Origin of the sequence: Kangiella sp. (genome assembly GCF_014762745.1) — a bacterium.
GTDB lineage: Bacteria > Pseudomonadota > Gammaproteobacteria > Enterobacterales > Kangiellaceae > Kangiella.
The window spans coordinates 57,672-115,342 of the sequence record NZ_JABURJ010000015.1; the positions used below are offsets into that span (position 1 = coordinate 57,672).

57 protein-coding genes (2 of these 57 cut by a window edge) are annotated in these 57,671 nt (G+C 45.0%); 20 read left to right on the forward strand and 37 right to left on the reverse strand.

From position 1 onward, the window contains the following. Both ubiG and HUJ19_RS00535 read left to right on the forward strand, forming a co-directional pair. Positions 1-498, forward strand: partial view of a bifunctional 2-polyprenyl-6-hydroxyphenol methylase/3-demethylubiquinol 3-O-methyltransferase UbiG gene (gene ubiG, locus HUJ19_RS00530; RefSeq protein ID WP_290621622.1) — the 3' portion only. The gene continues 222 nt to the left of window position 1, outside the view; 498 of the gene's 720 nt are visible here — the last part of the coding sequence; its start codon lies off the left edge, out of view; its stop codon occupies positions 496-498. Between the two features lie 36 nt (positions 499-534). Then, positions 535-1,200: an HAD-IA family hydrolase gene (locus HUJ19_RS00535; protein ID WP_290621623.1), complete on the forward strand. Its 666-nt coding sequence runs from the start codon at positions 535-537 to the stop codon at positions 1,198-1,200. Here HUJ19_RS00535 and HUJ19_RS00540 read toward each other — a convergent pair. The 3 genes from HUJ19_RS00540 to pdsR are packed head-to-tail and all read right to left on the reverse strand — an operon-like array spanning position 1,190 to position 6,961. Beyond that, positions 1,190-4,228 (reverse strand): EAL domain-containing protein, encoded by a 3,039-nt coding sequence (locus tag HUJ19_RS00540; protein ID WP_290621624.1) that lies wholly within the window; start codon positions 4,226-4,228, stop codon positions 1,190-1,192. The two genes, HUJ19_RS00535 and HUJ19_RS00540, sit on opposite strands and share 11 nt — an antisense overlap. A gap of 28 nt (positions 4,229-4,256) precedes the next feature. Next, a complete protein-coding gene (locus HUJ19_RS00545) occupies positions 4,257-6,269 on the reverse strand; it encodes an ATP-binding protein (protein WP_290621625.1) in 2,013 nt (670 codons plus the stop codon). Beyond that, complete coding sequence (gene pdsR, locus HUJ19_RS00550) at positions 6,269-6,961, reverse strand: proteobacterial dedicated sortase system response regulator (protein ID WP_290621626.1); 693 nt, start codon at positions 6,959-6,961, stop codon at positions 6,269-6,271. The genes HUJ19_RS00545 and pdsR overlap by 1 nt, the downstream gene beginning before the upstream one ends. Positions 6,962-7,092: 131 nt before the next feature. On the opposite strand from pdsR, the gene HUJ19_RS00555 reads away from it, so the two are divergent. Together HUJ19_RS00555 and HUJ19_RS00560 are read left to right on the forward strand one after the other, a co-directional pair. Then, entirely contained in the window at positions 7,093-7,845 is a 753-nt protein-coding gene (locus HUJ19_RS00555; protein WP_290621627.1) for a YciK family oxidoreductase, read from the forward strand. A gap of 15 nt (positions 7,846-7,860) precedes the next feature. Next, positions 7,861-9,408 carry a phosphatase gene (locus tag HUJ19_RS00560; protein ID WP_290621628.1) on the forward strand — a complete coding sequence of 516 codons (1,548 nt, stop codon included), beginning with the start codon at positions 7,861-7,863 and terminating at the stop codon, positions 9,406-9,408. A 15-nt stretch (positions 9,409-9,423) separates the two neighbouring features. On the opposite strand, the gene ppk1 is transcribed toward HUJ19_RS00560, so the two are convergent. The 6 genes from ppk1 to HUJ19_RS00590 all read right to left on the reverse strand — a co-directional run bounded on the left by ppk1 (position 9,424) and on the right by HUJ19_RS00590 (position 16,383). After that, positions 9,424-11,559 (reverse strand): polyphosphate kinase 1, encoded by a 2,136-nt coding sequence (gene ppk1 / locus HUJ19_RS00565; RefSeq protein WP_290621629.1) that lies wholly within the window; start codon positions 11,557-11,559, stop codon positions 9,424-9,426. Between the two features lie 114 nt (positions 11,560-11,673). Continuing rightward, positions 11,674-12,477: a 23S rRNA pseudouridine(2605) synthase RluB gene (gene rluB / locus HUJ19_RS00570; protein WP_290621630.1), complete on the reverse strand. Its 804-nt coding sequence runs from the start codon at positions 12,475-12,477 to the stop codon at positions 11,674-11,676. A gap of 99 nt (positions 12,478-12,576) precedes the next feature. After that, complete coding sequence (locus tag HUJ19_RS00575; RefSeq protein ID WP_290621631.1) at positions 12,577-13,146, reverse strand: response regulator; 570 nt, start codon at positions 13,144-13,146, stop codon at positions 12,577-12,579. A gap of 118 nt (positions 13,147-13,264) precedes the next feature. Further along, a complete protein-coding gene (gene scpB / locus HUJ19_RS00580) occupies positions 13,265-14,203 on the reverse strand; it encodes an SMC-Scp complex subunit ScpB (RefSeq protein ID WP_290621632.1) in 939 nt (312 codons plus the stop codon). Between the two features lie 21 nt (positions 14,204-14,224). Beyond that, the gene (locus HUJ19_RS00585; RefSeq protein WP_367273943.1) at positions 14,225-15,142 is read right to left on the reverse strand and encodes a ScpA family protein; all 918 of its coding nucleotides are present in this window, start codon (positions 15,140-15,142) and stop codon (positions 14,225-14,227) included. 17 nt (positions 15,143-15,159) lie between these two features. Then, positions 15,160-16,383, reverse strand: a complete 1,224-nt coding sequence (locus HUJ19_RS00590; RefSeq protein ID WP_367273946.1) for a tryptophan--tRNA ligase — start codon at positions 16,381-16,383, stop codon at positions 15,160-15,162. A 176-nt stretch (positions 16,384-16,559) separates the two neighbouring features. Between HUJ19_RS00590 and HUJ19_RS00595 the strand changes: the two genes are divergently transcribed. The 7 genes from HUJ19_RS00595 to HUJ19_RS00625 all read left to right on the forward strand — a co-directional run bounded on the left by HUJ19_RS00595 (position 16,560) and on the right by HUJ19_RS00625 (position 20,483). Next, positions 16,560-16,955 carry a MarR family transcriptional regulator gene (locus tag HUJ19_RS00595; RefSeq protein ID WP_290621634.1) on the forward strand — a complete coding sequence of 132 codons (396 nt, stop codon included), beginning with the start codon at positions 16,560-16,562 and terminating at the stop codon, positions 16,953-16,955. A 2-nt stretch (positions 16,956-16,957) separates the two neighbouring features. Further along, positions 16,958-17,575 (forward strand): glutathione S-transferase family protein, encoded by a 618-nt coding sequence (locus HUJ19_RS00600; protein WP_290621635.1) that lies wholly within the window; start codon positions 16,958-16,960, stop codon positions 17,573-17,575. A 10-nt stretch (positions 17,576-17,585) separates the two neighbouring features. Further along, a complete protein-coding gene (locus HUJ19_RS00605; RefSeq protein WP_290621636.1) occupies positions 17,586-17,945 on the forward strand; it encodes a DUF1428 domain-containing protein in 360 nt (119 codons plus the stop codon). A gap of 31 nt (positions 17,946-17,976) precedes the next feature. Further along, complete coding sequence (locus HUJ19_RS00610) at positions 17,977-18,453, forward strand: VOC family protein (RefSeq protein ID WP_290621637.1); 477 nt, start codon at positions 17,977-17,979, stop codon at positions 18,451-18,453. A gap of 68 nt (positions 18,454-18,521) precedes the next feature. Then, positions 18,522-18,998 (forward strand): VOC family protein, encoded by a 477-nt coding sequence (locus tag HUJ19_RS00615; RefSeq protein WP_290621638.1) that lies wholly within the window; start codon positions 18,522-18,524, stop codon positions 18,996-18,998. Between the two features lie 14 nt (positions 18,999-19,012). Further along, positions 19,013-19,387, forward strand: a complete 375-nt coding sequence (locus HUJ19_RS00620) for a VOC family protein (protein ID WP_290621639.1) — start codon at positions 19,013-19,015, stop codon at positions 19,385-19,387. A 469-nt stretch (positions 19,388-19,856) separates the two neighbouring features. After that, positions 19,857-20,483, forward strand: a complete 627-nt coding sequence (locus HUJ19_RS00625) for a hypothetical protein (protein ID WP_290621640.1) — start codon at positions 19,857-19,859, stop codon at positions 20,481-20,483. Between the two features lie 16 nt (positions 20,484-20,499). Here HUJ19_RS00625 and HUJ19_RS00630 read toward each other — a convergent pair whose 3' ends face one another. Then, positions 20,500-21,123, reverse strand: coding sequence for an L-threonylcarbamoyladenylate synthase (locus HUJ19_RS00630; RefSeq protein ID WP_290621641.1), 624 nt, complete (start codon positions 21,121-21,123; stop codon positions 20,500-20,502). A gap of 27 nt (positions 21,124-21,150) precedes the next feature. Further along, complete coding sequence (locus HUJ19_RS00635; protein ID WP_290621642.1) at positions 21,151-21,981, reverse strand: PHP domain-containing protein; 831 nt, start codon at positions 21,979-21,981, stop codon at positions 21,151-21,153. Between the two features lie 86 nt (positions 21,982-22,067). Between HUJ19_RS00635 and HUJ19_RS00640 the strand changes: the two genes are divergently transcribed. The 3 genes from HUJ19_RS00640 (at position 22,068) to HUJ19_RS00650 (ending at position 23,668) form a co-directional block, all read left to right on the forward strand. Further along, positions 22,068-22,670, forward strand: a complete 603-nt coding sequence (locus HUJ19_RS00640; protein ID WP_290621643.1) for a septation protein IspZ — start codon at positions 22,068-22,070, stop codon at positions 22,668-22,670. A 3-nt stretch (positions 22,671-22,673) separates the two neighbouring features. After that, positions 22,674-22,973, forward strand: a complete 300-nt coding sequence (locus HUJ19_RS00645; RefSeq protein WP_290621644.1) for a YciI family protein — start codon at positions 22,674-22,676, stop codon at positions 22,971-22,973. Positions 22,974-23,404: 431 nt separating this feature from the next. Beyond that, positions 23,405-23,668 carry a BolA family transcriptional regulator gene (locus HUJ19_RS00650; RefSeq protein ID WP_290621645.1) on the forward strand — a complete coding sequence of 88 codons (264 nt, stop codon included), beginning with the start codon at positions 23,405-23,407 and terminating at the stop codon, positions 23,666-23,668. Between the two features lie 63 nt (positions 23,669-23,731). On the opposite strand, the gene HUJ19_RS00655 is transcribed toward HUJ19_RS00650, so the two are convergent. From HUJ19_RS00655 to HUJ19_RS00745, 19 genes are all read right to left on the reverse strand, one after another. Further along, complete coding sequence (locus HUJ19_RS00655) at positions 23,732-24,073, reverse strand: hypothetical protein (protein WP_290621646.1); 342 nt, start codon at positions 24,071-24,073, stop codon at positions 23,732-23,734. Between the two features lie 251 nt (positions 24,074-24,324). Beyond that, positions 24,325-25,329 (reverse strand): peptidoglycan DD-metalloendopeptidase family protein, encoded by a 1,005-nt coding sequence (locus HUJ19_RS00660; RefSeq protein ID WP_290621647.1) that lies wholly within the window; start codon positions 25,327-25,329, stop codon positions 24,325-24,327. 48 nt (positions 25,330-25,377) lie between these two features. After that, a complete protein-coding gene (locus HUJ19_RS00665) occupies positions 25,378-25,962 on the reverse strand; it encodes a YqaA family protein (RefSeq protein WP_290621648.1) in 585 nt (194 codons plus the stop codon). Beyond that, on the reverse strand, positions 25,959-26,627 hold the full coding sequence (locus HUJ19_RS00670; RefSeq protein WP_290621649.1) for a protein-L-isoaspartate(D-aspartate) O-methyltransferase: 669 nt from the start codon (positions 26,625-26,627) through the stop codon (positions 25,959-25,961). Before HUJ19_RS00670 ends, HUJ19_RS00665 begins: the two co-directional genes overlap by 4 nt. A 42-nt stretch (positions 26,628-26,669) precedes the next feature. Next, positions 26,670-27,437 (reverse strand): 5'/3'-nucleotidase SurE, encoded by a 768-nt coding sequence (gene surE, locus HUJ19_RS00675; protein ID WP_290621650.1) that lies wholly within the window; start codon positions 27,435-27,437, stop codon positions 26,670-26,672. An 8-nt stretch (positions 27,438-27,445) separates the two neighbouring features. After that, on the reverse strand, positions 27,446-28,507 hold the full coding sequence (truD, locus tag HUJ19_RS00680) for a tRNA pseudouridine(13) synthase TruD (RefSeq protein WP_290621651.1): 1,062 nt from the start codon (positions 28,505-28,507) through the stop codon (positions 27,446-27,448). Between the two features lies 1 nt (position 28,508). Next, positions 28,509-28,991 carry a 2-C-methyl-D-erythritol 2,4-cyclodiphosphate synthase gene (ispF, locus tag HUJ19_RS00685; protein ID WP_290621652.1) on the reverse strand — a complete coding sequence of 161 codons (483 nt, stop codon included), beginning with the start codon at positions 28,989-28,991 and terminating at the stop codon, positions 28,509-28,511. A gap of 37 nt (positions 28,992-29,028) precedes the next feature. Further along, entirely contained in the window at positions 29,029-30,246 is a 1,218-nt protein-coding gene (hisD, locus tag HUJ19_RS00690) for a histidinol dehydrogenase (RefSeq protein WP_290621653.1), read from the reverse strand. Further along, positions 30,236-31,474: a phosphoribosyl-AMP cyclohydrolase gene (gene hisI / locus HUJ19_RS00695; protein WP_290621654.1), complete on the reverse strand. Its 1,239-nt coding sequence runs from the start codon at positions 31,472-31,474 to the stop codon at positions 30,236-30,238. Before hisI ends, hisD begins: the two co-directional genes overlap by 11 nt. 11 nt (positions 31,475-31,485) lie before the next feature. Then, positions 31,486-32,316 (reverse strand): imidazole glycerol phosphate synthase subunit HisF, encoded by an 831-nt coding sequence (hisF, locus tag HUJ19_RS00700; protein WP_290621655.1) that lies wholly within the window; start codon positions 32,314-32,316, stop codon positions 31,486-31,488. Beyond that, positions 32,304-32,912, reverse strand: a complete 609-nt coding sequence (gene hisH / locus HUJ19_RS00705; RefSeq protein ID WP_290621656.1) for an imidazole glycerol phosphate synthase subunit HisH — start codon at positions 32,910-32,912, stop codon at positions 32,304-32,306. Before hisH ends, hisF begins: the two co-directional genes overlap by 13 nt. Beyond that, a complete protein-coding gene (gene hisB / locus HUJ19_RS00710; RefSeq protein WP_290621657.1) occupies positions 32,909-33,505 on the reverse strand; it encodes an imidazoleglycerol-phosphate dehydratase HisB in 597 nt (198 codons plus the stop codon). Before hisB ends, hisH begins: the two co-directional genes overlap by 4 nt. After that, complete coding sequence (locus HUJ19_RS00715) at positions 33,502-35,199, reverse strand: aminotransferase class I/II-fold pyridoxal phosphate-dependent enzyme (RefSeq protein WP_290621658.1); 1,698 nt, start codon at positions 35,197-35,199, stop codon at positions 33,502-33,504. The genes hisB and HUJ19_RS00715 overlap by 4 nt, the downstream gene beginning before the upstream one ends. A 25-nt stretch (positions 35,200-35,224) precedes the next feature. Continuing rightward, positions 35,225-36,073 carry an ATP phosphoribosyltransferase gene (gene hisG, locus HUJ19_RS00720; RefSeq protein WP_290621659.1) on the reverse strand — a complete coding sequence of 283 codons (849 nt, stop codon included), beginning with the start codon at positions 36,071-36,073 and terminating at the stop codon, positions 35,225-35,227. Positions 36,074-36,821: 748 nt separating this feature from the next. Beyond that, positions 36,822-37,523, reverse strand: a complete 702-nt coding sequence (gene ispD / locus HUJ19_RS00725) for a 2-C-methyl-D-erythritol 4-phosphate cytidylyltransferase (RefSeq protein WP_290621660.1) — start codon at positions 37,521-37,523, stop codon at positions 36,822-36,824. Positions 37,524-37,535: 12 nt separating this feature from the next. Further along, entirely contained in the window at positions 37,536-37,871 is a 336-nt protein-coding gene (ftsB, locus tag HUJ19_RS00730; RefSeq protein WP_290621661.1) for a cell division protein FtsB, read from the reverse strand. Between the two features lie 79 nt (positions 37,872-37,950). Continuing rightward, positions 37,951-39,225, reverse strand: coding sequence for a phosphopyruvate hydratase (eno, locus tag HUJ19_RS00735; RefSeq protein ID WP_290621662.1), 1,275 nt, complete (start codon positions 39,223-39,225; stop codon positions 37,951-37,953). A gap of 110 nt (positions 39,226-39,335) precedes the next feature. Further along, positions 39,336-40,196 (reverse strand): 3-deoxy-8-phosphooctulonate synthase, encoded by an 861-nt coding sequence (gene kdsA, locus HUJ19_RS00740; RefSeq protein WP_290621663.1) that lies wholly within the window; start codon positions 40,194-40,196, stop codon positions 39,336-39,338. A 42-nt stretch (positions 40,197-40,238) separates the two neighbouring features. Further along, positions 40,239-41,876 carry a CTP synthase gene (locus HUJ19_RS00745; protein WP_290621664.1) on the reverse strand — a complete coding sequence of 546 codons (1,638 nt, stop codon included), beginning with the start codon at positions 41,874-41,876 and terminating at the stop codon, positions 40,239-40,241. A 345-nt stretch (positions 41,877-42,221) separates the two neighbouring features. Between HUJ19_RS00745 and HUJ19_RS00750 the strand changes: the two genes are divergently transcribed. Then, a complete protein-coding gene (locus HUJ19_RS00750; protein WP_290621665.1) occupies positions 42,222-42,665 on the forward strand; it encodes a YaiI/YqxD family protein in 444 nt (147 codons plus the stop codon). A gap of 82 nt (positions 42,666-42,747) precedes the next feature. Here the strand turns inward: HUJ19_RS00750 and HUJ19_RS00755 are convergent, their stop codons facing one another. The 3 genes from HUJ19_RS00755 to relA all read right to left on the reverse strand — a co-directional run bounded on the left by HUJ19_RS00755 (position 42,748) and on the right by relA (position 46,259). After that, positions 42,748-43,089 carry a DUF5362 family protein gene (locus tag HUJ19_RS00755; protein WP_290621666.1) on the reverse strand — a complete coding sequence of 114 codons (342 nt, stop codon included), beginning with the start codon at positions 43,087-43,089 and terminating at the stop codon, positions 42,748-42,750. Positions 43,090-43,232: 143 nt separating this feature from the next. Beyond that, positions 43,233-44,039, reverse strand: coding sequence for a nucleoside triphosphate pyrophosphohydrolase (mazG, locus tag HUJ19_RS00760; protein ID WP_290621667.1), 807 nt, complete (start codon positions 44,037-44,039; stop codon positions 43,233-43,235). 9 nt (positions 44,040-44,048) lie between these two features. After that, positions 44,049-46,259, reverse strand: a complete 2,211-nt coding sequence (gene relA, locus HUJ19_RS00765) for a GTP diphosphokinase (RefSeq protein WP_290621668.1) — start codon at positions 46,257-46,259, stop codon at positions 44,049-44,051. A 209-nt stretch (positions 46,260-46,468) separates the two neighbouring features. Here relA and HUJ19_RS00770 point away from each other — a divergent pair, with 209 nt between their 5' ends. Both HUJ19_RS00770 and HUJ19_RS00775 read left to right on the forward strand, forming a co-directional pair. Further along, positions 46,469-47,242 (forward strand): ZIP family metal transporter, encoded by a 774-nt coding sequence (locus tag HUJ19_RS00770; protein WP_290621669.1) that lies wholly within the window; start codon positions 46,469-46,471, stop codon positions 47,240-47,242. A gap of 61 nt (positions 47,243-47,303) precedes the next feature. Then, positions 47,304-48,065 carry a hypothetical protein gene (locus HUJ19_RS00775; protein ID WP_290621670.1) on the forward strand — a complete coding sequence of 254 codons (762 nt, stop codon included), beginning with the start codon at positions 47,304-47,306 and terminating at the stop codon, positions 48,063-48,065. Positions 48,066-48,524: 459 nt separating this feature from the next. Here the strand turns inward: HUJ19_RS00775 and rlmD are convergent, their stop codons facing one another. Both rlmD and HUJ19_RS00785 read right to left on the reverse strand, forming a co-directional pair. Further along, on the reverse strand, positions 48,525-49,871 hold the full coding sequence (gene rlmD / locus HUJ19_RS00780; protein ID WP_290621671.1) for a 23S rRNA (uracil(1939)-C(5))-methyltransferase RlmD: 1,347 nt from the start codon (positions 49,869-49,871) through the stop codon (positions 48,525-48,527). A gap of 63 nt (positions 49,872-49,934) precedes the next feature. Beyond that, complete coding sequence (locus HUJ19_RS00785; protein ID WP_290621672.1) at positions 49,935-50,702, reverse strand: 3'-5' exonuclease; 768 nt, start codon at positions 50,700-50,702, stop codon at positions 49,935-49,937. 144 nt (positions 50,703-50,846) lie between these two features. On the opposite strand from HUJ19_RS00785, the gene HUJ19_RS00790 reads away from it, so the two are divergent. Continuing rightward, on the forward strand, positions 50,847-51,833 hold the full coding sequence (locus HUJ19_RS00790) for a hypothetical protein (RefSeq protein WP_290621673.1): 987 nt from the start codon (positions 50,847-50,849) through the stop codon (positions 51,831-51,833). Then, the gene (gene barA / locus HUJ19_RS00795; RefSeq protein WP_290621674.1) at positions 51,834-54,689 is read left to right on the forward strand and encodes a two-component sensor histidine kinase BarA; all 2,856 of its coding nucleotides are present in this window, start codon (positions 51,834-51,836) and stop codon (positions 54,687-54,689) included. It abuts the gene before it with no gap. Positions 54,690-54,744: 55 nt separating this feature from the next. Here barA and mtaB read toward each other — a convergent pair whose 3' ends face one another. Further along, entirely contained in the window at positions 54,745-56,088 is a 1,344-nt protein-coding gene (mtaB, locus tag HUJ19_RS00800) for a tRNA (N(6)-L-threonylcarbamoyladenosine(37)-C(2))-methylthiotransferase MtaB (RefSeq protein ID WP_290621675.1), read from the reverse strand. A 171-nt stretch (positions 56,089-56,259) separates the two neighbouring features. Further along, complete coding sequence (locus tag HUJ19_RS00805) at positions 56,260-57,099, reverse strand: mechanosensitive ion channel domain-containing protein (RefSeq protein ID WP_290621676.1); 840 nt, start codon at positions 57,097-57,099, stop codon at positions 56,260-56,262. A 191-nt stretch (positions 57,100-57,290) separates the two neighbouring features. On the opposite strand from HUJ19_RS00805, the gene HUJ19_RS00810 reads away from it, so the two are divergent. Next, positions 57,291-57,671, forward strand: the 5' portion of a protein-coding gene (locus HUJ19_RS00810; RefSeq protein ID WP_290621677.1) for a hypothetical protein. The gene runs 39 nt beyond the window's last position; the window shows 381 of its 420 coding nt (coding positions 1-381); the start codon lies at positions 57,291-57,293; its stop codon lies off the right edge, out of view.

The following is a 57,671-nucleotide window of genomic DNA, read 5'->3' on the forward strand; positions in this document are numbered from 1 at the left end:
AAAGAAGGTGCGAAGGTTACTGGTATCGACATGGGCGAGATGCCACTTGAAGTTGCTAAGCTACACATGCTTGAATCCCGACTTGAAATTGACTATCAGAAAATCACCGCAGAAGAGTTCGCCGAACAGCATGCAGGCGAATATGACGTGGTGACCTGTCTGGAAATGCTGGAGCATGTTCCCGATCCATCGTCGATTATTAAAGCCTGTCGCAAGCTGGTAAAGGCCGATGGCCATGTCTTTTTCTCCACCATCAATCGTAATCCAAAGAGCTTCCTGTTCGCCATAGTTGGTGCAGAGTATCTGCTACAAATGCTACCGAAAGGCACCCATGACTTTAAAAAGTTTATTCGTCCATCAGAGCTTGAAGCCTGGAGTCGTCCAGCCGGATTACCATTCCAGAGCATCATTGGTATGCACTACAATCCGCTGACCAAAAAGTACTGGTTAAGTGATAATGTGGATGTGAACTATCTGGTTCACACCCAACCTGAATAAACTAACTTTGTTTCAAGTAATAAATCGAGAACACTGATGCTTAAAAATCTTCGCGCTGTTTTTTTCGATCTGGATGGCACCCTGCTAGACACTGCGCCCGATATGGCGCTGGCTCTGAATATTCAGCGCGAAGCTCATGGCAAAGAACCCTTACCCTTTTCAGAGATTCGTCCCTATGTTTCCCATGGCGCAGCAGCCATGTTGCGAATTGGCTTTGGACTGGAACCTGGCCATAAAGACTTTGACGAATTTCGTAAGCAGTACCTCAATATTTACGCTGACAATATTGCCGTCCATACTGAGCTTTTTATTGGCTTGCAAGAACTACTCGAAAACCTGAACAAAAACAATATCGCCTGGGGAATCGCAACTAACAAACCTGAGTTTTTAACCCTTCCTTTGCTCGAAGCTTTGAATCTAAGTGACGCATGCAGTGCATTGGTTTGTGGTGATACCGTTAAGCCAACCAAACCACATCCCAATCCTCTTTTTTCAGCAGCGAAACAGGCAGGCGTCAAACCGGTTCAGTCAGTTTATGTGGGTGACGCCTGGCGCGACATTGCTGCGGGCCGCGCTGCAGGTATGAAAACGGTGGTCGCTGAATACGGTTATATTCAGCCGGAAGATAATATTTCTGAGTGGGAAGCGGATGTTATTGCAAAAGAATCAACTGACTTAAATCAGCTACTGCTTAATCGTTAACGCTGGGCTTGGCAACTTTAAAAATATCCATATCGATATAGCCTTTGCGCAATAACGGTTCAATGTCGCTGGCCGACTTTGGTTTACTGAAAAGATAGCCCTGCCCCAGATCACAATTATACTTTTGCAATAAACGACACTGTTCAATGGTTTCAATGCCTTCAACCAGAGAAACCAGCTTAAAACTCTCAGCCAGACGAATAATATTTTTTATAACCAGCTGATTATCTTTAACCGCTTGCTCAGAAGCCTGCTTTAAGCCTTGAATAAAAGTCTGATCAATCTTAACCAGATCAACTGGAAGACTCGCCAGATAGCTGATTGACGAATAACCCGTACCAAAGTCATCAAGACTAATTCCGATTCCCAGATCAGACAATTGACGAAGAGTTTGTACCGAGTGCTCCATATTGGCCATGGCCGCACTCTCAGTAATTTCTATATCCAGCAAGGTGCTATCAACCTGATATTTTTGCAGTGAACTTCGGATATCAGCTTCAAAGCCTTCGCGCTGAATATCTCGCGCCGACAAGTTAACCGCAATACGAGTATTTAAGCCCTTTTCAGACCAGTCTTTAATTTGCTTAACCGCATTATCGACCACCCAGCTAGTCAGCTTATAAATCAGGCTATTGGCTTCAGCGATATTAACGATGGTTTGCGGTGAAACGTATCCATTTTGCGGATGATTCCAACGCAGTAAGGCCTCCACAGATTCAATAACGCCCGTTCTTAAACAGACCTTTGGCTGATAGAACAATTCGAGCGCCTCTTCATCAATGGCCTGCACCAGCTCGCGCTCAAGATTAATTCGATAACGAATACTTTCGCTATCCTGCGGCTGAAAGAAGGTATATTGAGTGCTCAGATTTTTGACTCGCCCTACTGCAACCTCAGCTCTACTCAATAAATCTTCTGCGTTATCAGCATCTTCCGGGTAGCGAGCAATACCGGCGCGCAGGGAAACCTTCAGATCCAGATCGCCAATACGGATAATATTGTCGAAAGAGTTTAAAATTCTTTCCACTAACTGTGAAACCTCAAAAGGGTTCTGCTCGGTTAACACTACCGCAAACTCGTCATTACCCGAGCGTGCAATAAGGTCGAACTCATCCAGGTTCTCACGGATAGTACGCGCCACGTAATGCAACACCTGATCGCCAACCCAATGTCCCATGGCATTGTTGATGCTATTGAGCTGGACAATATCAAAATAGACTAAAGTAATTGATGAAGGACCATTCTTGGATTTTTTAATTTGGCGCTCAATCTGTTGGCGCAGGAAATTACGATTTGGTAGCTCAGTTAAAGAATCATAATTTGAGATTTTATAAATTGACTGTTCTGCACTTTTCTTATGGCTGATGTCTCTGAAATTACTGATGATACCATTGACCACTGGATCATCGAGCAGGTTAATTAAGGTATTTTCAACCCAGATCATATCGCCATCTTTTTTCAGCAACCTATAATCCGGAATTCGATATATTTGATTGGGATGCGCCATGACCCAGTGCCATGCCTTTCTAACCAGCTCCACATCGCTGGGGAAGATAAAGTCGATACCGGTTTTGCTAGTAACATCCTCAGCCCTGTATCCTAATAGCTTTTCTACGCTTTTCGACAAGAATTGGACTCTGCCCTTTTCGTCATAAAGAACAATGCCATCAAAAGCATTTTCCACCAGAGCTCGGTAATACTCTTCCTTGTTAATCAACTCACGCTCCATGGTTTTACGGTGAGTGATATCGCTAATAGTTCCGACCTCAATCAGCGGAGCACCCTGCTCGGTGCGCTTAACGATTTTGCAATGATTTTTTAACCAGACCCAGTCGCCCTTGGCATTCTTAAAACGCCCCTCAGACTTAATCACTTCATCGGAACGGCTATTCCTGATTTTGTCTCCACGGACTTCCAGAATAGGCAGATCGTTCGGATGAATGATATCCAACACCGAGCTCCATTTATCAAATCGGTTCTCATCATAACCAAGATAACGAGCAAAACGATCAGCGCCATCAATAATGGAATCTTTCTCAAAATCGTAGACATAAATGACGTCAGGAGAAGTGTTGATAATATCCTGCATGAAGCGTTTTGAAGTATCCAGCTCTTTGATCACTTGCTGACGTTTGGAAACATCGCGGGCAACAGCAATAATGTTGTCATCACTTAACAGGCCAACCTTAACTTCCACAGGAAAGACGCTGCCATCTTTACGCTGATGCTTACATTCGACCACAACCGGCTCACCCGGACGCAGACTTCTGTAAAAATCAATGCCACTATTTCGATTTTGGCCACTCTCGATATCAATATCTTTAACCCGCATCTGCAACAGTTCTTCTCGCGAATAGCCAAGCGACAAAACTGCCTGCTGATTAACATCCAGGAATCGACCTGACTGATCATGAATAAAAATGCTGTCACTGGCCTGCTCCATCAGATTGCGGTAAAAGATTTCTTTATCGCGCAGTTTCTTTTCATCAAACTTGAGTTTTTCAATGGTCAGGTGCAGCTTCTCTTTTGACTGGTGTTGCTTAATCAGATAGGCCGTCATGGAAGCAACTGTTTCGACATAACGCGCATCTTCTTCAGTGAAAAAAGCCTTATCTGGATGCTCCATATCAATCACCCCAATCAGCTCGTCAGCTAATAAAATAGGGACACAAAGTTCGGAGTAATTCTTTTGCAGATCCTGAACGAAAATCTTACTTTGGTCGGTATCATCCACTCTTACTGTCTGCTTAATTTCAGCGGTATGACCAATGATTCCCGAGCCGAGTTTTACAGGCTTGAGTTTAAAAGACTCTTTTCCGCTATCACCCTGCTTGCGATAGGAGTAACAGATGAGATCCTGATGACTGGGTTCGTAAAGGAATAAGGCGCAATCAAAACTGTTTAGCTCGGAATAGATATGATCGACAATGCTGTCAAGCATGCCCTGTAAGTCATTGACTTTAGCAATGCTTACTGCAAGTTGTTGAATTGATTTTAGATGATTGGTTTTAATCGACTCAAATTCCATACCTTACCCTCATCACCATCATAATACCTTAAGGAGATGCGGTAAAATGTTTATTTCTCCAGACAATGTTGATAGAGACTCCGGAACCATTCTGCTCGTTTTCTGCGTTAACTTTGGCGCCATGAAAACTGGCAATCAAACGGGCAACGTATAAGCCCAGTCCCAAGTGTTGATTGCTGTGCTTACGACTTGAATGCATCAGACTAAAAACATCGCGCAGGTGTTTCTTGTCAATCAGCGGCCCGGCATTACTCACACTGAGCACCAGCTGACGTTCTGTTCTATTGAGTCTGATCCGAATCGGCTGAGTCTTATTATCAAAGTCCACCGCGTTGGAAATCAGCTTATCCAGCATCTGCACAAACAGGTCCTTTGACCCCATAATGCGAGCTTCCTGCACGTCGCTAACCAACTCAAACTGATGTTCTGGCCAGTTGGTTCGGTAAGCCAGCACCAGGTCGTTCAATACCGGTAACATATCAAAAGGTTCTTTATCGGCGCTGCGGATCGCCTGTTCCAGCTTATTGGCTTCACTTAAGCGACTGATAGTCTGGCTCATGCGCTCAGCGCCTGACTGGGCATTATCAATCAGTTGTAGCTCATCTTCTGGCAGGCTGTCACGGTTAATGTTATCCAGTGAGCTACGGATGATGGCAATCGGAGTTCTCAGTTCATGATTGAGGCGTGAAACCAGCTTTTCCTGATAATCATGGTATTGCTTTAAACGATTGGTCAGCAAAGAAAAGCTATTGGTCAGATCAGACACTTCATCATCAAACTCTTCATCCATATCAATCACATAGCGGATCTGGCCTTCTTCACTGATAGAACCTTCGGTCAAGTCCCGCAACTCCATAATACGGCGACTGTAGCGACGACTTTGTTTGACCAGCCACCAGACAAATAAGCCCCAGATCAGGCCCAGCAATAATAAAAAGCGTAGCCAGAAATCGCGTAGCTGTAGCTTCTCATTGATAGGAGACGACTCCAGGATCATGGCGCCCACCAGCTGGTTATTGCTATACAACGGCTTATAGACACGCGAGAAGGCAGACAGCTGCGTCGCATTGACCACCTCGGTCTGAGTGCGCCCGGTAAAAGCCAAATCAAGGTTAACGCTGGAAATACTTTTTTTGCCAAGCAGGCTATCGCTTAACTTTTCCTCAATGGCGGAAGACCAGATACGGTTTCGCCAGTTGGAACGAATATCCGTATGCAGCTGACCAAATTGATAGAGAACCTCGCCCTGACTATTGGTGAGAGTCAGGCGATACAGCTCAGGCTCAAGCAAACTCAGCACTCCGCTTTGTAGCCGACTATGTAAACTTAAGGAGCCAAAGTTAGTAAATGAATAAATGCCCTGCAAGGCTACTCCACTTTGTGCTCGGTCAATATCCGTTATTTCAGCCGAAATGGTTTTGCCGACCAGGCTTTGGGGCACCCGAAACTCTAACTGATAGCCTTCGGTTCTTTCCTGCCAGACTGCGTATACAGGTGTCACCTCGCGATAGCCATTAGCAGTCTGCCTGAGCGCTGACACCTTGCCGGGAGCCATTGGCTTAAACTGCATCTGATAAGCGCCCAGCACCAGCGTAACCTTGTCTGACAAGCCCACCAGATCAAGTGTTTCGCGATACACAATCGAGTTGTCTTCCACTTCGAACAGACCATAGACAAAGTCTTTATCTTCGATCAAAGTCAAACTGGCATTTTGTCCGAAGTTGCGAATGACAGTGCTGGCCGACTGATACGGATACCACTCATCAGCAAAACCGTCGATTAAAACAGCGGTTTCCTTGAGGGCAATTGGAAATTGTTTTTGTTGATTGGTATTGAGAAACTGCTGTTGCAGGCTTCGATCAGTTTGCAGCAACTGATTGATAAAACCTGACATAATCTGTGCCTGCTCTTTAGTCTGCGCCAGGCCATTTCTTTCAATGTCTTTTTCAAACTTTGCCAATAACAGCCAGCTGATCAGAGGAATCAATATAAATAAAAGACTCAGCAATAACAGTCGGCTGGTTAAAGACAATGAATTCATTAACGATAATTCCAGCGATACCCCATTCCATAAACGGTTTCAATCGCATCAAACTCCTTGTCAATGCGTTGGAATTTCTGGCGGATACGCTTAATATGCGAGGTGATGGTACTATCGTCTACAACCGCTTTAACTGCCTGCATCAGTTGATCTCGATTTTTAACATGACCCGGCTTCTGTGCCAGCGCATTAACGATCCAGAATTCACTGACCGTTAAATCTACTGGTTGGCCCTTCCAGCTCAGCGCCAATCGCTCATTATCAATTTCCAGATCACCAACCGTCTGTACGCTATTACCGGCCCCCGGAGTATTGATGGTGTCGAGACGCCGGAACAGGGCCGAAATTCGGGCCAGCAGATGTGGCATGCTAATATCTTTGGTCAAATAATCATCAGCACCGAGACGTAAGCCTGAAATAATATCGAAATCACTGTCCAGCGCTGTCAGGAAAATAATTGGTAACTGCGATGATTGTTGACGCAGGTTACGGCAAACTTCAAACCCCGCTTCTGGCTCGTCACCCAAACCAATATCCAGCAGCACCAGATCCGGCAGTCGCGTGCTAAATGCGGTCATGGCTTCTTTCTTGGTGCCATAAATCATCACGTCATAGCCAGCCTTCTTCAGGGCCATGCTGTAGTTTTGCTGTAATATAGGTTCGTCTTCAACTAAAGCGATTCGTTTTGCCATTTCTTTTTTGCCACTTTGTTTTGCCGCTTTGTTCTACAATAAGGCGCCGAGCCTTATGCGGACTATTCGTTAATCATTAAGTAAGGTAGAATACCTGAATTCCTGAAACCAATCTATTGTAAGAAGTTTTCATGCAAGATTATCAAGCCGCACCTGATTTATTAAAGGATAAAGTGATTTTAGTCACTGGTGCAACTGCTGGTATTGGCAAGGAACTTGCCATGACCTATGCCAAACATGGAGCTACAGTCATTCTCCTGTCGCGCGACACTCGCAAGCTGGAAAAGGTTTACGATGAAATTGAAGCCGCAGGCTATCCGCAACCTGCATACCTGCCGGTCAATCTACAAAACAATGACCCACAGCAGTATCATCAGGTTGCTGAAGTCATTGAGAAAGAATTTGGTCGCCTTGACGCACTAGTGCATAACGCAGGTGATTTAGGTTTGCTCTCACCAATAGAACATTTTGATGAAGAAACCTGGTTTCGCGTGATGCAGGTTAATGTCAACGCTGAATTTCTGTTGACCAAATATTGCATCTCATTGCTACGAAAATCTGATGATGCATCGATCCTGTTCACTTCTTCGGGTGTTGGTCGTCAGGGACGAGCTTACTGGGGTGCCTATGCAGTATCAAAGTTTGCAACTGAAGGTATGATGCAGGTTCTGGCTGATGAACTGGAAAGCGCTAAAATCCGCGTTAACAGCATTAACCCCGGAGCAACCCGCACCAAGATGCGCGCCAACGCTTATCCAGGCGAAGATCCGAACTCATTACCTACACCTGCTGATCTGATGCCAGCCTATCTATGGTTAATGGACAGCAAGGCATGCCCCAAAACGGGCCAGGCGATCAACGCCAGAGATTTTCTTAAGCAATAAAACAGGGACTTCTATTTGACTTTCGAGGGACTCACAGAAGAAGCTATCAAGGAGCAGTTCGAATCTGCCGAGCAGGCGCAGCCCGTTCAGTATGCCGCCATCGACTTAGGCTCCAACAGCTTTCACCTGGCCATCGCCGAATACGATGGCCACTCCTTTCGAGTTATTGGTCGTCATAAAGAGAAGGTTCAGCTTGCCAATGGCCTTGATGATAATGATATCCTTTCGCAGGAAGCGATTGAGCGCGGATTAAACTGCCTCAAGCTGTTTCAGGAGCGCATTAAAAATATTCCCGCCAAATACACAAAAGTAGTCGCGACCTATACTCTGCGCGAAGCGAAAAATGCTAAAGCCTTTGTTGAGCCGGCGGAGATGATTCTCAACAACCCCATCGAAATTTTACCCGGCAAAGAAGAAGCACGTTTAATCTACGATGGTGTGTCTCACTACCATCCCGATATTGAAACTGCCCTGGTTGTGGATATTGGTGGCGGTAGTACCGAAATTATTCTGGGAGATAAATTTGAGCCAATCAATCTCGATAGTCTTTCCATAGGTTGTGTCACCTATCAGCGTTACTTTCCTAACGGCAACATTAACGAAAACAATTTCAAGCAAGCAATACTAACTGCGGCCGCCGAAATATCGCGTATTGAGAAGCGCTATCTATCAACCAGCTGGAAACACTGCCTAGGCTCTTCAGGAAGTATTGAAGCGGTTTACAAAGTGCTGGTTGAACTCGGTTTTGATGAGGGTTTTATCAGACCAGAGCATCTACAGCTTATTAAGGAAAAGCTGATCGAGATGGGCCATATCGATCAGATTAGCTTTAGCAGTTTATCACTCAGTCGTCAGAATACATTTGCGGTCGGTCTGGCCATTCTTATAGCTCTATTTCAAGAATTGAAGATCGATAAAATGTATGTGGCAAATGGCTCTTTGCGTGAAGGGATTCTGATTGAGCTTGCAGAAGAGTTGAAAGGCAATGATAACCGTCATCATACTGCGCTATCACTGATGAGCCGTTTCAATGTGGATCAGGAATATGCCATTCAGGTTAAGAATGCCGCTCAACATATTTTTGACCAAGTTGCAGATATTTGGGAAATCAATAACCCAATCTACAAGAACTATCTCGACTGGGCCTGTCTGCTACACGAAATCGGCCTGTCCATCAGCTTCTCTAAATTGCGCCTTCATAGTGCTTATATTGTTCAGTATGGTGATATGCCTGGTTTTAGCCAACAGACCAAAGAGTCATTGGCAGCCATCATTGCCAATCAACGCAAAAAACTATATCCAGAACAGTTTGATAACAAATATGATCCTGCCTGTGCATTACTGGCAATCACACAAATATTACGAATTGCCATTCTGCTCAATATCAAAAGAGACCACGTGGATATTTCGGATTTGAAATTTGAGGCCAACAGCCGCAATCAATTGATGATTCGTATTCCTCAGCAGTGGGCATACAAGCATCAATTACTGTTAGCAGAACTCAGCAAAGAGCAAGCTTACCTTGAATACCACCAAATCCAGTTAGACTGGGTAGTGGAATAATAAACCATCATCAGCTCAGGATAACCTGGCTAACAGAAGGTCGTGCAACTTCTTGCTATTTTTAAGGTGAGTAAAATGATATTGACCATCTGCATGCAGGTGCCAGCTTTGAATTCTCTCAGAAGCCATCAGCTTTAACTCTTTGATCATTTGTTGCTTGGCTGACTCATACAAAATCGGGAAACAGGTTTCGACACGATAGTACAAATTGCGTTCCATCCAATCAGCCGACGCTGCGTACAATTGCTCTTCACCATCCGCATAGAAATAATAAACACGCGAATGTTCAAGAAAGCGACCAATGATGGAAACGACTTCAATGTTTTCGGAAACACCTTCAATGCCTGGCCGCAAACAGCAAACGCCTCGCACAATCAGCTTTACCTTAACCCCAGCGATAGAGGCTTTATAAAGCGCTTCAATCAAAGACTGGTCGGTCAATGAATTGACCTTGATGATAATGCCGCTTTTTTTACCAGCTAATGCATTTTCAGTTTCCATCTGAATGGCTTTCATGATGTTGTCATGCAGTGTAAAAGGCGCATGCCAGAGCTTATGCAATTGATACACCTTGCCCATACCGGTCAACTGCTGGAAAACTTTATGCACATCTTCACAAATTTCTGGGTCGCTGGTTAGCAAGCTATAGTCTGTGTAGAGCCTTGCATTTCCGGCATGGTAATTGCCGGTGCCAAGATGGGCAAAACGTATCAAATGTTTTTTCTCGCGCTTTACCACCAAAGTCATTTTGGCATGGGTCTTGTAACCAACAACACCATAAACCACCAAGACCCCGGCTTCCTGAAGTTTCTGCGCTAACTCTATATTAGAAGCTTCATCAAAGCGAGCACGCAGCTCAACCACGGCGGTGACCTCTTTTCCAGACTGAGCGGCTTCAATTAAAGCCTCAACAATCGCAGACTGACTACCCGTGCGATATAAGGTTTGTTTGATAGCAAGAACTTCTGGATCGCTGGCCGCCTGACGTACGAAGTCAATCACAGGCTGAAAGCTTTGATATGGATGATGCAACAGCACGTCACGCTCAGCTACAACATCAAAAACGCCACGACGGTGAATATCGTCAGGAACTTTAGGAGTAAAACCGGTGAATTTCAGATCAGGGCGCTCTACCAGCTCTGGAAGCGAAATAAGACGGTTTAAATTGACCGGGCCATTAACCCGATAGAGATCATCAGGCGTCAGGTTACACTTCTGTAACAGGAAGTTGATAATCTTATTGGGACAGGACTCTTCAACCTCAAGGCGCACTGCGGCACCAAAGTTGCGCGACTGCAATTCGCGCTTCAAGGCACTGGCAAGATCCTCAATCCCCTTTTCCTCCAACAACAAGTCGCTGTCTCGAGTTAAGCGAAATTGATAACAGCCACTGATTTCCATGCCCGGGAAAAGATCCTCTGCGAACTCTGAAATGATGGCAGATAGATAGACAAAGTTATGCCCTTTACTACCGCCAATTTTTTCTGGCAATTCAATGATTCGAGGTAGCGAACGGGGCATGTGCAAAACGGCAAACTCAAGGTCACGGCCAAAAGCATCATTGCCATGAAGCTGGAGCAGGAAGTGCAAACTTTTATTAACCAGTCGCGGAAACGGATGAGTCAAATCCAGACTGATAGGGCTTATGACCGGCGTAACCTGCTGTTTAAAATATTTCTTAAGCCATTTGTATTGTTCGTCATCCCAATGTTTAGGAGACAGGAAGTGGATATCTTCTTCAGCAAGCCGCGGCAATAGCTCCTGATTAAATATTCGGTACTGCTCTTCAACCAGTTTATGAGCTTGCTCATTAACTTGGCGCAAAACTTCTTCTGTAGAAAGACCATTGAGCCCAAATCGGGACTCACCACGAGCCAAGCTATGGCGTAAACCAGCAACCCGAACCTCAAAGAACTCATCAAGGTTATTACTACAGATAAAGATAAAACGCATCCGCTCAAGCAATGGAGTCGAATGATCCAGAGCCTGCTGCAACACACGCCAGTTAAACGCTAATAGACTCAACTCACGGTTGAGGTAGTATTCGGGATTATTCAAAGGAATTTTATTTAAATCATCCATCGACAAAGCCGACTGTTGTGGCTTATCGTCTAAAGTAACGGTTGATGATTTATCTGCAGCGGATCCCATAGCTTTCCTTGAAGTGTGTAAATTTGCAGTAACCTTTTCATATTACCTGCAATCTGCAAGGAAAAGCTAGGGACTAATATGACATTTTAAAGATAACGAAACTGTCGACCGAGCTTATCGTTTCTTCCAGACATTTTTTTGTTGACGCTTTTTCACTTCCGGTTGAGCGCGACGAGGAGTGACTTCAAGTTCAACCAACTTCGCCAAATCCCTGATTTCCTGTTCATCCAGATCGATCCAGCGGCCACGACTGAGTCTCTGCGGTAAATTGATAGGCCCGTACTGAACACGCATCAAACGGGATACTTCAACGCCTTGCGACTCCCATAACTTACGCACTTCACGGTTCTTACCCTCGGCCAGGCCTACTTCATACCAGGTATTGGTGCCTTCGCCGCCCTTTTCCTGCACATAGGTAAACTGGCACATATCACCTTCAATCAGGACGCCCTTTTTAAGGTTGTTGATCATTTCCGGAGTCACTTCGCCATGCACCCGAACCGCATATTTACGCTCCACCTGATACGAAGGGTGCATCAGGCGATGCGCCAGCTCACCATTATTGGTGAACAGCAAAAGTCCTGTGGTGTTGATATCAAGTCGACCTATACTGATCCAGCGTCCAAAACTGGTTTTCGGCAAATTATCAAACACCGTTGGACGACCTTCAGGATCCTTCTTGGTGGAAACTTCACCCAGCGGCTTGTTATAAGCCAATACACGAGTATAGGTTTCTTCCGAGGATTTTATGGTAATGACACGGCCATCAACTCGAATCGTATCCTTATCTGTGGCACGCTCACCCAACTTAGCAATTGAGCCATTAACACTGACACGCCCACCCTCAATCCACTTTTCGATTTCACGACGAGAGCCTAGACCAGCATTAGCAAGAATTTTCTGTAGTTTTTCAGACATGATGTTACCGCTTCAAGAATATAGCCGCATTTTAAGGGCTATAGCGGTATCAGTCGAGGGATATAAGGAAATATGATGCAGCGTGCAATAAAAAAGCCGCTAAACAGCGGCTTTTGCTCTAAATCCTGTGCGTCTTAACACGCAGTCTTCATCGAGAAGTCGCTCAATACGTTTAAATACTTCATAACGGTTGAAGGGTTTACGCATAAAGTCATCAGCACCAATTCGTTCAGCATAGTATGTTTCGGTTGCCTGAACGTTGCCACTGATCATGATTACCGGAATATCGCGGGTACGTGGATCTTTGCGTAATTGACGCAAAGCAGCAAAGCCATTGATTCCTGGAAGTACGATATCGAGAAAGATTAAGTCAGGTTTTTCTCTTAATGCGACTTCTAAACCTTTCTCTGCATCGAGAGCTGGAAAAACATCATAATGATTCTGAAGAAGCATTTTGCGAAGTGTAACTTGAATGGTTTTTGAGTCGTCAATGACCAGGATCTTACTGCCTGGAGCTGCATTGCGACGGCGACGAGATCGACGCTCTACGGTGAGACTGCCATCTGCTGCCTGCTTTAAGACTTGTTGATTATCCGAATCTTCACTGCGCCCCAAACCACCAATCTGGCGATGATCAACTAATGTGCGCAACCTGCTTATAATGTTCAATGTTACCCCCGACTTGGTTTACAAGGCCACTAACATTTTTGAAAGTGGCTGTAAAACTTGGGGCTATTATAATTTTTAGAAATATGAAAAACCTAGATCCAATTATCAATTAGACTAATTAATGGATCGGATAAGTTGCTTTTTGTTCTGAATCTGTGTCCAAGCTCTCATCTTCAAAGTCATCATTATGATCGTCAGCTCGGTAGTCATCATCACTGTCCTGCTCTTCCAGCGTCTCAGAATCGAGTTCAGTACCGTCAAAATCTGACTGTTCGTCTTCGATAGACTCTACACCCTCGGGATGACTTCCATCGTCATAGTGCTCATCGGCTTCCTCAATCCCCTCTTCATAACCTTCCTCGCTGGAATCAGGATCGACAGTTTCTGGATCGATAGTTTCTGGGCCAATAATCTCAGGATCATCTGTCTCAAGATCACTGCTTTTAGCAACCGAATCATCAGACTGTTCAGTATCATTTGTAGCTTCAGCGTCATCATCACCATCAAACTTCAATTCTGGATTCAAGTTATCCAGATCTTTTAGCTCCGATAATGAAGGCAGTTCATCAAGACTTTTGAGATTAAAATAATCTAGAAATGCCTTGGTTGTGGCATAAAGGGCCGGTTTTCCGGGAACATCACGATGACCAACCACTCGAATCCACTCACGCTCAAGAAGGGTTTTAATGATTGAAGAGCTGACGCTGACACCACGAACCTGTTCAATATCGCTTCGCGTGGTCGGCTGACGATAGGCAATCAAGGATAAGGTTTCGAGCAAGGCTCTGGAATAACGGGCTGGGCGCTCTTCCCATAAGCGAGCAATCCACTCAGCATATTCCTGACGTGCCTGGTAACGATAGCCACTGGCTACTTCTACCAGCTCAATACCACGCCCCTCGGCTTCCTGCTGCAACTGTTCCAAAGCAGCTTTGATTTGCTCAGGTTTGATTTTTTCTTCTTCTGCAAACAGCTCCAACATCCTGTCCTTTGACAAGGTGCTGCCTGCTGCTAAAAGCGAAGCTTCAATAATTCGAACGATTTTTTCTTGATTCATACCCACTGCCAATCAATCCCATTAATCGACCGTTGGCTCAATATCGGCCAACTTGTCTTCAAGCGATTCCGAGTCGTCCTCCCCTTCTACCCCAGAGCTGATTTTCGCTCTAACGTGGATGGGGCCATAACCTTCGGTCTGAATAATTTCTAACAATGATTCTTTCGCCAGCTCCATAATTGCCAGGAAAGTCACCACCACACCCATGCGCCCTTCTTCAACATTGAACAGTTGCGAGAAATCACAAAAGCTCTGCGCCGATAAACGCTCAAGAACGTGGCCCATTTTTTCTCTGACTGACAGGGCCTCGAACTGAATATGGTGGCTGGAAAACATTTCTGCTCGACGTAGCACATCTCGTAAGGCAAGCAAAAGCTCTTTCATTTCGACATCAGGATCAGGTTTTACAATATTGAGCTGCGGCTTTTTAGCACTGACTGCAAAATTGTCGCGACCCATGCGCGGCAATTCATCAATATCTTCAGCCGCCTGCTTAAACTGCTCATATTCCTGCAAGCGACGAATTAAATCAGCTCGCGGATCGTCCTCATCATCCTCATCATCTTTTGGACGAGGTAATAAGACGCGACTTTTGATTTCCGCCAACATAGCCGCCATCACCAGATATTCAGCAGCAAGCTCAAGGTGTAACACCTTCATCAACTCAACATATTCCATGTATTGCTCAGTAATGTGGGCAATTGGAATATTCAGGATATCGAGGTTTTGACGTTTGATCAGATAGAGCAATAAATCGAGCGGCCCTTCGAAAGCTTCCAGGAAAACTTCCAGCGCATCTGGCGGGATATAAAGATCTTTTGGGAAATCCTCAACCTGTTGACCATCAACCAGCGCAAAAGGCATCTCTTCCTGGAGATGTCCGGCTTCGGGTGAATGCTCATTAGCATTCGTAAGCTGTTCGCTGGTTGGTTCGCTCATAATGACCACTTCATAGGTTATTTGTAAGAAAGGCCCATTGCCTGACGCACATCGTCCATCGTCTCACGCGCCACATCACGCGCACGCTCAGAACCTTCAGATACGATATTACGCACAATTTCAGGGCTTTCCTGGTATTCCTTAGCACGTTCAACAAAAACCTGCTGTTCGGCACACACCGCATCAATCACCGGGCCTTTACAATCGACACAACCGATACCGGCGCTGGTGCAGCCTTTTTGAACCCAGTCTTTAACTTCCTCAGAAGAATAAATCTTGTGGAACTCCCACACAGGGCAATTTTCAGGATTTCCCGGATCAGTCCGACGAACTCGTGCTGGGTCGGTCGGCATGGTCTTAATTTTCTTTTCCACCGATTCACGCGGCTCACGCATGGCAATCGCATTGCCATAAGACTTAGACATTTTCTGACCATCGAGGCCCGGCATTTTTGACACTGGAGTCAATAGAGCCTGAGGTTCAGGAAGAATGATCTTGCCTTCACCATCCAGATATCCGTATAAACGCTCGCGATCATTGATCGAGATATTGGCCTGTGATTCTACTAATGCTTGCGCGGTTTCCAACGCAGCCTGGTCACCTTCTTGCTGGAATTTTTTGCGTAAGCTGTTGTATAACTTAGCGTTTTTCTTACCCATCTTTTTGATGGCTTCGGTCACTTTCTCCTCAAAACCCGGCTCTTTACCGTAAAAATGATTAAAGCGACGCGCTGCTTCACGGGTCATTTCAACGTGTGGCACCTGATCCGCACCGACCGGTACATTCCCAGCTCGGTAAACCAGAATATCGGCTGCCTGCAACAGTGGGTAACCCAAGAAGCCATAAGTGGATAAGTCTTTGTTCTGTAGCTTTTCTTGTTGTTCTTTATAGGTTGGAACACGCTCCAGCCAACCCAAAGGCGTCACCATCGACAATAATAAATGTAATTCAGCATGCTCAGGGACTTTAGACTGCACAAAAATAGTAGCCGCAGAAGGACTGATCCCCGCTGCCAACCAATCCAGAACCGTGTCCCACACGTATTCTTCTATGCGAGCCGTATCATCATAATTGGTGGTCAGGGCGTGCCAGTCGGCAACCATAAAAAAGCACTCGTACTCGTGCTGCATTTGTGCCCAATTCTTTAAAACCCCGTGATAATGTCCCAAATGCAAAGGGCCGGTAGGACGCATTCCAGATAAAACGCGCTTCTGGCCAACAGTAATAGAACTCAATGAAATACCCTTATAATTATGTCGAAATAGTAAAAATAATAAGACTGCCCATTATAACGAGAACATTCAAAAACGCTATCTTTCTATACCCATAACTGACCCCTGAAACTTTCGTGAAGCACCCTTCAAATTTTATTGTTAAACTTGACACAAACAAATACGTGTATATACACTCACCTATAATGAAACCACAATTTATCGAAGCAAAAGACTGCTTTTGTCTTGAAGCTCGGCGGAAAGCCAGAGCCATCACAAGGCTTTATGAAGAAAAGCTAAGGCCTCACGGACTACGCGCTACTCAATTTTCAGTGCTAGCCGTTCTGAAGTTGAAAGGGCCAACATCAACTACAGAGCTTGCTGACTTTTTAGTTCTTGAGCGAACCACAATGACTCGTGGAGCGGCAGTAATGGCAAAGCATGGATGGATTGAGCCCTCCCCGACTGAAGATAAGCGGGTTAAAGCATGGCGATTAACGCCATCGGGAGCAAAAAAGCTCGAAGAAGCCTTTCCTGCCTGGCAGGAAGTTCAACATCAACTTAAAAAAGGTATGGAGAGTCAACAAATCACTAAGGAGTAACTATGAAGCTTTATTATGCAGAAACTGCTAACTGCTACAAAACTTGTGCAGTTGCACAATATTTAAAATCCCCCATCGAATTTATTCGAGTCAACCTGGGTGAGCTTGAACACAAGCAACCTGAGTTTCTTGCCAAAAACCCCAATGGTAAGGTACCGGTACTTGATACAGATGGCGGCGCATTATGGGAGTCATTTGCCATCATGTGCCATCTGGCACGCGAAGCAGGCTCCGACTTATGGCCCAACGACCAAAGACAGGTTGAAATATTGCGTTGGGTGAGCTGGGATTTTGATTGCTTCTTACCTAGTGCTGGTGCTTACTATTACGAAAACATTATTAAGCCTCAGTTTAATATCGGCAAACCTGATTCTGAGGCGCTGCAGAAAATTGAACCGCAGTTTAAACAGCACGCAGAACTTTTAAACAACCACCTCAAAGGAAAGGACTTTGTGGTTGGCAATAGCCTGACATTGGCAGATTTTTCTCTTGGAGTCATGCTGCCCTACGCAGAACAGGCTCAGATCCCATTAGATGACTTCCCCGAAATTCAACGCTGGCACCATAAGTTAATGCAACTTCCCGCTTGGCGCTCCCCCTTCCCCACCATAAATAAATAAGGAGTTCATTATGTCGTTTTATATTGATGGATATGTTTTACCGGTACCGAAAGACAAACTTGATGAATACATCGAAATGGCCAAGATGGCCGGCAGCGTCTGGAAAGAATATGGTGCTCTCAAGGTTGTTGAGGCGGTTGCTGATGATGTTCAACCAGGTAAAGTCACCTCGTTTCCACAAAGTGTGCAACTCAAAGACAACGAAACCGTTATTTTCTCTTACATCCTTTATGAGTCTCGCGAAGCTCGCGACGAAATCAATGCAAAAGTCATGAAGGATCCACGCCTTGCTGATATGAAACCTGACAACATGCCCTTCGATGGGATGAGAATGTTTTGGGGCGGATTCAAACCTATCGTTGAACTTTAACGTTAGTTGATTTTAATTAAAGGAGTAAATTATGAGTCACAACAATAATCAACCCAAACCACCTATTGCCCACCTTGTATGCAGCCCTTGCCACGAAGCCATTGAGTTTTATAAAAAAGCATTCGGGGCAGAAGAAGTACAAATAGTTCCCTCACCTGACGGAAACAAAGTCATGCATGCCTGTTTGAAGCTCGATGGCGGTTTTATCTTTCTAGCCGATGACTTTCCGGAGTTTAATCCTGAGGGCCAGTCTCGAACACCGCAGTCTCTCGGTGGAAGCTGCGTCACCATTCACCGTCAAGTAACCAATTGCGATGCTGCCTTTAAACAGGCTATTGATGCAGGCGCTCAATCTCGCATGGAACCCGATGATACCTTCTGGGGTGATCGTTGTGGTGTGCTAGTAGATCCTTTCGGGCATCATTGGTCAATCGCTCACCACATCCGAGATATTAGCGAAGAGGAAATAGAGAACTTCATGAAGAATGAATTTACCAGTACGTGCTAAGGCACTTACTGGTATTCATCTACCATTATCCATAAAAAATCACTCAAAAGGACATAAGGAGAAGTGAAATGTCAAAAATTACCACCAACTTATGGTTTGATAATCAGGCTGAAGAAGCCGCAAAGTTTTACACATCAATTTTTAAGAACTCTAAGATTAATGACATTACTCGATACGGTAAGGCCGGCTATGAATTTCATGGTCGCCCAGAGGGTAGTGTCATGACAGTAGCCTTTGAACTGGATGGCGATTCCTTTGTTGCGCTTAATGGCGGACCAATGTTTCCGTTCAACGAAGCCATTTCCCTCATCATTAACTGCAAGGATCAAAGTGAGGTTGACTATTTTTGGGATAAGTTGACCTCTGATGGCGGTGAGCCCGGGCAATGCGGTTGGTTGAAAGATAAGTATGGCGTGTCATGGCAGGTCGTGCCAAAAGGCCTGCAATCATTACTGACCAATAGTGACCGAGCACGACAGGAACGTGTCATGTCAGTCCTTATGACCATGAGTAAAATCGATTTAAATCGGTTAGAGCAAGCTTAAGGGAGCAAATAGTGATGAGTAGTATTTACTTTGAAATTCAAGCACGTGAACCATCCAGAGCAATATCTTTCTATGAAAAAGTGTTTGGATGGAAGTTTACCAAAATGGAAATGTTACCAATCGACTATTGGCGCATAGAGGGCGATGAGCTTACTGGAGGCTTGCTACAAAGTCCTGCCCCACTCCCGCCACTGGAATGCGGAACCAATGCTTTCGTATGTTCTTTTGAAGTTAATAACTTTGATAAAGTGGCGCAGGTAATTGAGGCCGAAGGCGGCCAGGTAGCGATGCCTAAATTTGCAGTGCCGGGAATCTGTTGGCAGGGATACTTTATTGATACTGAAAATAATACCTTTGGTATATTTCAACCCGATGAACAAGCCAGATAACCTGGTAAGATCTACTCAAGAACCCTCGTATCCCGATAAACATTAACTCATAAAATTTGTTAAACACCTCACAAATGAGGCGCAAGCCTCTTGTTTTTTTATAAACAATATAAAAATTTATTTTGCCTACTTTGATAGGTCCTAGTTTATAGCTGAAAATAAAGGAGACATTATGAAAAAAATGACTATCGGATTACTTTCCGCTGGATTAATTCTTTTTGTAGTATTTTTTAACTCTATATCTAAAGCTGCGATACACGTTACTGAAGATGGCGTCTATTGTGATAACGGGTGCGACGTATATGGTGGCTGGGGTAGTGTCACGATATGCGATGGAGGCACAACAAACTGCATAAGAATGCCATCTGGGACACGTATACTTAACAAACCTCTGTAATATATTTAATTTAGTTTTTAATTTTCAGTACATAGAGAGCTTAGTGTCTAAGCTCTCTCCTAGGAGACGATAATGAAGATTTGGCTACCTATTTTTGTCGTTATCGGTGCGGTAATTATTTATTTAACAAAGCCAAGTGCTATAGATTCACCAAAGACCGTACCAATACAATTAGAATCAACTAATGTTGGAAACCAGAATAATAAAAAAACTGACACAAATATAGAGCCTATTTTAAAAGTGCAACAAGAACCAGAAGATGGTACTAACCATTATAAACCTTCCTCTGATAGTACCCGACCCGAATTAAATCATGAGAATTCATTAAACCTTACCGAACCATCAAGCGAGACTCCTTGGCCAAATACAAAGAATACCGCCGAAATGGACAGACACTTCTATCAACAAGCATATGATTCCAGTTGGGCTAGTGGGCAAGAGGTAAATTTAATTGAAACCATTACCGAGGTCTTCATTACAAATGGACTTAGTAATGAACTAAAAAAAGTAGAGTGCAGAACAAATGCATGTAGAATTGAGTTTAATCAGAGTCTTCAGAATGAATACTTTAATGATGTTCTAGAAAGCTTATATGACAGAAATGAGGAGGGGCTAGCAAAGGCCATAAGTATAAGACAAACACAAGCTGGTAATACGCTCATTTATGTTAGCCGCAAACATATCAAGCCACCGCTGTAACAGAATAATGAATGATTTACTCAAAAACAGTGGCATCACCAGCACCATAGCGGATGATTTCAGGATAACCACTGGTCATGTCAACAACGGTAGTTTCTTCATGGCCGCAATAACCGCCGTCAATAACGGCATCAACGCGGCCATTCAGTTCATCAAAAATTTCATGCGGTGCTAACACCGAACCTTCATCCTGCCCCGGCAAAATCAAACTGGTGTTCATCATTGGTTCACCGAGCGCTTCAAGAATCGCCTGGGCAATTGCATTATCTGGCACACGAATACCAATGGTTTTCTTTTTAGGATGCTTGAGTCGGTTTGGTACTTCGGCAGTTGCACGCAAAATAAAGGTGTAGGGCCCGGGAGTATTGTTTTTAATCATACGGAAAGCCGTATTATCCACTTTTGCATAAAAAGCCAACTCGGATAAATCACGACAAACCAGAGTGAAATTATGATTCTTTTCCAGGTCACGTATCTGACGTATGCGATCCAAAGCCTTTTTATCACCAATGTGACAGCCTAGCGCATAGCCTGAGTCCGTCGGATACACCACAACACCGCCATTACGAATGATGGCTACGATCTGGCTGATGAGTCGTGGCTGTGGGTTTTCTGGATGTATTTCAATCAGTTGCGTCATAATTTATCTTTAGGTTTTGTTGTTCGGTTACTGCCACGCTGTCCATACAGGAGTGACCTTGTCAGGCATTGGTGGAAACTTTCCTAACAAGGCCCAGGGCTTATCCGGAGAGTGGAAATCAGAGCCCTGTGAGGCAAGCAGGTTATACTTTTGCACCCAGTTTGCCAATAGATTTTTCTTGCCGGGATGTATATTAGGATAACACACCTCTATCGCTTCACCGCCCAACCTCTGAAAAGTCTGTATCAGCTCATGCAACTGGTTAGAGCCCATTTTGTAGCGCGTGGGATGTGCTAAAACTGGAACGCCGCCCGCTTGTTTAATAATCGCTATGGCATCTTCCAGTTCAAACCAGTCATCTTTTACAAATGCCTTGCCGCCTTTAGCCAGGTACTTTTTAAAAGCATTGGCAAAATTATTAACCGCCCCTTTATCCAATAAGTATTGAGCCAGATGAGTACGGCAGACCATGTTCTGTTCCTGCAGCATGATTTCTACATCATTAACTGCCTGTTCAACCCCGGCTTTTTGCATCTTATGAGCCATTTCCAGCGCTCGGGTGTAGCGCTTTTGCTGCTGAAGCTTTAAAAATGAAGACAAGGCTGAGTGCTCAGGATCAATGTTTAAACCCACTATATGCAGGGTATGCTTTCCCCAGCCCGCTGAAATCTCAACACCTTCCACTATTTTTATATCGAAATCATGGGCTTGTTCACGCAGCGCTAATACGCCAGCCACTGAATCGTGATCAGTAATCGCAAGCTCATCGACACCACGTTCAACGGCCAGCTCGACAAGCTCATGCGGCGACAAACTGCCATCAGATGCCTGAGTATGATTATGTAAATCTCTTAACACGTATGAATACCACTATTGAGTCTGTTACCAGTTTGCCTATCTTTTGCATTCAGGTAAACTTGGCAGGCACTTTTTTGGAGTCCACTATGACCTTTTTGAAAGAAAACTATCCGCTGGTTGCCTTTATCGCGGTTTACCTTATCACAAAAAACCTGATTCTAGCCGCAGCGGTCTGGAGCGCCGGTTCGTTAGTGCAAATTTTAACCAGCGTATTCACCAAGCAGTCAATTAAAAAAAGCCACATCGCCTATTTTATTCTTGGTGTTCTATTAGTGGTTTCCGCCTACTACTTTGATGACGAAAACTTCATCAAATGGAAAACCACCATTATTTTATGGGTTGGCTCATTGTTTATCCTATTCCGCCAACTTTTCAGCAAAAAATACATCATTCAGGATCTACTCAAAGCCAATGACATCCTAAAAGATACAGCACCGCACAGCCTGCTGGCTAAGATCAACTGGCTATGGATTCTGTATTTAATTGGCTTCGGTTTCTTGAATTTGTATGTCGCCTATACCTTTAGCACCGATGTCTGGTTCTGGTTTAAAATTATCGGCCTCTTTGCATCAACCATGCTGCTATTCATTATCAGCATTATCATGCTCAAAGAACACGTAAATCTCGAAGAACCACAAAAGTCGGATTCACAGGAAACCGACTCAGATAAAAATGACTCGCAGGAATAAAATATGTTGTATGTCATCTTTTCACAAGACGTTGAAAACTCATTGCCGCTACGCGCACAAGCGCGTCCAGCACATGTCGAACGGCTACAGGCACTTAAAGAACAAGGTCGCCTGATACTTGCCGGCCCCTGCCCAGCCATCGACGCAGAAGATCCCGGCGAAGCAGGCTTCACCGGCAGCATGATCGTCGCCGAATTCGACTCGCTTGAAGACGCCCAGGCCTGGGCCGACGCCGATCCCTACATCGAAGCCGGCGTTTACCAATCAGTAATCGTAAAGCCATATAAAAAAGTATTGCCTTAACCTAAGTTATATAGAAAATTAGCTTTATGCCATTTAGTTAATTCAAAGCTATGAACATATACTTTTAAGAGCAGATAGCACCAATTACCCCCTTATATTGAGCTAAGGCACGTACAAAATATAGCAATCAAAATCGTGGATGATTTTGATAAGAATTTTCAGCACAGGGATGTGATGTAAATTCTGGTGCGTTAAGTATTTTGGGAGTGACGCAGGTAGTCACGCAAAGCGTGACCTCAATATCGGGGTGTCGTTTCTTTTGGTCCCTTTTCTTTGGACAAGCAAAGAAAAGGGACTCGCTGAGTAGCGAAACAAAAACCATAGGAATGGACAAGCGAAAAGATCATGGATTCCCGCCTCCGCGGGAATGACAAAGGGTTACGCCTTACAAGTAAAGAATATTATCGATACAACTAAAATTGGAGAACCTAATGGATAATTCACAACGCCTTGAACGCATGCAACAAATGATTCAGGACGCACTAAACCCGACACAACTTGAAGTTATTGACGACAGCCATAAACACATCGGACACGCCGGAGCCAAAGAAGGCAAAGGACACTTCACCGTAGTAATAAAAAGTGAAGCGTTAGAAGGTAAGCGAATGCTGCAACAGCATCGAATGGTTTATGAAGCGCTGGGTGATATGATGGAAACGGATATCCATGCGCTGGCGATTAAAGTCATTAAATAGTTCAATGGTACCCCTAGGGCAGGATCTGCGTCACGACGCACCCTACTACATATAAATTAAAAATCATTTTATAGTAAAAACCTCACGATAATCTGTGTGGCAATTATTAAGGCATGCATAAATATAATCAGGCTTCTCATCAACAAAAACAATTAAATCCCAATAATATCCATACATTCCTCTATCAGCTCCTAATCGTATAGTATAAATATCTTTATAGAAAAACTCTTCGCCAAGTGCTTTTTTTAATAAGCCATTCATGTTTTTTATTTCAACTGAAGCTAACAGCTTAAAGTCATGAATCTTAATAAACTTATAGCTTGTCTTATTTATATTGTTCTTAGGAAAAGGCTCACCATATGGGCTTATCACCACTTCTTGCCCAGCTGTATTGTTTAGAGACAATTGCCCCTTCGTCGTAAAGTATTGTCCATTCTCATCATCACAAACCACTTTAAACTATTGGTTTAGTGGCTCTGATAACTTGAGTTCATAATCATTGCTACTGCATGAACTGAACCAAGAGCACCCTTGCATAGATAAGGTTATTAGAAAGATAAAACCTAAGTAAATCACTCTGTTTTTTCTTGACTTTAATGAAATATTTGGAAGGTTTGGGACCATGAGATGCTCTTCTTAATGTTAGGTATACCCAACTACCTCTTCGGCAAATAACGCATTGGGTCTACAGGCTTACCTTTGAAGCGGATTTCAAAATGCAGTTTCGGGACATCGCTGTCGGTGTTACCGACTTCGGCGATTTTCTGACCGGCTTTGATGATTTCGTTTTCTTTAACCAGCAGGATTCGATTGTGGGCGTAGGCGCTGATGAAGTCGTTGTTGTGTTTGACTATGACGAGGTTGCCGTAACCACGTAGACCTCGGCCTGCGTAGACTACTCGCCCTGCGGCGGCAGCTCTTACCGGATCGCCCAAATTACCTGCTATATCGATGCCTTTGGAGCTTTTACTCGCTCCAGAAAAGCCTTGCAGGATTTGGCCCATGGTTGGCCACATCCAATATTTCACAGGAGAATTTGGCGAATAGGCAATGGGTTCTTTGCTACCACTCGAAGTATTGCCACTACTTGCAGGCTCTTTCTTGGGTTCTTTTTCAGATTCCTGTTGAGCCACTGGTTGCGTTGGCTGAGTGTCTGACTGTGTTCTTGATGGAGTTTGACTGCTGGTTGGTGTTCTAGGAACTTCAGTGACAGGCCTTCTAGAAACGCTGACTGGTGTACGACGGGATGCATCCGTTGACTGCTGAGTGCCGGGCGGTTCTGTGCCAGCGACTTCATAGTCATCTGCTGGTGTTATTTCCCGAGCTTTTTGTAGATTCAGGCGCTGCCCTGAGTGGATGGTGTAATTGCTGTCAATATCGTTGGCCTGCGCCAGGATGTTGTAGTCAAGGCCATAACGAAAGGCAATGGAGTATAGGGTGTCGCCCGGACGCACATAATAGAACTGCTGACTGTTATCCACTTCAGAAGGCGGGTAGAAGCTGTGCAGCTGAGCCTTATAGTTGTTGGCTTCGCGCTCTTCGACTGGCGCCAGACGCTCATTGCCACAGCCCTGCAACCAGAAGACCACAAACACTATCGCCACAATCCACAGCGAGCGAATGGCTGAGCGCTTGAGTATCTCTTTGGTTTCTGGTCGCATGCCTTTGATAGAAATCCTTGTTTTACAATGGGTTATTGATGTTCTTTGCTACACGTACTGATAGATAATATAAGCGATTACGACAAGGATTAAAAAGCCCCAGCCAATCCAGTCTACATATTGACGCAATTTATGGCGCATTGGTTCCCCGCCCCACTTAATTAAACCGCTGATCAGATAAAACTGAGCAGCACGAGCTACTACTGATGCCAATACAAATGGCAAAAACGCCATACTAAGCGCACCAGCGGTCAGGGTGAAGATCTTATAGGGTACGGGCGAGAATCCAGCGATTAATACCACCCAGACGCCAAACTCTGCAAACCAGCCCACTGCTTTATCATAAGTCTCAAGATACCCTAGCTTTTCAATGGCTGGCAACGCCCAGGACTCAAAGGCGAAAGCGCCAATCAGATAACCGACCACGCCACCTAGAACTGATGTTACCGTAGCCAATCCAGCCAGGCTCAAGGCACGATGCGGCGTTGATAAGGCCATCGGTGCCAACATGGCGGCGGTAGGAATAGGGAAAAAGATTGATTCGATAAAACTGATAAAGCCTAAAATATAAACTGCGTACTTATGACGAGCCCAACGCATGCAAGCGTCGTACATCTTGGTAAAAATATTCATCGAGCAACGCCACTGACTAACGGTACAAATTTAACTTTCTCAATCACGGTTTGCTTAAACTCGTCGCCCTGACGCTCAACCAGGATCAACTCCTGCGCAGTTTCGGTTTGTCCAACAGGAATAACCATCCGTCCGCCATCAGCCAGTTGTGCCAATAGCTTCTCAGGAATTTGCGACGGCGCAGCGGTGACAATGATAGCATCGAAAGGTGCATTCTGCTGCCAGCCATTAAAGCCGTCGGCAAACAGATACTGCACATTGTGGATGCCCAGCTGACCCAGTGTTTTTCTAGCCTGCATATGGAGTGCGCGGATGCGCTCGACGGTGAACACGGTTTTGCAGAGTTTAGACAAAATTGCCGTTTGGTAACCACAACCAGTGCCGATTTCGAGGACCTTATTCATGGAACCAGATTCAACCAGCGCCTGCGTCATGCGCGCGACAATATAAGGCTGAGAAATGGTTTGTCCCATGCCAATCGGCAAAGCAGTATCTTCGTATGCGCGATGTGATAAACCCTCATCAATAAATACATGACGAGGTGTGTCTTCAATGGCTTTCAAAACCTGTTGGTTGGTGATGCCCTCGGCAATCAGACGCTGTACCAGACGGCCACGCGTTCTCGCTGAAGTCATTCCAATGCCAGAAAAATGAGCTGCATTCATAGTTATCTATCTGTTCTGTATTGTTGTTATTGCTTGAGCCTATCAGCTTTTAATTAATGGGCTGTCATAAGTACTCAAAAAGTCTTCCACTTCATCAAAGCTGTTATATGCGGTCAGATCCACATTGACGGGCGTTATCGAAACATAACCATGCTCAACGGCATGAAAATCCGTTCCTTCCCCAATATCTTGCCCGCTCGGTAAGGGGCCAAGCCAATAAACCTGGCGGCCTTTTGGATCCTTATCCGGAATAATAGTATCAGCACGGTGGCGATTTCCCAAGCGTGTTAGCTTAATTCCTTTTAATTCTTCATAAGGCAGGTCAGGAACGTTGATATTCAGTACCCGATCCTTGCCCAGCGGATGCTTAATTAAGCCCTCGATAATCTCCACCGCAACCCTCGCAGCAGTCTCGTAATGCTGGCAATTGTGGCCTACCAATGACACCGCAACGGCAGTATAACCCAGTGCACGCCCTTCCATTGCAGCAGCTACCGTGCCCGAATATAGGGTGTCATCGCCCAAATTGGCGCCAGTATTAATGCCAGCCACCACCATATCCGGTGCTGCGCCCATCAAATGGTGCGTACCCAGGTGCACACAATCAGTTGGCGTACCGGTTACCGCAAAAAATCCGCGCTCTGTTTGCCAGGCACGAATAGGATGATCCAGGGTTAATGAATTACTGGCTCCACTGCGGTTACGGTCTGGCGCAACTACGGTGACCTGCGCGATACGTTGCAAATGGTCATATAAGGCATTAATTCCCGGCGCAAAAAAGCCGTCGTCATTACTTAGCAGTATTTTCATAAGATTCTTTATTGGATGTAATCTTGTGTGTGGGTTTTCAATGCAAATAGTTCGCGCAATAAACTGGTCGCGAAAGCCCCCTTGGGCAAACTGAAGCTTATTTCCAGCGTTTGCTCATTATGCCATTGCAGCATGACATTTTTGGGAAACACACGAATCGCTCGACGCTCGCCATTAAGTCCTTTGCGCTCCAAAGCTGCAATCAGCTCATGATAAGGCTCAAGCACTTCTGCTTCAAATTCCGCCGCTTCCGCTAACAATTGCGAACGACCGCGTCCCGGCATGGGGGCTGTGGGGTGGATGTCTTTGGCGACAAAGCGCGGCAGTTCCTGCGCCATATCCTGAACCGTGAAACCACTTTCAGAACCATCTAGCTGAACATAGTCGCCATTCATCAACTCTGTAAACTTATTGGCTTCGATGCGCCTGGCCAGAACCTGATTAAAGAAAAAGGAGCGCACAGCCGAAAACAATAAACCCTGCAAATTTCGATTTTTGAGTTTTTTATTGACCAGCAACAGCTCAGCACCGCGCGTTAAGTTATCGCCATTATGGCCAAAACGCTGCTCACCAAAATAATTAGGGAACCCCTGCTCCTGAATCTGTTCAAGCCTTTGCTCCAGGGCTTGCTTATCATAATTCTGGCTAAAGTTCAGATCACGTAAAGTAATCGCAAAATGATTTTGCTTAACGGCACCAATACGCAGCTTTTTGTCATGGCGGGTGGCTTTCAGAACAGTCACTTCATCATCGTTAAACTCAGACCAGTCAATCTCTCTCAATAATGGCAACTGCACGCTGAACCATTGTCTGGCAATAGCAAAACGATCTTTCTTGCCTGCATAGCCAATATCGGTTGGATTGACCTCAGCAAAGCGACGCAGTTTATGGCAGACAATGTCCGTATTGATATTGCGCTTTTCGATCAATAATAAATGGTGCGCACCTTCACCCGAAGGCTCGAAACGTAAATCTTCATCAACACAGAAGTCGCTTAACTGCTGGCGAAAAGTAGCGCTGGCTAATGGAGTACCGTAGGCTCTTGGCCAATCCTGGACGTGTATCTCCATCTTAACGATCGACGGATTCAAGTAAACAAACAGAATGCACCGCAATTCCCTCTTTGCGGCCCACAAAACCCAGCTTTTCGGTGGTTGTTGCTTTGACGTTAATGCGGTTCAGTTCAGCTTTGCAGATATCCGCAATGACTTCACGCATTTCGAGAATTTTGTCGGCCATTTTAGGTGCCTGCGCCACAATAGTGACATCCAGATTACCCAAACGATAACCTTCGTCATTCACCTGCTGCATGACTGCTACTAATAACCCTCGGCTATCAGCGCCGGCAAATTTTTCGTCAGTGTCGGGAAAATGATGACCAATATCCCCTTTGGCAATAGCACCCAACAGCGCATCACAAACTGCATGCAGCACCACATCACCGTCAGAATGAGCAAGCAAACCTTGCTCACCGGGAAATTCAACGCCACCTAAAATTAGTGGGCTGTCGCCACCAAATTTATGTACGTCATAACCATGACCAATACGAAACATAGAAATCCTAACACTCGCGCTTTGACAAAACTGAATGCTAGGATCTTACCTGCATACTGCGTTCATGCCAAACCAATTGCTCCGCTTCGGCCAATGGACGCCCTATTTCCGCCAATTGAGTGCGCCCTTGTTCGGTCACCTGCTGGTACGACTGAATATTCATAAAGCTTTGCACGCATAAACCACTGGAACGATTAGCGCTGCCCATGGTCGGTAAGGTGTGGTTAGGCCCAGCACAATAATCGCCAAAGGCAACCGCGCTATTCTGGCCAATAAAGAGTGAACCATAGTGCTTCAACTGTTCTGGTTGAATTCTCTCATCGGCCAGCAACAAGTGCTCTGGCGCATACCGATTGCTGAACTTAATCATGTCGTCGACGTTGCGAGCCTGTAACAACACAATTTGCTCATCTTTTAACAGGTTATATAGCTCTTCATTGGCAATAAGCTGTTGCTCGACAGATTCTAAAAATGCTAGATCATCACTGACCAACACGCTTTGCGCCTGTGGATCGTGCTCCGCCTGCGCTGCCATATCCGCAATCAGCCATTCCTGATTAGCCTCAGCATTGGCCAGGATCAGCAATTCGCTTGGCCCGGCCGCCACATCAATCTTGATACGACTTTGCAGCAACTGCTTAGTCACATTGACATATTGATTACCGGGTCCCACCACCATCTGCACCGGCAACATATCCTGATAACCAAATGCCATGGCTGCAACGGCTTGCGCTCCACCGATCTGCCAAAACTCAGTAGCGCCAGCCAGCGATGCCGCAGCTAAAATCGCAGGGTGTACTGATGGCGAGCAGGCTATTCGACGTTCGCAACCTGCAACTCGTGCCGGAATTAATGTCATTAAAGCCGTAGAGATAAGCGGAAAACGGCCGCCCGGAATATAAGCACCAATCGCCTCTATCGGACTGTACTGAAATCCAAAGACGCCATTTTTTTCTTCAATCTGCTGCGGCTGCAAAGTGTCTTTCTGCAAAGTACAAAAAGCTTCTATTCGCTGCGCAGCCTGCTCAATGGAGTTCAGTAGCTGTGGGGCGAGCTCATAATCACGATAAGGTTTCAGTTCAATTTTGCGCGGCTGATAGCCATCAAAACGTTTACTCAAACTATCAATCGCCAGATCGCCACCAGTTTCAATTTCTTGCAACAGTTTTGCCACCTGCTGAAACAACTCAGGTGATTGGGTGAGATTAGGACGCTTCCAGTTAGAGGAGCATTCAATGTAAGATTTATCCGCCATTACGTGCTCCTAATTCGTTAATGATATCGCTCGATGAAACACCTTTTGATTTAGCACGAGCCAAGGCAAAGAAGATCAAGTCCGCGGCTTCCCAGCGAACTTCATCTTTATCATCAGCTTCGATTAATTCTTCGCATTCTTCGCGTAGCTTTTCCTGTTGCAGTTCATCACTGGCTAACAATTTCTGACTGAAAGTTTTTACTTCTGAAGTTTGCATGCGCTGCTCGAAAACACGATCCAGGGTATCCAGCTCGAACGATGCTGACTGACCGGCGAAACAACTATAGCGCTCAAAATGACAGGCATTACCTGTTTGTCTGACTTTGAACAATAAAGTATCGCCATCGCAGTCATAATCGACATTAACCAACTGTTGTTGATTACCACTGGTTAAGCCTTTCTCCCATAACTCATTACGCGAACGGCTGAAGTAAATACCAGCACGCTTGCTGATGGCAGCTTCTAGCGAAGCCTGATTAGAATAGGCCAGCATCAGTACAATGCCCGTATCAACATCCTGGACAATGGTAGGAATCAACGGCGCTTTCTCAAAATCGAGACAAGCCATAACTGCTTCATCCAGTTTCAACTTACCGGTATAAATCGACATGCCAAGCTGGCTATTAGCACCCAGCTTGTTGATGTATTTGATGTCGTCCAGATCGGTGATGCCACCAGCGACTGTTACCGGAATCTTCGACTGCTTGATGACCTGCTCTATACGCTCACGATCAATGCCCTGCATCATCCCTTCTTTTTCCACTTGGGTATAAAGAAACTCTGAGCAGTTTTGTTGCAACTCATCAATCATGGCTGCGACTTTATTACTTGAAGCGGACTGCCAACCATGTGTCACCCAATCATCGCCTTTTGCATCAATGGCAAAAATGAGCTGTGACTTTGGCAACTTTTTAACAAACTCTTCGCGACAACAAGTGCCTAAAATAATCTTTTTAGCACCACTGGCAAGATAATCTCTGGCCGTATCATAATCTCTAATCCCCCCACCTACGCGACACGGAAACTTCTTAATCATTTGCTTAATTAAATCTTTATTGTCGCCTCTGCCTAAAGCGGCATTTAAATCAATAATGGCGACTTCGCCAAACAAAGAAAACTCTTCCAACAATTCGAACAAGTTGTCTTTTTCAACAATCTTCCGGCTGGCATCGCCTTGCTGTAATTGCACTGCCTTGCCATCTAATAAATCAATACTTGGAATTAACATATTTTTAAACCTTAACCTTTTAAGTATTCGTTTCGAACGGCAACACCGTTTCTTAATAATTCGTCTTTCACCTGGCCAACTGTATATTCACCGCGATGGAACATGCCTGCAGCCAGTGCTGCGTCGCTGCCTGCGAGAAAGGTTTCGGTAAAGTGTTCAGGTTTTGACGCTCCGCCAGAGGCAATCACTTGAATACCAAGTTGCTGACTGACCTTGCTCATCAATTCATTATCAAAGCCTAGGCCAGTACCATCACGATGCATCGCTGTCAGCAAGACTTCACCAGCACCTCGCTGCTCTACTTCTGCAAGCCACTGCATCGCATCTAAATCGGTTGGGGTATTGCCACCGTTGATAAAGACCTGGTAATTTTCGCCCTCTAGTTGCTGGTCTTTCTCTTGATTTAAGTCCACAGCCACCACTACACACTGCGAACCAAAACCCTTAGCAATCTGGTCAATCAAATCAGGGTGCTTAACTGCAGCACTGTTCAGTGCCACTTTGTCTGCTCCGGCGTTTAGGAACTGTGCCACATCAGTGTAAGTATTAAGGCCCCCGCCGACGGTAAAGGGAATCGACAAATTTTCAGCTACCCGGGTTACCGTTTCTAAAGCATTAGCGCGCTGCTCAAGAGTCGCCTTGATATCAAGAAATACAATCTCATCAGCACCCTGCTCCTGGTAACGAATTGCTAATTCAACGGGGTCGCCCATATCCTGCAAGCCTTTAAAATTGACACCTTTGACCACACGGCCATGTGCCACATCAAGGCATACAATGACGCGCGACTTAAGGCCCTGTTCAGTTTTCTTGATTAACTCAGAGCTGTTTAACTCAGACATTGCTTTAATACCTCTTCGCCAGCTATACCCGATTTTTCCGGGTGGCATTGAAATGCAATCATGTTCTTGCTCGAAACGGCCGCTACAAATGTTTGCCCATAAGTCACTGTCGCAATGGATTGAACGCTGGTTCTAACACCATAACTATTCACAAAATAAAGTGTCTGGTTATTAAGCCAGTCTTGACTCGACTGAACATCAGCCCAGCCAACCATAGGCTGTTTTGGACTTTGTAGGCGAGTCACTTTGCCCTGCAACAATCCCAGCCCTGCAACATCAGGATCTTCTTCAGATTCTTCAAACATAATCTGCAAGCCAACACAGATACCAATCAGTTTTTTGTTGTCCCGATACCAGTTCGTTATAACCTCATCCAAGCCACTAGCCTTCAGATTGGTCATCACAGTTCCAAATCGTCCCTGACCAGGAACCACCAAAGCGGAAAGCTCGCAGCGCTCCAGATCGCTCGCTTGGTTGATAGTGACCGGGTAAAACCCTATACGGCGCAAGCAACCGTTTAAGCTGTATAAGTTGCCAGCACCGGTATTGATAATACCGATCTTTTTGTGGCGCTCATTAATGATAGCTTCAATCATAAACTCCCCTTGGAGCTGTTGGCTCCCAGCTTAGGAATCAATGCCTCGCGCAGTGCAAAAGCGAGGCCTTTAAAGCTGGCTTCAATCAAGTGGTGATTGTTATCGAAATACTCCACTTTAATGTGCAGACTGATTTGCGCATTAATGGCAAAGGTGTAGAAAAAGTGTTTCCACATCTCGGTTGCGATATTACCAATCATCTCGCGAGTAAAAGGTAAGTCGGTTACACCATAACCACGGCCACAAACATCCACCGCGACCATGATCAGGCTGGCATCCATTGGTAATAAGCGTTGACCATAACGGGTAATCGATTGCTGTTGACGCCACGCTTGTTGCAAAGCCTGGCCTAAACAAATCGCTACATCTTCAATCAAGTGATGGTCATCAACCTCTAAGTCACCTTTCGCTTCAAGCTGTAAATCCCAACCCGCATGCAACGCTAACTGGGTCAGCATGTGATCGTAAAACGGTAAACCTGTATTGATTTTGAGTTGCTGTGTGCCATAAATATTCAGCTCCAATCGAATCGCGGTTTCTTTGGTTTGGCGGACTATTGAAACTATCGACTGATTTTTCGTTTGTTCTGTCATAACAACCTCTCTAATTCATTGACAGACGCCACTACCAGATCGGCCCCCGCCTGGTATAAATTATTAGCGCTTTCGCTTTCGGCAATACCTATGGCCAATGCCCCAGCGGCTTTAGCCGCCTGAATATCATCCGGTGTATCACCCAGCATCCAGCAGTAAGTTGAACCGTAATAGGTTTTGCACTGATTGATGCCCTCTGGCGCAGGCTTGGATTCAATAACGTCACAATCACTGACCAGATATGTATTTCGAATACCCAATAGCTCCAAGCCAATTTCTGCTTCTCCACGAGGACGCCCCGTGACCACCGCAGTTTTAAATTGCTTGCTATTCTGCACAAATAACTGAGTGCAAAGCTTGGTACTTAATAAGGCCTCTTCTAATTGATTAAGACCTGCCTGCTCACCGTTACCCAAGTAAAACTGCTGAAACTGTTCAACCACTGACTCGTAGTCTGGTAATGATTCATCCTGTTGCTGCTTTATCAATTCATAAGTCAGTACCCAGTCATTATTAAATCCACCACGTGAACGTAATGTGTCGATTGCCTGCTGCTCAAGTTTTGTCTTAGTAAAAAACTCTACAGTTTGCTTAATAGCAGCGTCATAACTTTTACTGGTATCAATTAGGACACCATCCATATCAAAGCAAATCAATTCAGGTTTAAGCGCGAGTACCAAAGCCTGTCTTAGCGCTTCAATCTCATAAGGAATGGCAATACGTATGGCTGACTGCTCTTGTGAACCCAACTCCTTTTGCTCTAAGCCAACCAAATCAGTTTTAATCTGGATATTGCTTTGTTCACAAGCCGCTTTAATCAGCTGCAATCGTTGCGAGTTATCCACAATCAGAATAAAGTTGGCCTCGCTATCTAGCACATTCAAACCACGCTGGCGCAAAAACTGCACTAACAGATCACGGTTCTCTGCGATGCGTTGAGTAAAGTCCGCCACATCATGCTGCGCTGCTTGAGTGAATGCCTGAATTGCGATTTCCAGAGTTGGCTGCGGCACATTGAATGGCATCTTGCGCTCAGCAAATCGCTGGATGAAAGCTTTGCTGCCCAATAGATAGCCACATCGAATGCCAGCCAGTCCATAAGCTTTAGATAAAGTGCGAAGCAGCACCAGATTGTCGAACTCTTCCAGCAAAGACAGCGACTCTGTTGTCTGTCCTGTAAACTCGATATAAGCCTGATCAAGAAAGACCTCCGCTCCTTTGTTCTTAGCCTTTTGACAAGCATCTCTAATGACATCCAAACTCAGGGTTTCACCGGTTGGGTTATTAGGACTGGTCAATACCAGAATCGAATTCTCTGTTAGCGCTTGCAGGCTTGCCTCAAGATCAATTGATAGATCTGGCTTAGCTGGAATCAGTTTAGCTTTACTGTTCCAAACTTTGATACCTGATAAATATTGACTAAAAGCAGGCATAGGAATGATCAACTCACGCTGCTCAAGCGTTGCCAGTTTGAACATCAGTTCAATCGCTTCGTCGCCACCGTTGGTTACTAAAATCTGCTCGGGGCTCAAACCCAATTGCTTACTCATTGCTGACTTCAACTGTGACTGATCGGGATAGCGCCAATAATTCTGTGGCGATAGTTTGCTGATATCTAACCACTCAGGAAAACGATCCGCCCGCTCATTAAAATCGAGCTTTAAAGGCTCAGTTCTAGTTTCTTGCATATTCATCACACTTATCCTTTTGTAAACGGTGTTACAGCACTTTACGGATCGGCGTTTCTAAAATATCCGTCGCACCGGCAGTAATCAGCTTTGGCAACAAGTCTTTAATCAGCTTACGCTCAATAGCAGCTTTAATGGCAAAACCATCGGCGTTATATAAACGGCTCACGGTTGGTGCGCGCATTGCTGGTAGCAAATCAACCACTTGGTCAATACTTTCTTCCGAACAGTTCATCTCAAGCAAGACACGCTTACGACCATTCAAAACACCTCGCATTAATAGCAATAAATCATCAATCTGCTGACGCTTCTCTGGATCATTAAGCACATTTTTATTGGCAATAAGCTGGGTCGAACTTTCCATGACGGTATCCACAATCTTCAAACGATTAGCACGAATGGTTGAACCGGTACTGGTATTGTCGATGACCATATCCGCATCCTCTGGCGGGAATACTTCGGTCGCCCCATAAGCACGGAGCAGCTGATATTGAACGCCTAATTTATCAAGGTACTTTGCTGAAATCTTTTTATACTCAGAAGCAACAATGATTTTACGTTGCTGCACTTCATTCCAGTCCCAGTCTTCTGGAATACAGGAAACCAGTCTGACCGGGTTAAAACCTAAATCTTCAAGTACCTCAACATCCGCCTCCTGTTCCAGGATCCAGTCCATACCGGCAAAACCAATATCGTGTTGACCCAACGCCACCATTTCTGGAATATTCTGACTTTTCAGCAACTTAACCTCGATATCACAGCCAAATAGCTGAGGGCGATAATTGCGACTGTCACCAACCAGCGTCAAACCAATATCAGAAAGTAGCTCAGCCACCTTGTCATACAACTTCCCTTTTGGGATTACCATTTTTAAAGCCATGTCATTTCTCCTAAAGTTTAAAAAATTAAAAGTTTCAAAATCATCATTTATTAAAGCCAATAAAAAACCCCGTTGACCTTGCGGAGCAACGGGGTTCTTAAACCTGAGTGTCATAACTGTTTAAACTGAATCCTGATAAAGTCTTAAACATAAGCACCACCACCGTCGCTCGCGCAGTGTATGATGATGGTGATGATGTAAGCTCTTGTTTAAAAACATGTTTATCTCAGTTTGTCAGTTTCAGTGTTCGGTTATAAATAATCGGTTAAAAGTTACAGGTATAAAAAAAGCCCCGCTTGTCGGCGGGGCTTTTAGAAATTCCTAATCAGTAAATTTCACACATAAAGCAACACCGCCAATCGGTCTGAATGGTGGTGATGGTGGTGAATTTGCGTCATTACTGTATTCATGAAGCTGATTAAAACCTATTCGGTGGTTTGAGTCAACAGTGTCATTAATATTTAATAGTTGTATCAGGTAGTTACTTGTAGTGGTTTACAAACTATGGGGTTAACTCAGTGTTTCGCTTCTCAGCGACCTCCTTTTTATGAAGTACATCCCCGTACTTCACCCAAGGGGCTAGCTTCGCTATTGAAAATCGTTCCAGACGATTTTTTCTTTTTCGCGTAAGACAAATTTGTCTGGAACAAATTTGAACAGCGGAGTAAAACGACGCTGGCTTTAGCGGAATACAGGATGTATTCCGTAAAAAGAAGGTCGCCGACGGGCGAAATAACCAATCAAAGAATCACATCCCTGCCAACCAAACTGACGCCAGTATCATATCTTCCGGTTCGGTGACTTTAATATTTTTACGAGTTCCTATGACCAGGGCTGGATGTTGGCCTTGCGCTTCAATAGCGGAGGCTTCATCAGTTATCGACAGTCCTTGCTGCAAACCGGTTTCAATTGCTATGGCTAAAGCTTCAACGGGAAAATATTGCGGTGTTTGAGCCAGCCAGATTTGTTCGCGGTTAAGTGTTTTATCGATCGTTTGGTTAGCGTTTGCAAGTTTGACCGTATCTACTGAAGGAATAGCCAGAATAGCGCCGTGTTTTGAATCTTTGCCTGCCTGGATCAGTGCATCGATGCTACCTGCATCAAGGCAGGGCCTTGCGGCATCATGCACCATCACCCAGTCACTGCCACCCTTTTGCTGCTGTATGGCTTGCAGGCCATTAAGCACAGACTCAGCACGCGTTTCACCACCTTTAACGGTAATCATCTTTGGATGCTTAGCAATTTTTAGCTTTACCCAATAATTGTCATTCGGATGCAAAGCGACTACGACTTTATCAATAGAAGGATGTTCGAGAAACTTGGAGAGGCTATGCTCGAGAATGGTTTTGCCATCTATTTCAAGGTATTGCTTGGGTACTACGGCTTTCATGCGACTGCCAATTCCTGCTGCTGGAATCAGTGCCCATATCTTGGCTTTACTGTCATTCATATGGTTTGAGTCTTAACGCTGCTCTTGAGGGTTCTCTTGGTAAGAGCTTTGACGGGTCTCTTGGCGAGAGCCCTCCCTCGAATCAAGAATACGGAAGAAGGTTTCACCCTCTTTGATCATGCCCAGCTGATAACGGGCACGCTCTTCGATGGCGTCGGTTCCTTCTCTCAGGTCATGAATTTCAGCGAGAATTTTTTGGTTACGCAGAGCAAGTTCTGCGTTTTCTGATTTGACGAGTTCAATTCTGGCTTCTTGTTGCTTTATTTCACGAAAAGAGGTTTGCCCGAACCACATTCGGTATTGAAGACTGGCTAAAACAACCAGCAATGTCAGGACTACCCATTTCATAAACGTAACAATGCCAGAAAACAGGGGGCAAATAAAGCAAATATGATAGTACTTACTTGCCCCATAAGGCTATAGTTTATTAGAACTTGAAGGCTTTCTTGCCAGGATAAGGTGCTTTTTCACCTAATGCTGACTCAATGCGCAACAACTGATTGTATTTAGCAACTCGGTCAGAGCGGCACAATGAACCGGTTTTAATCTGACCAGCAGCTGTTGCCACAGCCAAATCAGCAATAGTGGTATCTTCAGTTTCACCGGAACGGTGTGAAATCACAGCGGTGTAACCAGCCTTATGCGCCATATCAATCGCCGCTAAGGTTTCAGTCAAAGTACCTATTTGGTTCACTTTGATTAGAATCGAGTTAGCCACACCCTGCTCAATACCTTTTGACAAGATCTTAGTGTTAGTAACGAATAAATCATCACCGACCAGCTGACACTTGCTACCGATCTTGTCAGTCAACAATTTCCAGCCTTCCCAGTCACTTTCGTCCATACCGTCTTCAATAGACACAATTGGGTAACGCTCAACCCAGTCTGCTAAATAATCGGTAAACTCAGCTGAGCTTAATACTTTACCTTCGCCCGACAAGTGATATTTGCCGTCTTTGTAGAATTCGCTAGAGGCAATGTCTAAAGCCAGAGCAACGTCTTCACCCAGCTTATAGCCAGCACGGTCAACCGCTTCGACGATAGCTTGAATCGCTTCTTCGTTTGAACCCAAGTCCGGAGCAAAACCACCTTCATCACCCACTGCGGTATTCAAACCTTTTTCTTGTAATACCTTACGTAAGTTGTGGAAAATTTCCGCACCCATACGCAAAGCTTCAGAGAAAGTTGGTGCACCAACAGGCATGACCATAAACTCTTGAATATCCACGTTATTATCAGCATGCTCGCCACCATTAATGATGTTCATCATTGGCACTGGCATCGCAAACTTACCATCACGGTTGATGTGCTCATACAACGGCTTGCCCAATGCCTGTGCAGCTGCTTTTGCATTCGCTAAAGACACGGCAAGAATCGCATTCGCACCTAATTTCTCTTTATTTTCAGTACCATCCAGATCCAGCATGATTTGGTCAATGGCTGCCTGATCGGTAGCATCTTTGCCCACTAAGGCTGACTTGATTTCATTGTTCACATGGCCAACAGCTTTTAAAACACCCTTGCCAAGGTAACGAGATTTATCACCATCACGCAACTCCAATGCTTCGCGTGAACCGGTTGATGCACCTGATGGTGAGCAGGCAATGGCGCGCACGCCATTCTCCAGTACCACTTCTGCTTCAACTGTTGGATTGCCGCGCGAATCCAATACTTCGCGACCGATGATATCTGTAATTTTCAAGCCAATACCCTCTTAAATTGTTTCAACCAAAACTAAACGAGAAAAATAAATCACTAAATAAAAAATGAAAGACATAAAAAAACACTCCTGAGAACAGGAGTGTTTGAAATTTATAGCAAGTCGCCCTTGCCAAAGTCGTGGATTGAGTCCTCGATGTAGCCGGCCTTTTTAACCACATCATCCAGCTCTTTCATGACACGTAGCATTTCTTCGATGCGATACATGGGGAAAGAGTTAGGACCATCGCACTTGGCTACTTCTGGATTTGGGTGAGACTCCATGAATACACCAGAAACACCGGCGGCAATGGCAGCACGGGCTAGCACTGGTATCACATCACGCAAACCACCTGAAGATGAACCTTGTCCACCCGGTAATTGAGCAGAATGGGTCGCGTCATAAACCACAGGACAACCAGTATCGCGCATAATCGACAGCGAACGCATATCCGACACCAGGTTGTTATAGCCAAAAGAAACGCCGCGCTCACAGACCATAATATTCTTGTTGCCGGTTTCACGCGCCTTATCGACCACATTCTTCATATCCCAAGGTGAAAGAAACTGGCCTTTCTTGATGTTGACCGGAATACCTGCCTCACACACTTTACGAATGAAATTGGTTTGGCGGCATAGAAACGCCGGTGTCTGCATGACATCAACCACCTCAGCAACTTCCTGAATTGGTGTGTCTTCATGGACATCAGTCAAGACTGGCACGCCCACCTGCTCCTTAACTTTTTGCAGAATACGCAAGCCTTCCTCAAGACCGGGCCCACGGAAACTTTTACTGGATGAACGATTTGCTTTATCAAATGACGACTTGTAAATATAAGGAATTCCTAGTCGATCCGTGATTTCTTTCATGTAGCCTGCCGTATCAATCGCCAGCTGTTCACTTTCGATGACACAGGGTCCACATATTAAGAAAAACGGTTTGTCGATACCAACTTCCCAATCCAGTAATTTCATATTCTTACCTTAATAACTAGTCTCACCTTAATAACCACTTGATTATCCAGCAGTTTGCTTCTCATGGTAATCTTTCGCCGCATTCACGAAAGCACTAAATAATGGGTGCCCGTCGCGAGGAGTCGACGTAAATTCTGGGTGGAACTGACAGGCCACATACCAAGGGTGATCCTTCAGCTCTACCATCTCCACCAGCTTCTTCTCGGTAGAAGTACATGATACCACAAGACCAGCTTCTTCAAGCTTTGGCAGTAAGTTATTGTTAACTTCGTAACGGTGACGGTGGCGTTCATTGATCACTTCACTTTGGTAGATATCAAAAGCTTTAGTTCCTTTCTTGATATCTGCAGGTTGAGCACCTAGACGCATAGTACCGCCTAAATCAGAGTCATCTGCACGCTCTTCTTTAGAACCATCACGATTGATCCACTCGGTAATCAGGCCGATAACGGGATACGGGCTTTCAGGATTAAACTCTGAACTGTTAGCATTTTCCATGCCAGCTTTATGGCGGGCATACTCAATCACAGCGACCTGCATACCGAGGCAGATGCCGAGATATGGAATTTTGTTTTCACGCGCATACTGAGCAGTAGCAATCTTGCCTTCAACACCACGCTCGCCGAACCCACCAGGAATCAAGATGGCATCCATGTCTTTTAGTAAGACAGTGCCTTTCTTTTCAATATCCTGCGAGTCGATATAGTGAATTTTGACTGACTGGCGAGTTTGTAAGCCCGCGTGCTTTAAAGCTTCAGTCAATGATTTATAGGCTTCGGTCAAATCCATGTACTTACCAACCATGGCGATATTTACTTCGCCCTTCGGGTTGGCTTCACGATATAAAACGTCTTCCCATTCAGACAGATCGGCTTCTGGAGCTTTCAGCTCAAAACGCTCAAGAATGAAATCATCAACATGCTGATTAAGAAGAATGGAAGGAATACGATAAATGCTGTCAACGTCCTGCAAAGAAACAACCGCGCGCTCTTTTACGTTGGTGAATAGCGCAATTTTGGCACGCTCACCGGCTGGAATCGAACGATCAGAACGGCAGATCAGCATATCTGGCTGAATACCAATCGAGCGTAATTCTTTAACTGAGTGCTGAGTAGGCTTGGTTTTAAGTTCGCCAGCAGTGGCGATATAAGGCAATAAGGTCAGATGCACAAACATGGCATTTTCTTTGCCCACTTCAAAACGTAACTGACGAATCGCTTCCATGAAAGGTAATGACTCGATGTCACCCACAGTACCACCGATCTCAACCATCGCGATATCAGCACCCTTGGCGCCTTCGATGATTTTATGCTTAATTTCGTCAGTGATATGAGGAATAACCTGAACCGTGCCGCCAAGATAGTCACCGCGGCGTTCTTTTTTCAAAACGTCCGAATAAACACGGCCAGTAGTGAAGTTGTTACGCTGATGCATGCGGGTACGCACGAAACGCTCATAGTGGCCCAAATCCATATCGGTTTCTGCGCCATCTTCAGTCACAAACACTTCACCGTGTTGGAATGGGCTCATAGTGCCGGGGTCCACGTTAATATAAGGGTCCAGTTTCAACATGGTCACTTTCAGACCTCGCGACTCTAGAAGCGCAGCAATCGAAGCCGCCGCGATACCCTTACCCAAAGAAGAAACAACACCACCGGTTACAAATACGTACTTGGTCATAAGCCTAACCCAACTTAAATAATTGCGAGCAGCTAGCTCTGCTCAAAAACACCACAAACTACAATATAAAAATTACACCAATACAAAAACGGGCCTGAAGGCCTTATATATCGTAGCTTTTCGAATTCTGACACACTTAAAATCGGCCAAGGAACTCGGCCAAATGTCGATGAGAAGAAAGGGTCTCAAGACGGGAAGGCAGTATATCAAAAAGGTCGGAGCATTGGCGAGGAGTTTTTGTAAAATTACTGGAGTCGAATAAATGCACCAGACCAAGACTTGAGCAGTAATTCTTTGAGAACTCATATAAAATGGCCACTTTGAAAGTCATTGTTGAGACACCACATGAAAATCTGGGTTGATGCGGACGCCTGTCCCGTGGTCATCAAAGACATTTTGTTTCGTGCCGCAGAGCGCACCAAAACACATCTAATCCTGGTCGCTAACCAGTTTATTCGCACGCCACCCTCGCCTTACCTCAAAGCAATTCAGGTCAGTTCTGGCTTTGATGTGGCAGATAATGAAATCGTGCAACGTGCAGAGAAAGGCGATCTGATTATCACTTCTGATATTCCATTGGCTGCTGAGGTCATTGAAAAAGGCTGTCAGGCGTTAAGTCCTCGTGGTGAGCTTTACACCAAGGACAATATTCGAGGACGGCTTAATATGCGCGACTTTATGGACACCATGCGTTCAAGCGGTATTCACACCGGTGGCCCACCACCATTAAGCCATAATGACCGGATGAACTTCGCCAATCATCTGGATAGGATATTAACGAAAAGCTGAGATTGGCGGCAAGAAAGTTAAGCGGATATGAAAAGTCCCGAACAGTAACACTGATCGGGACTCGATACTTCCAAACTAGTTATTAGAATGCCATGTTGCTTGTGATGGCACCTAAGAATCCAAGCATGAATGCAAGCACAAAGAATATAACAGCAATCAATGCAAGAACACCCATAATAATGAAGTAAGTCTTAAGCTTTGCTAAAGACTCTGCCAATGCCATTTCATCTTCGGAGTTATAAGCTCTTTCAATTGCTCCAGCAGACTGAAATAAAAGAACCCCCATCCAAATTGGTAGCCAAGCCACGACAATACCAATAATACTCAGTGCTGTGAAAACCCCCTGAACAAATAGCAAGACTGCTGTTAATTTCATCCAGCCTTTTGCTGAGTACAAGCTACTACTTAGTTGTTTTATATCCATTTTTTTTCCTTTTGGTCTGTTTAAAATCCAAAAGATATTAGCAAGCATTAAATAAGCTATCAACTACAAATATAGACTGAGCATCTGGCTAGAAAGTACGAAATTTCTTTAAATGAACTGCTAATTTGGGAAAGGTTTTCGATTTATTGTGACTTTATACTGCGCCAGCCTTCATCCAACTGCTCAAGCGTTGCGCTGTCCACAGACAATTTTTTCTGAGTCAAATAATCTTCCAGTTTTCTGAATCGAGCTTCAAACTTACGAGCGCTTTTTCGTAATGCGGCTTCGGCATCAACTTTAAGATGGCGCGACAAGTTCACGCAAGAAAATAGTAAATCACCAATTTCTTCTTCAATGTTTTGACGATCATCATTTGCGATAGCCTGCTTGAGCTCTTGAATCTCCTCTTCGATTTTATCAATAACACCACTGATTTCAGGCCAGTCAAAGCCATGGCGACCAACGCGCTTTTGCATTTTTTGTGCAAGCGACAAAGCTGGGAAATGTTTGGGTAAGTCATCCAACAAGCTGGTATTGGACTCATTTTTACCCTGGCGCTCACGGTGCTTCTGTTGCTCCCAGTTCTTTTTCAACTCTTCATCAGTGGTAAATTCTTTATCGCCAAACACATGAGGATGGCGGCTGACTAATTTGTCAGAAACCTTTTCAGCAATCGACTCAAAATCAAAGCGCCCTTCTTCCTGACCAATCTGGGCATAGAAAATGACCTGAAATAATAAGTCACCTAATTCTCCATGTAATTCTTCAAAATCACCACGCTCAATGGCATCGGCAACTTCATAGGCTTCTTCCAGCGTATACGGAACGATGGTTTCATAGGTTTGCTTGCGGTCCCAGGGGCAACCGGACACAGGGTCACGCAGAGCCTGCATGATAGTCAGTAAACGATGAGTCTGTGGCAGGGAAGTAACAACTTTAGTATCGCTCATAATAATGGCTTATCCACGTCGGCGTTCGACTTTGAATATATTAGGCAGCTGCTTAAGCAGTGTAATGACACGCTGTAAATCTTCAAGTTGTGACAGCTCAATTTCAATGTTGATCTGAACCTGTTCGCCACGCTTACTAGTGGACAAGTCCGTTACGCCGGCATTTTCATTAGCAAGCACCGTAGTAATGTCTTTAAGCAGACTTTTTCTATCCATTGCAAAGATCACCAGATCGACTGCATAGGCATTGCTCGATTCAGCTTCCCACTGCACCGGAACAATCCGCTCAGGCTTATCGCGCAGTGCCTTTTTGGCATGGGTACAGTCTTTATGGTGAATAACAATGCCACGCCCCTGGGTGATATAGCCAATAATGTCCTCACCCGGCACTGGCTTACAGCACTTGGCAATACTGGTCAGCAGATCACCGACACCCGATACCGACACATCATTATAAGACTTACGCTTGGACTTTTTACGCAAGGTCGGCTGAATGTCGCGTTGTGGCTTTTTCGCTTCCAACAATTCTTTAGCGCGATTGATCGCCTGCATGATACCCAGATTACCAGTGCCTATCTTGGTGTACATTTCGACATCACTGGCCAGATGCAATTTTTGTGCTAGCTCCTGATGAGGCACATTCGCCAGGTCATTTCGCGCCAATTCTTTTTCCAATAACTGACGGCCAGCATTGGCATTATCTTCTTGATCCAACTTATTAAAAAACTGCTGGATTTTGTGGCGGGTGCGGCTACTGTTGATATAGCCATTGTGTGGAATCAGCCAGTCACGACTCGGCGACTCCTCTTTCTGTGTCATGATTTCTATGACTTCGCCAGTATGAACCTGATAGGTTAGCGGAACAATTCGGCCATTGATTTTAGCACCGACGCAACGGTGGCCGATCGAACTGTGAATCCGATAGGCAAAGTCAATCGGCGTGCTACCAGCAGGTAAGTCAATGACCTTACCTTGCGGTGTAAACACAAACACCCGATCTTCCGAAACAGAGCTTTGGAACTCCTGCATTAACTCATCGGCATTAACATCTGCCAGCTCACTTTGCCATTCGAGCAACTGACGCATCCAGGCAATTTTTTCATCCACACCGACCTTGGCCAGATTGGCACCTTCTTTGTAAGCCCAATGTGCCGCAATGCCCTTTTCGGCTTCTTCATGCATCTGAAAGGTTCGAATCTGCACTTCTAGAATTTTGCCTTCTGGCCCCACCACAGCTGTATGAATTGACCGGTACCCGTTTTCTTTTGGCGTTGCCACATAGTCATCAAACTCTTTCGGAATATGTTGCCACTCGCCATGCACAATCCCCAGCGCGCCATAACAGTCCTGCACCCGCTCAACCAGAATCCTCACCGCACGAACATCATAAATTTCTTCAAAGCCTACATTCTTACGGGTCATCTTTTTCCAGATGCTGTAGATATGTTTTACTCGGCCAGACACTTCCCCTTTAATATTTTCTTCTTTCAGTTTTTGCTCAAGTAATTTCGTAACGTCTTCAATGTAACGTTCGCGATCGACACGTTTTTCTTTAAGGCTTTTAGCAATAGAAAGATAAGCTTCAGGTTCAAGGTAGCGGAATGCAAGATCTTCCAACTCCCACTTAAGCTGACCAATTCCCAAGCGATTCGCCAAAGGGGCAAAAATATTTTTCGTTTCGCGAGCAAAAGTCAGCTGGATATCTCGGCTGGCATCTTTGATATGACGTAGCGACACCACCCGATCAGCAAGCTTTAACAAGACCACCCGCGCATCGTTAACCATGCCCAGCAGCATCTTACGCAGGCTCTCCACCTGCTGCTGGTCATTTTCAGCACCGGCCTGCTGCTGCAAACTGCGCATAGCCTCCATCTGGCCAGCACCTTCCACCAGACTGGCAATAGTCGAGCCGACCTTGTCCTTGATGGTTTCAACTTTAACTGAACCAGCAATGACAGAGGGCAATAAGACCGCAGCGGTCAAAGTGTCGAAATCAGCATTGAAATGAGTCAGAACCTCAGCCAGCTCAAGACCTGCCGCCAAGGTATTCAGCTTCAAAACAGGCGTCACCGATACATTCTGCTGCGCCATAGTCACCGCCTTCTCCAGCTTCGACTTGGGCTTACCCTCAACCGTAAGTTGATTCAGCTCAAGCCACTGCTCAAAGGCAAACTGCGACTTCTCAACCAGCTCAAATATATCGTGATCTTTACGTTTCATAATATTGGTTTGAATTCTTTCCCTGAGGTTAAATCAATGGGCACTGTTGATGATCAAAGAGCTATATTAGCAGTATTGGTTTTTATTGGAAGTGGATAAAAGGAATAAGGGTGTAAGCAAGTACAATGGTGTTTACTGGCTCGCAGAAAGATACAGCCAGCCGCGATCTTGTGTTAATTTATTGACAACAAATCAGAACTGGCAAAACAATGGATATCATCATAACTGGCGTCATAGCTAGCCTCATAGCGGGAATGATGACCGCAGTAGGCGCTTTAGGCGTTTATTTCGTACGGACCCTCTCGCCAAAAATTGAAGACTCCATGCTCAGCTTCGCTGCAGGTATCATGCTAGCAGCTTCGATATTTTCACTGATTATTCCAGCCATCAATTACGGAGAAGCCCATTTTGCCAATAAAGAATACGCTGTCGCCTGGGTAGTATTTGCCATCATGGCAGGCGCAGTTATTCTATATCTGATTCACCAATTTGTACCGCATGAACATTTCCAGCTGGGCTATGAAGGCCCAGATACCGAAAAACTCAGTCGCATCTGGCTATTCATCATCGCCATCACACTGCACAATTTCCCGGAGGGAATGGCCGTTGGTGTTGGCTTTGCTGGTGAAGACATTAACAATGGATACAACCTGGCGCTTGGTATCGGTATCCAAAATATCCCCGAAGGACTCGCCGTCGCCCTATCACTACTCTCCGTCGGCTACTCGAAACACACCAGCTTCTTCATCGCTTTCATCACAGGACTTGCTGAACCCATTGGCGGATTTATCGGCACCCTCGCCTCAACCTTCTCAGGCATATTCCTGCCCTTCTCCCTCGCCTTCGCTGCCGGAGCCATGCTCTTTATCATCAGCAACGAAATCATCCCCGAAACCCACCGCAGCGAATTCGCCAGTCGTGCCACCTTCGCACTACTGATAGGCTTTGGCCTAATGATGTACCTTGATGCGACATTGGGGTGAAAGGCAATACCAAATAAACTAAACTCTTTGCTTCATAACAATATTGGAAAAAAGCCTTAATATGCGTGATTACAGAATTACAAAGTATAACCCTAAAAACCGTAATGAAAGCGGCCACTATTTAATTGACGAATGGACTGAACCGGAGCAAATAGGAAAATCTTTCAATGGAGTTAAAGCAAGCAAATCAGACTATTTCGCAACTGAAGAGAAATATGTCCTATCGATTATTGAAGTTCTTAAATCTTTATCAATAAGCCACTTGAGGGTTGTCGACCTAGATAATAACTACACAGAATGGCTTTTATCACAAAGAGAAAAAGCATGGCTTAGAGAAGATGTGTTCTCTGAAATTGAGGTGTTTGAGGATAAGTCTGTTGGACTATCCGAAATCGAAACGATAATAAGAATGAACTTAAGACACTTCCTGTCCTGTAGATTAGAAATTAATAATAAATTTGGTTTGAGATTTGGCTTTGACTTTTATATGTATGTGCTTTGTCATGAATTACCTGCCGAGGTACAGGATAAGATCCATCAAATAGGTCTTTTCGTTGAAGAGATTGAGCCGATGTACCTAATGGATAGGTGCGATTTTTATATACAGGTATCAAAAAAAGGGGGTGAATTTGTTGATCACGAAATACTTCTAAAGAAAATGACCAGAAAAAAAATCAAAATAGGCCTTGGTTTATCAGCAGAACATCCCGGCAACCATAGTTTTAAAATAATACCCAAAAATTCAGTGATTTTTATAGACGAACTCCAGTTTGACTTTGATAAGTATGAATACTATCTAAACTGCGACAAAATCTATTGGTAGTCGTTTTGTTGGCTGGGATGAAGAATGAATCTGAGCGTTTTTCTCAGATGGATGCGTGGGTAGTAAACTGAGAAAATATATTTCTACTGCTTATACTAATATTTAAAAAGAAATAGATTCCCGCCTTCGCGGGAATGACAATGCTTTAGGTTAATTGCTTTAGATTTACAGATGTTAGTTCCGTTAAATTACCGCACCACAGAGAACTAAAATGCTTAAGTTCGCGGCAAAGAGTTGCGAAAGAGCGGAGGTGACCTAGAATGTCATTGAGCATCTTGAGCAACTCTCTAACAAAGCATAAAAAAGAACTAGCGACATTCTTTCCGACATGGTTTTAAAGCAGGATTTTCCTTTCAAGACAAGGCATGAGACTTTTTGAGGCGCGGAGCGGACTAGTCGTCCGTGAGCACCTCAAATAAGTCTTATAACGCGGTATTGGGAGAAAAAGACTATTTAAAACTAGACTTTCTTAAATAGAGCGATGGATTCTGTATGTGACGTATGCGGAAACATATCCATAACCCCCGCCTTCACCAACTTATAACCTCTTTCTTTCAACTCACCGGCATCGCGCGCTAAGGTCGCTGGATTGCATGACACATAGACGATGCGTTCTGGATTGAATCGGGTAATGTTTTGCACGACATCCAGTGCGCCGCTGCGTGGTGGGTCGATTAGAATTTTGTTGAAACCCTGCTGTGCCCATTCTTCCTGGGTGAAATCGTCTTGCAGGTTTGTTGCGTGAAACTCTACATTGCTCAGATTGTTGTGTTTGGCGTTCATCTGGCCGCGCTCAACCATGGCTTCGCTGCCTTCGACGCCAACCACGTTTTGTGCCTGGGTTGCCAATGGTATGGTGAAGTTTCCTAGACCGCAGAAGAGATCGAGGATTCGGTCTTCTGCTTTGGGTTCGAGCCATTCGATGGCGCGTTTAACCATTTTCTGGTTGATACTGGCGTTAACCTGAGTGAAATCCATGGGGTGGAACAGCATTTCCACATCATAATCTTCAAAGCGATAGGACAACCAATCGCGAGTGTCTGGACCATAAAGCAAATGAACTGTATCCGGTCCTTTCGGTTGCAGGTAAATATAGAGGCCATGCTCCTTGCCAAAATCGATCCAGAGGTTCTGGTCTTTCTCGGTTAATGGCACCAGATGGCGAACAACCAAAGCAACCTGGTCATCGCCCATAGCGACTTCCAGCTGGGCGGTTTTATCATTGCTATCAAGCTCACTGATCATGTTTTTCAATGGCGTGATTAGTTGCCCTACTCTTGGGTCCAGTACCACGCATGAATCTATGGTTGCTAAAAAGTTGCTTCGCTTCTCACGAAAACCAACCAGAGCACCACCTTTTTTCGGTACATACTTAACACCAAGACGAGCTTTGCGGCGATAACCCAGAACATCTGCTTGTAATGGCTCTACCAATTCATAGTCACCATTTTTATGTGAATAACCACCAAAGTGTTCAAACTGCTCCACTAACACATTTTGCTTATGGCCTATTTGTGCAGCGTTGCTCATGTGTTGAAGACTGCATCCGCCACAAATTTCGGCATGTTCACAAGGCGGGGTTACTCGATCCTCAGAAGCTTTATGGATCTCAATAGCCACGCCTTCATCAAACTTGCCGCGCTTTTCGGTGTACTGGAATGATACTTCTTCGCCCTTTAGAGCATTGTCTACAAAAACCGTTTTGCCTTCGACACTACAGATGCCGCGACCTTCGTGGGAAAAAGCATGAATGGTTGCGTTGACGGGTTCTGTCGGTAACGGCTTTCTACGACGTCTTCTTGCCATGATTAATTCTCAACTTGATTTCGTTAAAATTCGGTAAATCTGAATGCTGGAGCTTGCTTAAGGTCAGCTCCAGGCTTCGAGGAATTCATTAAAGTGTGGCTGGTTTTCGTGCTTTAGATAATCACGAAGTTTTTGTTCTTCTGCTTCCAGATCCTGCTGGCTTAGATTGCCGCGCATCACTTCAAAACGCAGGTACACCAGATAAGTATTGAGTACATCCGTTTCGCAATAATCGCGGATAGCCTTGAGATTGCCCTGATGATAAGTCTCCCAAACTTTAGCCCCGCTCATGCCCATTTTGCCAGGATAGCCCAACATACTGGCGATTTTATCCAGCGGTGCATTGGCGCGAGGATTATAGGAAGCAATAACGTCCATCAAATCCAGATGACGACTATGGTAACGGCTAATGTAGTTATTCCACTTGAATTGACTGTCCATTTCGCCAGTATCCCAATATTTAGGAGCGGCAATATTATGCTTCATGGCGCGATAATGTAAGACTGGCAAATCAAAGCCAGAACCATTCCAGGACACGATAGTGGGCGTGAAGCGATCGATACCATCAAAAAAGCGTTGAATGATTTCTTTCTCATCCGCCTGTTCGTCACCCAAAGACCAGACCGTTAGCTTGTCGCCATGACGAAATACGGCTGAAATCGCAACCACCTTTTGTAAATACAAAGGCTGAAAAGCATTGCCGGTTTGCTGATAGCGTAGATGCTCCATGGCAGTAACCACGTCTTCGTCGGATAGGCCTTCAAATTCGTTCAGCAAGCGGCCGGTTTCAACGTCTGGAATAGTTTCGATATCAAATACAAATATATTCATAATGTCAGTCTATATATTGAGCCTTGTCCAGCCTATATCTGGCCTTGGGCATCAGAGCTTAAGGCCTTTACTTGCCTATATCCATGGGGCAAGGTAGATTATGCAGCGAAAGCACCACATTATAACGACTTTGCCAGAAAAAGCTTGGAGAAATCACCTTTGAAACCTTTGCCGTGGCTCAGCACAGCAGCTTTGATCTTTTGCCTGTTATTACAGTGCCCATCTGCTGTGGCCGAGCATCCTAGTCGCAAGGTGATTTCAGTTGATGTTTTAGGCCCCTATTCCAGTTCACAAGAGCAGGAACTGCTGTTTGGATTGCGCCAGGCAATGGAGCAAAAATATGACCTCGGGCTAAAGCAGAACCTGTTGTTCTGGCAAAAACAACATAACTGGGCCAGTTATATCAATAATTCTGAAGCTGACTATATTATAACGGTCGGTCAGGAAGCGCTGGAACTGGTATTGCAGGAGCGCCCAAGCCGTCCTGTCATCGCGTTGATGAATACCGCGGATAGTATCGAACTCCTACGCCAGAACCCGCATGACAATCTTTATGCCATTACTCATGAACAACCGCTGTTGCGCTATTTTGCCCTGATTAAAAGCCTCAATATCTATCAGGCGCAGACCGCAACATTTTTTCGCCAGAACGATAGCCACATGAAGTCACGTTATCAGCAAATGGCGCGCTTTTTTAATCTGCCCTATAAATCTTTGATGGTTGAACCAAAGCTGAAAACTCTGGATGCCATCAATCAACTGAAAAGCTGTTGCCGTATCATGCTACATGATACTGATAGAATTTACCCACCAGGACGCTCCCGAAAATCATTGCTTTATAACAGTTACCGTCATCGGGTGGTCGTGATCGGTAATTCGCCGAGTATGCTACAGGAAGGCGCGATGCTGGCATTATTCAGCAAGCCCTATACAATAGGCGAACAAACTGCTGACTTAATCTATCAGATTGAAAATGGGCAAGTTAAAGAGCGGTATCAATACCCGAATACGTTTGTATTGGATGCTAACCGCCGAATTGCTGGGTTGCTTGGTTTTTCTGAATTGACTTTAGGTGAGTTAATTGGTCAGATCGAGATGTTAGAAAATGTATATTACGAAATGGAACAGTAGATGAAAGAATGGGGAATCAGTAAACGGATTATGACCTTGGCGCTAACGCCAACCATTTTGGTTGCCTTATTATTGGGAACCCTCTTCATCAGTAATCACATCAACGATAGTAAATACTCTTTAACCGCCCGCGGAAAAACCATTGCCACTCATCTTGCTCTTGCCAGCGAATACGGGCTGATCACTTTAGATGAAAAGAATCTTGCCGAAATGGCCCAGGCTGCGCGCGACAATGACAAAGACTTAATTGCGGTCGCTATTTTCGACCAGAACAACCGAGTTTTAGCCTCGGTTGGATCAGCCGAAACGCTCAGTGAGATGAGCATTGATAACCCATACTCCCTTGCCAGATCCGGTTCATCCAATAATTTAATGCGTTTTGCCCGAACGGCTGAGAGTGAGCAAGGAAAACTATTCTATGCTCCGATCATTTCAAAGTTCCCCGAAACCTACGAGTCCTGGCAGAACTACAGCCAGGCCAATGCTCAGCTATTAGGCTATGTTGCGGTCATGATGACCGACGAGTTTTCTGCCATCAGCCGCTACAACACCATTTTAACCACTTTATTTATTACCCTGATTGGCTTGCTTATTGGCGGCTTTTTGGCCCGCAGAATGTCCATGAGCGTGACAACTCCGATCGAAAAGATGGTTGAGGGGATTAACCGAATTAAAGACGGCCGACTTGATACGCGAATTGAGTCAGAGGCCAGCGCAGAACTGTTGACACTACAGGAAGGGATTAACCTGATGGCTGAAAACATGGAACATAATCAGGACGAAATGCAGCTGGCAGTTGATCAGGCAACCGAAGACTTACAGGAAACGCTGGAAACTCTTGAGGTAAATAATCTTGAGCTGGATATCGCACGTCGTCAGGCGCTTGAGGCAAGCCGAGTTAAAACCGAGTTTCTGGCCAATATGAGTCACGAAATTCGTACTCCAATGAATGGTGTGATCGGCTTTACAGAGCTATTATTAAAAACCGAACTCAATAACAAACAGAAAGACTTCCTGTTTGATATTAAACGCTCTGCCACCAGTCTGTTATCAATTATTGACGATATCCTTGATTACTCGAAAATTGAAGCGGGTAAAATGTCCTTCGAGCGTTATCCGTTTGATTTACGCGAATGTGTAGATGATATCTTCCGAATGCTGGGACCCAACGCCAATAAAAAAGGTATCGAACTGGTTTCACTGATCTATTCAGATGTTCCGAAAGCCTTGTTAGGCGATCCAATTCGAATCAAACAGATTATTACCAACCTTGTTAACAATGCCATTAAGTTTACCAAGTCTGGCAGCGTTGAGCTCTATGCCGAGGTTGAGTCCGAAAATAAGAAAGGGCTTAAGCTTAAAATTCAGGTCAAAGATTCAGGCATTGGCCTGACACAAGATCAACAGCGCAACCTGTTTAAAGCCTTCAGTCAGGCCGACAGCTCAACCAAACGCGAATTTGGTGGCACAGGTCTGGGCCTGGTGATTTCCAAGTCACTGGTGGAAAAAATGGGTGGCAACATTGGTGTAAGCAGCACCCAGGGCGAAGGCTCAACCTTCTGGTTTACCTTGCAGTGCGAACGTACCGATGCCCTGCCAGAAGATGGCCTGACGGGCGAGTTCCTTGCCAATAAGTCAGTTCTGGTGTTCGATCCCCATCCTTCCACTCGCCTGTCCATCACTCAGATTCTGGAAGAATGGAGTATGCTGGTTCGCTCGTTTGACAAGATTGATGACCTAATGACAGAAATCGATCTTTATAGTCAAAGCGGCAAAAGTATTGAATTAATTATCATTGGCGGCCAACGATTCCGACGTCGACAGCAGCAACTGGAATACATCTGCAATAAAGCGCAAACTCAGCTTTATTGCCCAGTTATTACATTCACTACAGCAGGCAATGCAGACTTCCTTGAGCACCTTCATTCAATCGGTGTCAGTCGTGCCATGACCAAGCCAGTCACTCACCGCGCACTCTATAACTCCCTGATCGAGCTCTTAAAAACACCTTCAGTGCACTCTGGCAAGGAGCCTGCTGAAGTACCTGTCGGTGATGCCAGTTTACTAAAAGATATCTACGTGCTGGCAGTTGATGATAATCCTGCTAACCTACGCCTGGTGACGACCCTGTTACAGGACTTAAACATCAAGGTTGATGCTGCCGAAAGTGGTATGCAGGCAGTTTCGCTGAGTAAGAATAAAGTTTACGACGCCATATTGATGGATATTCAGATGCCGGAAATGGATGGTCTTGAAGCCACTCGAACCATACGTGCTAATCGTACCAACCTGAGCACCCCAATCATCGCCCTAACCGCTCATGCCATGGCTAATGAGCGAGAACAATTATTAGAAGCAGGCATGGATGACTATATGACTAAACCTGTTTCTGAGCAGGCTCTGGTCAATCTACTATTGAAATGGACACAGGCGGCTTCGGACATCAATCCAACCCCAACTGAAGAACCTCAGGCTGAGGACAATAGTCAGGAGCAATCGCTGGACTGGAGCCTAAGTCTTAAACTTGCAAATAATAATGAGCAACTGGCGATAGATATGCTGAAAATGCTGGTTGATTCAAACTTTGAAACAGGCCGCAATATTCATGCCGCCTATCAGTCCCAGGACTTCGACCAGCTGTTGCAGCATGTTCATAAACTGCACGGCGCCAGCTGCTACGTCGGCACACCGAAGCTTAAACACCTCAGTAATGTTTATGAAACACGCCTGAAAAAACAACAGTACAACAAACTTGAAGAATTACACGAACAACTTCTGGCTGAACTTGAAGTGATTAACAAAGAGGCAGAGCGATTCTTAAAACCCGAAAAGCCAGAAACGGTAGATAATTCCTGAGGTAATTAAAAAGGGGCTGAATCAGCCCCTTTTTTAAAAATTGTTAATGTGCAATCTAAGCAATGGTTTTAACAGCTATTGCTGATGATTCACTTGCAGGAACCTCATCAACAATGACACCATTCAAATAACCATTTTCAGAATCAACACTCTTTATTTCAGTGTTCAAAATCAGGCGCTCAGGACTTAAACCTACCGGAATTTCGACTGCAACTTTATGGTAGTTAGGCGTATATCCAAAGTAGCGCTGCTTGCCGTCTTCGGTAAACTGGTTCGAGCTTTCCCAAAGCACAGGAACGGTCAGACCAACCTGACGCTTAAGCTCCTCGACTTTAAGTCTGGCGGCTAATTCATGGAGACGATGACTACGCTCCTTTTTAACCTCCTTACTGATTTTATCCGGTAAACGAGCGGCCTTGGTGCCCTCGCGATCAGAATAAGTGAAAATATGAATATGCCCGAAACCGACGGCTTCAATATATTGCATGGTTTGCTCGAACTCTTCATCAGTTTCACCGGGAAAGCCAACAATGACATCAGTGGTCACATTAAAACCAGGCACCTGAGTTCTTGCCTGCTGAACCAGCTCACTAAAGGAAGAGGTTTTACAGCGACGCGACATACGTCTTAACACAGTATCAGCACCACTTTGAATGGGTAAGTGCATGTGTGGCATCAAGCGGGGATTGGCAAACAACTCGAAGAAATTCTCACCCAGATCCCACGGCTCAACCGAAGCGAAACGTATACGAGGCATATCCGTCTCGCGCAATATAGTTTCGACTAACTCATACAGACTTGAATCAATATCAGAACCATAACCGCCCACATGCACACCAGCCAGAACAATTTCCTGAACACCTTCGGCGTGTAGCTGGTTAATTTCATCAATCAGGTCCTGAATCGTGCGGCTTTTCTCTTCGCCACGCGCCACCGTGACAATGCAGTAGGTACAACGATAACGGCAGCCATCTTGAATTTTGATAAAGGCCCGCTCGCGGTTACGGGCAAATAAAGCACTTTCGCCCGGTTCAGTGGCAAATTCCGGCATGGCTGGAATATCAAGAAGCTGCCTGGCCTGTTCAACTAAAACCTCTTTATCTTCATTAGCCACCACCAGATCAACGCCCATGATCTGAGCAACCTCTTCTGGCTCCAACGAGGCATAACAGCCGGTAACCACCTTGCGCGCCTGAGGATTTGCCCTGTGAAAACGACGGACTGTCTGACGAGATTTACGAGCAGCCTCAGCAGTTACCGCGCAGGTATTCAGTACGATCAAGTCTGCAGCATCAGCTTCAGAAGTTAGGGACAGGCCCAGACGTTGGAACGAATTTGCCCAGTTCTGAAGCTCCGCCTCATTCAATCGACACCCTAGTGCACTTAAATGTACCTGCATAACCACCTGACTCTCAAAACTCAGCAAAGGCAAAGGATCTCACTTTGCCCCATAAAATTGGGCGCTAATTGTACAGTTTCTAGCCGTTATTGGCACTACCTTTTAACGTTGAATTTTTCCAAGTATCAAAAAAGGCACCCTAGGGTGCCTTGAAGAATCTGTAATAAACGCTTACTTTTCAACCGTATGCAGATGCACATCGCGCTGAGGATACGGGATACTGATATTATTAGCATCCAGAGCCTTTTTGATAGCTTCTAGGTTTTCGAAATAAACGCCCCAGTAATCGCCACTGTCCGCCCAGACCCTAAGCACGAAATTCACCGAGCTGTCTGCCAGCGCTGAAACTGCAATAAATGGCTCTGGATCTTTATGAACACGCTCATCTTTATTGATGACACCCAAAATAACATCGCGGGCCTTATCAATATCATCGTCATAGCCTATGCCAATGGTGAAGTCGACACGGCGTTTCGGCTGTGTGCTGTAGTTAATCATTGAGCCAGTAGAGATAGGGGAGTTAGGAATAATAATGGTTTTATTGTCCGGAGTAGTCAGAATGGTGTTAAAGATTTGAATCTCTTTAACAGTGCCCGAATGGCCCTGCATTTCAACAAAGTCACCCACTCGATAAGGACGTAAAATCAGAAGAATAACGCCACCGGCGAAGTTCTGCAAAGTACCCGACAGAGCCAAACCAATAGCCAAACCAGCTGCACCCAACATGGCGACGAAGGTGGTCATCTGAATACCGAGCATACCAATTACAGTGATGGCCAGTGCCGCCTTGAGCAAAATGCTAATCATACTGACCAGGAAGCGTTGCAGGGTTATATCAAAGTTCTTTTTTTCAAAACCTTTTCGAACACCATTAACGATCATACGGATGATGATCAAGCCAACAATCAGGACCACTAAAGCGGAAACAACTTTTGGCGTGTATTCCAAAACTATCTGCCAGCCCTTCTCAGCGAAACTGGTTATCTGAGCAGTATCAACGGGTAATTTCATAGCTATCCTCTTGATTTTAGTATTGTAAATTTCTGCTTGCCATTCTAGCCAACTGAATAGAAAGTTGCTAATTTCAAGCTCAAAATTTACAAAAATGTCACGATATCGGTCATATTATCGAGCAAATACTGGCAAGATGCTAAATCTCGTGCAACACTCTAGTTATTAAAGAGACCAAACAGGAAACGGGCATGATCAATAAATCATTCATTAGATTAAGCCTCATCAGCGTTGTGATGGGAACATTTTTAAGCGGCTGTAGTACCGCCCAACCAGCAGAAATCGACAGCAAACTATCCGCCTGGCAGGGTGCTGAAATTGAAACCTTGATTCAAACCTGGGGACTGCCAACGGGCGAGCAGCAAGTCAATGATTTAACTTATGCCGAATGGAATACTCGAGACATCAAAAATAAGCCTTCCATGAGTGTCGGAGTCGGTGGCTTTGGTGGGAATTTCTTTGGCAGCATAGGCACAACATTATTCGGTGGCCGGGAAGAGGTGCACTGCCGAGTACAGGTTGGCTATAATCAGCAAGGCCGCGTGGTCACCACTAACTGGACTGGCGATCCG

Coding starts and splice junctions, on each gene's coding strand:
- hisF (WP_290621655.1), bottom strand. CDS start 32,316: ATGTCTGAGTTAAACAGCTCTGAGTTAATCAAGAAAACTGAACAGGGC.
- HUJ19_RS00630 (WP_290621641.1), bottom strand. CDS start 21,123: ATGACGCAACTGATTGAAATACATCCAGAAAACCCACAGCCACGACTC.
- HUJ19_RS00670 (WP_290621649.1), bottom strand. CDS start 26,627: ATGAATGCAGCTCATTTTTCTGGCATTGGAATGACTTCAGCGAGAACG.
- HUJ19_RS00640 (WP_290621643.1), top strand. CDS start 22,068: ATGACCTTTTTGAAAGAAAACTATCCGCTGGTTGCCTTTATCGCGGTT.
- HUJ19_RS00785 (WP_290621672.1), bottom strand. CDS start 50,702: ATGAATATATTTGTATTTGATATCGAAACTATTCCAGACGTTGAAACC.
- HUJ19_RS00805 (WP_290621676.1), bottom strand. CDS start 57,099: ATGAAATTACCCGTTGATACTGCTCAGATAACCAGTTTCGCTGAGAAG.
- HUJ19_RS00645 (WP_290621644.1), top strand. CDS start 22,674: ATGTTGTATGTCATCTTTTCACAAGACGTTGAAAACTCATTGCCGCTA.
- HUJ19_RS00650 (WP_290621645.1), top strand. CDS start 23,405: ATGGATAATTCACAACGCCTTGAACGCATGCAACAAATGATTCAGGAC.
- mazG (WP_290621667.1), bottom strand. CDS start 44,039: ATGAGCGATACTAAAGTTGTTACTTCCCTGCCACAGACTCATCGTTTA.
- hisH (WP_290621656.1), bottom strand. CDS start 32,912: ATGATTGAAGCTATCATTAATGAGCGCCACAAAAAGATCGGTATTATC.
- HUJ19_RS00610 (WP_290621637.1), top strand. CDS start 17,977: ATGAGTCACAACAATAATCAACCCAAACCACCTATTGCCCACCTTGTA.
- HUJ19_RS00555 (WP_290621627.1), top strand. CDS start 7,093: ATGCAAGATTATCAAGCCGCACCTGATTTATTAAAGGATAAAGTGATT.
- scpB (WP_290621632.1), bottom strand. CDS start 14,203: ATGAATCAAGAAAAAATCGTTCGAATTATTGAAGCTTCGCTTTTAGCA.
- surE (WP_290621650.1), bottom strand. CDS start 27,437: ATGAAAATACTGCTAAGTAATGACGACGGCTTTTTTGCGCCGGGAATT.
- HUJ19_RS00755 (WP_290621666.1), bottom strand. CDS start 43,089: ATGGATATAAAACAACTAAGTAGTAGCTTGTACTCAGCAAAAGGCTGG.
- mtaB (WP_290621675.1), bottom strand. CDS start 56,088: ATGCAGGTACATTTAAGTGCACTAGGGTGTCGATTGAATGAGGCGGAG.
- HUJ19_RS00615 (WP_290621638.1), top strand. CDS start 18,522: ATGTCAAAAATTACCACCAACTTATGGTTTGATAATCAGGCTGAAGAA.
- hisD (WP_290621653.1), bottom strand. CDS start 30,246: ATGGCGGATAAATCTTACATTGAATGCTCCTCTAACTGGAAGCGTCCT.
- hisG (WP_290621659.1), bottom strand. CDS start 36,073: ATGGCTTTAAAAATGGTAATCCCAAAAGGGAAGTTGTATGACAAGGTG.
- HUJ19_RS00715 (WP_290621658.1), bottom strand. CDS start 35,199: ATGAATATGCAAGAAACTAGAACTGAGCCTTTAAAGCTCGATTTTAAT.
- HUJ19_RS00620 (WP_290621639.1), top strand. CDS start 19,013: ATGAGTAGTATTTACTTTGAAATTCAAGCACGTGAACCATCCAGAGCA.
- ispF (WP_290621652.1), bottom strand. CDS start 28,991: ATGTTTCGTATTGGTCATGGTTATGACGTACATAAATTTGGTGGCGAC.
- kdsA (WP_290621663.1), bottom strand. CDS start 40,196: ATGAAATTACTGGATTGGGAAGTTGGTATCGACAAACCGTTTTTCTTA.
- relA (WP_290621668.1), bottom strand. CDS start 46,259: ATGAAACGTAAAGATCACGATATATTTGAGCTGGTTGAGAAGTCGCAG.
- rlmD (WP_290621671.1), bottom strand. CDS start 49,871: ATGGCAAGAAGACGTCGTAGAAAGCCGTTACCGACAGAACCCGTCAAC.
- HUJ19_RS00600 (WP_290621635.1), top strand. CDS start 16,958: ATGAAGCTTTATTATGCAGAAACTGCTAACTGCTACAAAACTTGTGCA.
- barA (WP_290621674.1), top strand. CDS start 51,834: ATGAAAGAATGGGGAATCAGTAAACGGATTATGACCTTGGCGCTAACG.
- hisI (WP_290621654.1), bottom strand. CDS start 31,474: ATGTTAATTCCAAGTATTGATTTATTAGATGGCAAGGCAGTGCAATTA.
- hisB (WP_290621657.1), bottom strand. CDS start 33,505: ATGACAGAACAAACGAAAAATCAGTCGATAGTTTCAATAGTCCGCCAA.
- HUJ19_RS00625 (WP_290621640.1), top strand. CDS start 19,857: ATGAAGATTTGGCTACCTATTTTTGTCGTTATCGGTGCGGTAATTATT.
- rluB (WP_290621630.1), bottom strand. CDS start 12,477: ATGTCTGAAAAACTACAGAAAATTCTTGCTAATGCTGGTCTAGGCTCT.
- HUJ19_RS00745 (WP_290621664.1), bottom strand. CDS start 41,876: ATGACCAAGTACGTATTTGTAACCGGTGGTGTTGTTTCTTCTTTGGGT.
- ppk1 (WP_290621629.1), bottom strand. CDS start 11,559: ATGGGATCCGCTGCAGATAAATCATCAACCGTTACTTTAGACGATAAG.
- ftsB (WP_290621661.1), bottom strand. CDS start 37,871: ATGAAATGGGTAGTCCTGACATTGCTGGTTGTTTTAGCCAGTCTTCAA.
- HUJ19_RS00775 (WP_290621670.1), top strand. CDS start 47,304: ATGCGTGATTACAGAATTACAAAGTATAACCCTAAAAACCGTAATGAA.
- HUJ19_RS00660 (WP_290621647.1), bottom strand. CDS start 25,329: ATGCGACCAGAAACCAAAGAGATACTCAAGCGCTCAGCCATTCGCTCG.
- HUJ19_RS00595 (WP_290621634.1), top strand. CDS start 16,560: ATGAAACCACAATTTATCGAAGCAAAAGACTGCTTTTGTCTTGAAGCT.
- HUJ19_RS00605 (WP_290621636.1), top strand. CDS start 17,586: ATGTCGTTTTATATTGATGGATATGTTTTACCGGTACCGAAAGACAAA.
- HUJ19_RS00585 (WP_367273943.1), bottom strand. CDS start 15,142: ATGAGCGAACCAACCAGCGAACAGCTTACGAATGCTAATGAGCATTCA.
- HUJ19_RS00540 (WP_290621624.1), bottom strand. CDS start 4,228: ATGGAATTTGAGTCGATTAAAACCAATCATCTAAAATCAATTCAACAA.
- HUJ19_RS00665 (WP_290621648.1), bottom strand. CDS start 25,962: ATGAATATTTTTACCAAGATGTACGACGCTTGCATGCGTTGGGCTCGT.
- pdsR (WP_290621626.1), bottom strand. CDS start 6,961: ATGGCAAAACGAATCGCTTTAGTTGAAGACGAACCTATATTACAGCAA.
- HUJ19_RS00750 (WP_290621665.1), top strand. CDS start 42,222: ATGAAAATCTGGGTTGATGCGGACGCCTGTCCCGTGGTCATCAAAGAC.
- HUJ19_RS00770 (WP_290621669.1), top strand. CDS start 46,469: ATGGATATCATCATAACTGGCGTCATAGCTAGCCTCATAGCGGGAATG.
- truD (WP_290621651.1), bottom strand. CDS start 28,507: ATGGAGATACACGTCCAGGATTGGCCAAGAGCCTACGGTACTCCATTA.
- HUJ19_RS00545 (WP_290621625.1), bottom strand. CDS start 6,269: ATGAATTCATTGTCTTTAACCAGCCGACTGTTATTGCTGAGTCTTTTA.
- HUJ19_RS00535 (WP_290621623.1), top strand. CDS start 535: ATGCTTAAAAATCTTCGCGCTGTTTTTTTCGATCTGGATGGCACCCTG.
- ispD (WP_290621660.1), bottom strand. CDS start 37,523: ATGAATGACAGTAAAGCCAAGATATGGGCACTGATTCCAGCAGCAGGA.